Consider the following 53,488-nt stretch of genomic DNA (forward strand, 5'->3'; position numbering starts at 1 on the left):
GTGATATGTGTTACAAATAATAGAATCAGTAATTTATATTATTCCAGTAACTTTTCAAAAGGTCCCTCCTATACCTTCATTTTTGTAACAAAAGCAACGGGATATAGAAATATCCACTTATAGAAATAGGGATATTTCTCTATTGTGAAAGAGATTATAATAGTGATATGTGTTACAGACAATAGAATCAGTAATTTTTCAAAGGCTCCCCTTATACCATCATTTCTAATAATAAAAGTAGAGGAATAAAGAGATATCCAAATATAGAAATAGAGATATTTCTCTATTGTGAAAGAGATTATAATAGTGATATGTGTTACAGACAATAGAATCAGTAATTTTTCAAAGGCTCCTCTTATACCATCATTTCTAATAATAAAAGTAGAGAAATAGGGAAATATCCGATTATAGAAATAGGGATATTTCTATATTGCGAAGGAGATTATAGCCGTGATATCAGGACTACTTCATTTTGACACTCCCATCCCTAAAGGGGAAAGATGACTTATGTCAGTGGGATCCGTACTATCAAAACCAAGTCTATTTCTAGATGTCAAAAAACCAAAATAAGATTGTGATACCGTACGAATTTCGTATTAACCGTAGGAACTACGGGATTAGCCTACTAGGATAACCGAAGGATACTTTGGTGTTCGTAGGAATCCCCACTTCAAACAACCCATAAGGGTGTTAAGTGGCGGGTAGTTCAATTCAACAGACTTTAGGTCACATAAATATAAAAAGACCTTAGGATTATACCTAAAGGTCTTCTATACTAGTTAGAAATCAAGTTCTTCGTTATCTTCTTCAGAAATACCACCAAGTACTACCCTAGCGTCAATAATTTTACCTTCTTGCAATATGGGCTCCTCTGTTTTTAAATCTTCTTGTCTCTGTGCGGGAACAAATCCATTAGTTAGTAGAAGCTCCAATTTATTTTCAACTGTATCTAAAAGATTTAATCTCTGTTCCACATTATCTAATTTCTGCAGTAGTTGCGCATAACGTTTTTCATTTTGTACCAGTTCAACAACAAATGCTGTTAATTGTCTACTATTAGCTTTTTCATTAAGAATCCTATATACATCTTCAGGCATATTATCAGCATGTAATGCCATTTTTCTATTTTTAGCCATTATCAGCACGTCCTTTTATTTTACGCTAACTGACCCTTCATTTCATCAATTACTTTTAATTCTAATGCAGTTAGATTAATTGTACGTGAAGTTGGAGCAAATACTTCTTTGTCGCTATTTTGAATAATATCGTTCAAGAAGAAGTGATTGTTTTTAGCAGCCATTTCAGACATATGATTCAATAAAGCGAGACGGATGTATGGTTCTAAAACGGGTGCTTCGCCTCCGATATAAATGAATTTCAATACTGTATTCGTACTAGATGGGATGAATACATCAAGAATTTTAGCAACTAAAATTCTTGCATATTCTTTCAGTGCCTCTACAATTTCATTTGTAAAATCATATTCTTCACCAGTATTTTCATTCGATAGTACATACTTTTGTACTTTATATTTATTAACTATAAATTTCTCTAATGTTCTTAGATCCTTAAAGTATTGAATCAATTTTTCTTTTCTAAAGCGTTCTAGGTATCCCAAGAATGGCTCAATATCGATAACTTGGAAAGAATCTCTGTGCTTAGGTGTAGTAAGCCCTTTACCTAGTCGCACAGCATCTGTAGAACCGCCACCAATGTCAGTTAAAACTACTTCATAGTCATCGAATCTCTCAGATTCATAGCGCTTTTCAATACTAATTACATTTGTATTCTGATCTTTTGAAACCATTTTATATTTTAAAGAATGTCTGGCAACTTCTGATTCATTTCTACATTTTGCTGAATTGACTGTAATAGTTAGTTCTTTCTCCATCCCTGGTGTTAACACTTTAACTTTATGTTCACCTATAAATTTTTCTTCCATTTTTTTATGGGCAATGCTAAATTTCTCTTCGCGTTTTAAAAGCCAAATTGGAAGCATCATACTCATGTGTTCAATTTCAACTTCATTATCTTCTTGATCAGCGTTAAGGGCATGATAATATGCTATTGCTCCTAAAAAGCTTACGTATGGGATAGGACTATTAATTTTATCGTGCATCTTATTTACATGTGAGTTTGCCAACTGATTATCTTCAGCTAATTGCCCAACTAAATAGAAAGACTCTTCACCTTCGATTTCAGTGGAAATTAGTAATCTATCCAGTAAATCTTCTGGTCTAGAAATACGATCAACAAGTAAATCCTCAGCTTTTTTCTTTGAAATTTTAACTACATTCGTTGCAAGTTCAATATAATAACCATCAACCATGAAATTATTAAAACTATTTCCGAAATCCGCTACTTTTCTTCCAATTTTCATTTATAATGCCCCCTTTATACTTTAAGTACGACTTAAGTGCTACTTTTGATTATGCTTTAGCACATCTAATCAAAAATAAGAACACTTTAAATAATAAGTACGACTTGAATCACACTTATTATTTAATTAACCTATACACTTAAAAAATTCAAAATAAACAAGGAAATACCTTCTTTCAAACGAATTAAACACATAACAGTTAGACGGCGACATGTCGAACATAAATGATGATGAATAACAGTAAAACAACAACATGACCGACATGAATGATGGTCAACAACAATGTAATGACAACATGACCAACATGGATGATGGYCAACAACAATGTAATGACAACATGACCGACATGGATGATAGTCAATAACAATACAATGACAACATGACCGACATGAATGATGGTCAAYAACAATRYAATGACAACATGACCRACATGGATGATAATCAATAACAATGTAATGACAACATGTCGGACATCGATAACAACAAATGACGATGAGGGGAGGACGATGGAATGGATAGGGAAGAACCTTATAAGAAAACATATTCCCTTGCAGATATAGCAAGGATGCTTGGGAAGCCACGGACAACCCTTCAGGCCTGGCGGGATCAATTCAAACCATACTTACCAACCGTCGCTGGGACGAAGGGGCGAACGCTGAGATATGAACAGGAAGCATTAGAGCTTTTTAAATTAATTGCTAATATGAAAGATGCACAAGAGCCACCAGAAATAATAGAACAGATGTTAAAACAAAATGTAGATTATATTGTAGTAGAAGAGAGTGATGAAGACAACGAAATAACGAAACCAATTATTCAGACGATGTATGAGAGTATGAAAGAGGTTTCTATATATTTTCAAGAACAAAAAGCTATGAATATGGAACTTTTAAAACGCATAGACAATTTAGAACAAACTAATCAAACACTAACGAACAAGATTGATGAACAGCAAAAGACTATTGATAGAAAAATAAACAATAGAGATCAGCAGTTATTAGAAGTGGTTCGAGAAATACAAGAAACCAAGAAGTTAGTTGCGTCTTCTCAACAAGAAAAATCATGGTTCTCTAAATTATTTAAAAAATAACTTAAATAATACAAAAAAAGTAGGGAAGCTTGTAAAAACATACAAGCTTCCCTACTTTTTGTAAATTTGATATATTTCCTCAAATAATCACAAAAATTAAGAGGGAGTCTTCTGTCAGAAAACGATAAAGAACATACTTATACTGTTTCCCTTTTAGGATAGAGTACTGTATTTATTAAATCTTGTTTAAAAAATAAAATCATTATAAACATTAGAATCTATTTTAGAGGTGCTAGGCTAGATGTATCAAGGGATTCAAGATTTTATCTTAGTAAATTACAAGGTTAATTTGTGAGTAAATGATAGAAAATTCAGTTTCATATGAGTGGAAATTTCATAGCTGATTAGTTTAGAAAAAGAGAAATAATTATAAAATCTGAGAGGTGTTTTGAATTTCTTTTTGGGGAAAAATAGTACGTTGCTCGGGGATTATAAGAATACATGACAAATAGCCTTGCTAATTATATTATTTTTGAGCAAGGCTAAGTTTTAGATGTTTTTTTATTAGGGCCTTAGAACACCCATTTTTTGCAGAATGGAATCTATTTTCTTGTTATTAAGCCAGTCTATAATTGGAAGTATGCTTTCATATTTTTGTGCATGTTCCATATTAGTTAAGGCTTCTTTCGCTTCATAATCGTTACGCTCTTTTCTTTGTTTAGATTTTTCAGCGAACATTTTCATAAAATGAGCGGGATTACTTATTTCAGCTTGATTATATTCAAACCATTCAACGCATTTTTCAAAATCCCATCTTTGATAACGATCAATTTTTTTCGGCATTCTTAAGGCTATAGTATAAGCGTCCTGTTCTGTTAAATATGTTACTGGTTGACTTGTTATATATCGATATGCTTTTTTCTGATCTTCACTTAAATAATCATTTAAATCTTGTAATCTATCAATAGTGTTTTGTGAAATAGTATTTGATCTTTCTAGTTCTTCAAAATTTAAAATATCTATGCCATTAAATAAAGTATTCTTTTCCTCATGTTTGGATTCAACAACTTCTTTAAAGAGTTTTTTCTTTAAAAGTTTAGTAAAAGTAGAACAGACATCAATTGCTACAGCCCATTTCAGCTTGAAATATTCAATGATTTTTAAATAATTGTTATGTAAAGTTAAAATGTAAATTGAAGGGGCAATTTTACCATATCTTCGTACTTTGATTTGTTGGCACACTCCCAAGTCTTGTAACCAATTAAACACGTAGTTAATAATTGGTTTTGAAATCCCTGACTTTTTGCTGATATGATCTTGCTTTACTTGGGAATACCCTTCTTGTACTAAATATGATAAAACAGTTTCTAATGCTTCATATTTACGTTTTGTGAGGTAATTCTTCGTAGTAACACCCTCACATTCTAGGACTATATTATCAATGTAAGTAGTAACTTTCTTAATTGATTGATTAATAGCCCCGGTTTTCTTTGAAAGGTGATTGATGTGGGGACTTAATTCGGCTTTTGCTCGACTGAGCAAAAAGTTTTGCAATAGCATAAAAATCCTCCTATTTTTCCTATCACACAGTTGCAGAAAAATGCAGGGAAGTAGAGGATTTTCTTCACAAGTAATTCACTTTATGATAAAATGAGTACATAAAAGTAAATATATTTTAATGTGCTAAAAATCCTACTTTCTGGGAATTTTTAATTGGTGTCTAGTTTGCCGACCGGAACCAATTAAAAATTTGTGAGGTAGGTTTTTTTTTTGCTTTCAGCTATATTTGTCATTTTTATTTATGCTTTTTATTCTATCGTTCTTTTTTTATAATATCAATCCTTTGGAGAGTAAAAATTACACTAAAGTGTATTTTTGTAAGTGTTTTAAGGATAATTTGTAATTTTTAAGATCTTAATTGTTAAACAATTGTTGAGAAATATGCGTAATTGTTTAGGTTTTTGTAGTGATATACAATTTATTACCATTTGTTTGTTATAATCCACATATATGTATCTGAATTTTCTAACAAGATGTGTAAAGAGGTGTGGATATATGAGTAATTGGGTTGAAAAGATGCAGGATCAAATGAATAAGACAAATAGGTCATATGATAGTTTTGCAAGAGAACTTGACATACCTAAATCTACGTTAACAGATTTTTTTCGCTATCATAAAGAAATTTCAATGCTTAGTGTATATAAAATGGCTAATACGCTCTTTAATGAGGATAGAGTAATAAATGAGAAATGTTGTATAGAAGTTTTTTCGAAATATGAAAGAAATATAAAAATTAACATGAAGAGACTGTTTGTTTTATCGTATTTAAATGGATATAATTCAATTCTAGAATATTTAATCAACATGACGAGTAAGCATAAGGATAGTTATGTTAAAAAATATTCACCATTGATAAGTTTGTTTTATGAGAGATCAAAGGGAGGAAACCCTAAAAAACATATCCTAATGGTAGAAGAAATTCGGAAGAGCATTCCAGAAAAAGAAACTTTAGATATGGAGATTATTTCTGATATTCTCTATTTGTTGTCTGTTGGGGATATTGGAGACTTTGGAATGTTTGATACTTATAGAAACCGCATTTATCAGAACATTTCTGTACATAAAAACCAAGATTTAAAGTGGATATATAAATATTGGATAGATGACATATGGAGTTATTCCTTGTTAAGAAGGTTAAGAATTGATGAATTTAATAAGTATAATAGCCAGCTAAGGTCACATAGTTATTTGAAATATTTTCCTGTTATGGAGGCTACAATCGATTTACGTAAAGGAGAAAGTTTAATATTTACAGATTATAAACAATCATATAAACATTCTTTAAGAGCAATGAATATATTTAAGAACCAGAGTGTTATAAAATATAAAATAGCATTAAATAATATTAATTTTTTAAAACTTGTAAATAAAAAAGAAGTTGAAACCATTGACTTAGATACACTCCATCCAGCAGAGTTAGCACTATATTTTATAATAAATAACGAGAAAAAGAGAGCAATTGATATTTTGTTAGGAATTCTAGATAAAAATAAAAAACTTAGTCCTATTCAGTATTGTTACTTAGGGCAAGCAAAAATGGATTTACAATTAATTGCTGATTCCAAACAAATGTTTATTGAAAATGGTGATTACTTCTTTGCCCAATACGCTACGCGAGTATATTATGAATATAAAGAAGTGTTAGAATGTGGAGGCGTAAAATGAAAAAAATAGCCATATTATGTTTAACAACATTTATATTGTTTTCTGGAATCAGCTTATTAGACAATAAAGAGAAAGATATGTCACTGTCAAAGGAAACTCAATATCTCCGTTCTGATCCTGGTGGCATGGGCTAATTGTTAAAAATATAAAGTAACAAAAGACATCGTTAAACGATGTCTTTTGTTACTTTATAAAGAGTTTTTTAAATGGTTAAAATGGATTTTAACGAACAAAGAAAAATATAAAGGTGGTAATCTAATGGATAAATGGGAAAATTTAATTATAGAAATACTTTTAACTATAGATGGAGATTTAGATGCTTTTAGTAATTTGATTGATATATATGATGATGAAAAGTTTTAATATGTTTTAGCTATTTATTTTGGGATTCCATCTCAATTTCTATTTCTAAAAGGTGTGCAATTCTTAAAATTTCTTTTTCTATTCTTGGTTTATGTTCGTCTGGAATATTTCTATATTTATCAATTAATATTTGAGCCATACGCTCTATAGGATCAGTACCAAAATTACTTTTTTCAAAAACCTCAGTATCGCTCATTGGATGAAGCAATAGTTGTGACTCGCTTACATTGAAATATTTAGCGATTATTGGGATACGATCAATTTTAGGTGTTTTTTCTCCACTTTCCCAACTAGAGACTGTACTATATGGGGTGTTTATTGCATCAGCAAATTCTTTTCGACTGAGACCCTTTATTGCTCTTAATTTTTTTATGTTTTTTCCAAATATATTATTCTCCACTTGTATTAGCCTCCTTCATTTATCTGTATAATTTTTCCGATTTAATACCACATTTGTGTAATTTTTTATCACTTTAGTGTAAAAATTACTACTTTAGTGTTGACATTCTACTTTAAGGAGAATAGAATGTATGTAGGGGGGTGAGAAATTGTCTGTATTACGTAATGTTAGAGAAGCAAGAGGACTCACAATTCAAGAAGTTTCGCAGGCTTCTAACATTCCAGTTAAAACGCTATATAACATTGAAACCGGAAAGAAAGGAATAATTGAGAAACGAGCCAGGATTCTTGCTGATCTATTTAATGAACCAATAGAAAAAATCTTTTTAGCTACGTATTATCGAGCAAAATTAGAATGAAATTTTTTTGTAATACACAATTATACTCTTATATTGTAAATGAACAGTGAGGAAAAGCTACAATTTTATTGTTATTTTTTAAATTTTTAAATCAGAAAATTCTGATTTAAATAGTTCTTTGAAAACTGCATATCATTTGAGGGAGCTGTTAGTATGTTGAAACGATCGTATCAAACGTTACTCATTATCATGAGTATGCTTCTAATTGTCTTAAATTTTGTATTTCCACTTACGAAAGCGAGTGCTGAAGTTATTAATCGTGAGAAATACGAAATGAATTGGAGTTTTAGTCCCATGTACGGGAAAGACCTACGGACAGAATTATTGAAGAATGCGAATGAACAAATTGCGTATTGTTTAACTTATGGGAAATTAAGTCCAAACGGTAATGACCTTCCAGAGATGGGGCGCACAGACGATGTTGTGTACCGAGTTCTTCTAAATGGATATCCGCAAAAGAGTCCAGAAGAATTAGGAGTTTCTGACTGGAAAGAGGCGCATTACGCGACACAGCTTAGTGTTTGGGCAGCGCTAGGTCAAATTGACATTAACGAAGCTCAGCATCGCAACGGAAATGTTGCAAAAGCCGTAAAAACCATTATTAATGGTGCAAATGCAAGCCAGGAAACACAAAACGTGTACATGAATGTAACTCCAACAGACAATCAAGAAGCAAAGTTAAACGGTGAGTACTTTGAAACGACAGTGTATCAAATTGAAAGTAACGCTAAGAACGGTGTATTTACAGTTCAGCTAGCTAATGCACCGAATGGAACGAAAGTTGTTTCAACAAAAGGTGAAGCAAAACAACAATTCAATTTAGGAGAACAATTCCGTATTTTGATACCGAAATCCTCTCAAACAGGTAACTTTTCCTTAAAAGTAACATCTAATCTTTCTAATTTGCAGGCAGTAGCGTATCAAGGAACTGATAAAGTCCAAGATGCAACAGTCCTTTTAGAAAAAAATGTTGCAAAAGTTAGTGCCGATCTACAAGTAAACTGGAAATCACTTGGTGGATTGAAAGTTGTAAAAGTGGGAGAACAAAAAGAAATGCTACAAGGTGCAGTATTTGAAGTCATGAACGGTGTAAATGAAAAAGTAGGCACAATGACTACAAATGAGCAAGGTTCAGCAAGCCTTTCTGGTTTAGAAATCGGAACTTATACTCTTAAAGAGGTAAAATCACCTACTGGTTATGTATTGAATGGGCAGCCACAACAGATTGAAGTGAAAACAGGCGAGGTTGCTACGATTACAGTACAAAACGTGAAAGTAAAAGGAAACATTGAGATTAAGAAATTAAGTGATAGCGGAAAAAAACTTCCAAAAGTAGAGTTCACAGTGTATACAGCAGAGGGAAAAGAAATCACAAAAACAACTACAAACGAGCAAGGGATCGCACAAGTGAAGGATATTCCGTATGGAAAGTATTATTTTGTTGAGACAAAAGGGGTAGAAGGATACCTTCTTAATCAAACAAAATATCCATTTGAGATTAAAGAACAAGGAAAAACGCTTACATTCACAGTCGAAAATAAAGAAGTAAAAGGAAACGTGCAACTTCTAAAAGTAGATGGAGAGAATCCAGATAAAAAATTAGAAGGTGCGGTGTTCATTCTTCAAGATAGTAAAGGGAAGAAAATTAGTGAACACAAAAGTGATAAAAACGGTTTGATTGAAGTAAAAGACTTACCATTTGGAGCATACTCATTTATTGAGAAGCAAGCACCAACTGGTTATGTTTTAACGAAAGAATCTATTCCTTTTAGTATCTCGGAACAAGGAAAGACAATCATGCTAACAGCGAAAAATAAGCACATCACAGGAGAGTTGGAGATTAGCAAGGTAGATATTGCGGATGGCAACAATAAGCTTCCGAATGCTGAATTTACTATCTTTAACGAAAAAGGTGAAGAAGTTGTAAAAGGAAAAACGGATCAAAACGGCATTGCGAAATTTAAGCTTCCATATGGAAAGTACACATATAAAGAAACATTTGCACCAGAAGGATATTTACTAAATGAAGAAATATTCTCTTTTGAAATTAAAGAGGATGGTCAAATCATTAAGCACACGGTGAAGGATCAGAAGAAACCGACACCACCTACACCAGAGACACCACAACCAGAACAGCCACAAAAACCAGAAACACCACAACCACAGATACCGGAACAACCAAAAGTAACGGAAAAACCTGTCATACCACAATTAGAGAAACCACAACTAGAACAAACACCAAAGAAAATCGAAACTTATCTTCCGACAACAGGCGGTAAAGCCGAAAATCCATACATAAAATGGGTCGGTCTTGTATGTGTCGCACTTGGCTTAATTGGAGCCGCATTTGCAGTGAGAAACCGCAAGAAAGCTCACTAAAGAAAGGACTAAGAGTATATGACAAAATATCAAGCTCATTTTAGTAAAACAGATGAAAATCCGCTTGGTTTTGCTATTGGATTTCGTAATGCATGTATACTCGTAATTCCCATTTGGACAGTTGTTTTTTGGATAGGGAGCAAGATATAAGAAACCGAGAGGGAGATGAAATGAGATGTCAGAAATCTACGTCGGTAAAACGAAAAAATTAGGGAAACTTGGGGAAGACGCTATGCATCGCAAGAGTGCTTGGTTGCCTGAAGAATTGATGCAAGCAATTTCAATCGCTCAAACTGTAATGAAACCATTAAAGCAACATGATTATTGGATAGAATCCGCTACAAAATTATTGGCAGGAAGTATTTTGTATCTAGATCAACGACATAAAAACCTATATTACCTAGATGTGAAAAAAGTTATTGAGTTCACTGGAAAAATATATGAAAGTGAAGCTAACCTAGTAGAAGTAGTGGGTTCACTTGAAAATGAGCATCCAGCATATCATATATTTCAAGAGCTAGGTCTTTATTCAAAAGAAACAAGGGATGCGATAACTATCACATTGTTATACATTCTTGAAAAACATCAACGTGAAAAGCAAGGGGAACAAAAAGAGTATTTTTGGTTTCAGTAGTAGTCATAGGAGGAAAATGAAATAGGAAGGAGTGCAACACATGTTAGGCGTAGCAAAGAAGTACACAAAGGTGATTAGAGCGTTGAGAGAGATGAATGAAGGGGAAAAGGTTGCAGGTGTGATAAAAGCTCGTTTTGGGGCTTATAAATCAGTCGTAGAAGGTATGAAAGAAACAACCGATGATTATATTTTCATTTTTGATCCGAAAGGCATCTTTTATGAAGATACACATAATGAGAAACGAGAACAAGGGTATCGCATATTTAAACATGATTTATTAGCTGGTTATGAAACACTTCAAATGGATATAGGGCAAAAAGCAGTTGTGTATATCAGTGTAGAAACACAAACAAGTACGTATCAAGATAGAGGAGAAGCGTTATCGGATTTTCTTCAATATCTAACAGAATGCAAGAATATAAGACCGATTCACCTGGTATTTCATCAATATGATTTGTACCCGATCCCTCATATGGAGCAGTTTTTAAAAGAAAGCGCAACATACCATATTCATCATTCAATCGTAGTTGAATCTCAATCCGAATTACAGCACATATACGGAAAAGAGGCAGCGCAACGCATCATAACCTTGTATAACACAACAATCCTAGCATGATATCAAGCACTCGTTCACTATTTTATCCTATCTAGATGGCTAGAAAACTATACATGGGAGAAGCGTTTTTCTCCCTTCTTTATCAAAAATAGGAGGCGTTCATATGGGAAAAGAACAAAGACTCACATTTTATGATATTGCCGCATCACAAGCTCATAGTGTTAAAACTTTTGATGGAAAAACATACGAACTGAAAGGCACCATTGCCATTGAAAATAGCACAGGAAGCATTGAAAATGTAGCTCAAATTTATTATCAAGTTCGTTCGGTGAGGGATGAACATCAAAATTTAATTGCTAAACGGAAACATAAACAAGCGGAACTAGTAGCTGTAAAACAAAAGTGTAAATAAAAAAAGCGATTTTGAAGTGTGCTGAGAACATAGCACAAAGTAATTTGCTCTTTGACAATTTAGATATATATTGCGTATATCTTCCTTTCAGTAATGATGTAGAAGGATGATATACGGCTTTCAATATATATGCGTGCCTCCCTTGAAACGGTCACTAGAGGGGTTAGGTATACGATTATCGTTAGAAGAGTGCGTACGTAAAACTCATATCAGTGACCATTGGAAATGCATTGTATCAAAAATCTGTTTGCGCTAGTGATCGTGAGGAATATCCCATTTTGACATTCTAAAGAAGCGATAAACCATACAAACAGTAGATACATAAGGTTCTACGTTCATGCCAAAATACGTAGTGCGGTATTGGGCATATAGAAGCTAGGTCGGGGTTAGTTTCTATACGCATACCAATACAGGGTTCGTCATTCCAGCCATAAATGATATTTCCATTTTCTATCCCACTTTCCTTTAAATGTTATAAAATAAAGACAGATGTTGAAGTTTAAACGTGTCTCATCACACTTCAAAATCGCTTATAAAAATATGACATAGGGAGGAACATGTATGAGTCGTAAAGGATGGATCATTTCCGCTGTTGTTGGACTGTTAATTGCAATTGGTATTGGTTCAACATTTGTCTTTGGTTCGGGAAAAGGGGAAGTAATGGAACTTAGTCCGTTAGAAATGAAGAAGTTCATGAGTGAGGATGGCACAGGTTTTGTTATGCTAAATTCCACTAAGAAAAAGAGAGAGGATTGGCTTCATGCTGTAAAAAAAATAGCGCAGCAAGAAAAGGTTCAGATACAAGAATTAGATGAAAAGCGTGAAGATGTACCAGGTTCAAGCAACCCTTATGATTGGGGCTTATCGCAAAAAAGAGACTCACTTGCATATTATGAAAAAGGAAAACTAAAAAAAGATATTAAAATCCCACAAATTAAACCATCAGAACTTGAAAAAGAACTTAGTTTTTTTGTTAAAAATTGCAAAGAGCAATATCAGAAGTAATCACATAATCATTGAAAGGTGGTGATACAGTGGCGATTACACAAAAGGAATTAAAAAAGAAAAAGATATGGTAGCAAACCTATTAAAAGCCAATGGTCAGGATTATAACCATTGGCTTCATTTACTTCATCAGAAATGTATTGAAGAAAATCAGGATTTAGTAATGAAAGCTTTACAAGCTTATAAGGCAACACCAACCGAAGTAAAAGAAGACAGCAAGCCGAATGAGTCAAGTCAGCTTAGTAACGTGTAAGCATCTAAAAATGAAAAGGGAGTGAATGTTTATGTTGGAAACAATAGCTCAAATGTTAGTGTTAGGTGATGCGATGGATGGTCTAATTAATACAGGGAATTCATTTATTACTTGGATGCAAAGAGGGGCAATGGTGAGTACAGCTATTGTATTTTGCTGGGGTGCTTATCTATTAATTTGGGGTGGCGAGCGCGGAAGACATAAATGTATTTGGTGGTTTATTGGTGGGGCAGCCGGACTCGTTATCGTAATGGGATGCCAATACTTAGCAGAGAGCGTAAATAGTAATGTTAAATTTGGTCAAATCTTATTTCCATTTCTTTGGATGAAATAGTGAATAAATATGAATAGGGCAATGAGGGAGCTATGCAAAGGGTATGGCTTTTTTTGTTGCCTTTTTTCATGGGATTTAAAGTAAATGTGAGAAAGGAGAAGCCATGTTTGTCATTTTTAAAAGTAGTAATGGAACAGAAATTGAGTCTGGTAAGCAATATTCGTTTCGTGAAGCTTATACCTTAACCAAACGATTAGAACATGTTTATAGGGAAGAAGGGCGGCAAGAACATATTGATTTTGACTTGTTAGATGGTCATGCTAATGAAATTTATAACGGTACGTTATCGCTTGGTTCGAGATATGCAGATCACATTTTTGATCACATTTCTAAAAAAATGAATGTGATGCAATTAGATCCAGAACAAGAGGAACAAAAGAAGGAGCTGTTAGAAACGTTAGAAAGGGAAATCAATGATTCTCCTTTTCATGAAGAATATGAATATCAAGAAGAATTACCAGAAAGAAAGGAGGAATCCTCCTATAGTCCATCGGATGAAGTGAAAACACAAGTAAAGCCTGGAAAGGAAAATAGAAAAGGATTCAAGATCATTGCGAGTGTTATAGGAAGTGTGGTATTAATTGGAGCTGGTGCCATATTTGCCTTTAAATTATTCTCTTCCGAGCCAGTTTCAAGTGCAAATGCTGGCTCGGAACAATATGTAGTAAAAGGATTACAACAGGCAGCCATTCAACAGTATGGAGAAGCCGTTAAATACTTTGATAAGGTCAATTACACAGAATTAGATAAAGATAGTCAGAAAGCAGTTTTATTTACTTATTTATTAAATGGAAAGGCAAATAAGGCATTGCAGTATGAACCGAAATTTGCAGAAAGTGTGGTTGCTTATTTTATCGGGATAGACAACATGAATAAAATCAATGAAATTGATGTCAAAAATGATGTGATCGATTTTGAAAAGGCAGCGCTTAATAAAAAATATGAAGAGGTAATCAAGCTTAAAGGAAAAGTCAATATAGATGGTAGACGTGAAAAGCTCATTGTTGAAGCTTTTGTAAATCTAAAAAAATATGAAAATTGTTATTCTTTTGCCAAAACACAAGCAAATAAAAACTTGATGAAAGAGGTCAAAGAATTAGAAAAACGAGATGTTCAACAATCTACGATAAGTGAAGAGGAGAAGAAAGCTAAGATTGAAAAAATTGATAAAGATCTAAAGGACATCTAAGGGGGAAGAAATAACATGCCATTAAATTATGAGAATCTGTATAAAAAGATGGGAATTGTTTTTCTTGGTGGCTCATTGATATTGAGTACTACAGGATGCAGTTGGTTTGGAAGTAAAGAATCATTAAAAAGTAAATCAGCTATTACAAAAAAGGTAGATAAGAGTAAGCCAGAGGAAAAGAAAGAAAATCTGAACAAACAAGATTTTGAAGCAATTACAGAGAACGCAATTCAAAGTAAAGATAATGAAGTTGCTTATGTACTAGATGAGATTGATAAATCAAAAATTAATTTCAAAGAGAAATCCATTGTAGGTAATCTTCAAAATAGAGATGAAACCACTTCTCGTGTTCTTGCACTCTTTGATAAGGAAACAACAGATAAAACACTTCAAGATACGACAAAAGATAATGTGATTGCAGCTATTACAGATAATAAACCACAAGTAACCCTGAACGGAGATCATTTTGCTTTTGGCGATCAAAATATTGATTCTTCAGTAGCGAGTATAGGAGATATTCTTCCACCAGTTACACCGGAAAGTGAGAATGGTAATACGGAAAATACAGGGACAGAAAAACCAAAACCAACAGAACCAGAGGAACCAACAGATCTAGATAAACCAAAACCGCCAGTAGATCCACCAACGGATCCAGAAAAGCCGAAACCGCCGGTAGATCCGCCAGTAGATCCACCAACGGATCCAGAGAAACCGAAACCACCAGTAGATCCGCCAGTAGATCCACCAACGGATCCAGAAAAGCCGAAACCGCCAGTAGATCCGCCAGTAGATCCACCAACGGATCCAGAGAAACCGAAACCACCAGTAGATCCGCCAGTAGATCCACCAACGGATCCAGAAAAGCCGAAACCGCCGGTAGATCCGCCAGTAGATCCACCAACGGATCCAGAGAAACCGAAACCACCAGTAGATCCGCCAGTAGATCCACCAACGGATCCAGAAAAGCCGAAACCGCCGGTAGATCCGCCGGTAGATCCACCAACGGATCCAGAGAAACCGAAACCACCAGTAGATCCACCAACGGATCCAGAGAAACCGAAACCACCAGTAGATCCACCAACGGATCCAGAGAAACCGAAACCACCAGTAGATCCGCCAACGAATCCAGAGAAACAAACAGAGCCGAAGAAACCAACAAATCCAGAGAAGCCAACAGAATTAAATAAACAAGAGTCAAAATCAGATGTAACGGTTTAAAGGGGGATTCGCTTACCCATGTATAAGGATAAAATCTCAATTAAATATAAGTTAGCTGAAAAAAAAGTACTCATTCCATTGAGTACTTTTTTATTTGTTGGAATGTTTTTAATCGCTAATTTTTTACTCAGCTTATCTTTAGAGCTGATAGAAACAACATTTAGTGATTTATTACACCCAAAACCATTTCATATGGAGGTAGGATTTCTTTTTCGGATGCCAATTGCAGAACATCCGATTTACTACTTGTTTGTTTTCCTTGTAGTGATTGGAACTATAGTAAGAACAGTATACAAACTGAAATCTTCCTTTAAAAATTTAAATAATCATGAGAAAGGATCTAGTCGCTTTACAACAGTTGAAGAGTTGAAAAAGCAATATCGAGCCGTACCAGATCGAGAGAAATCATTTAAAGGTGGCGGTGGTGTTGTTATCTCTCGACTAGGTGACAAAGTATTCATTGATGATAGCCCTGTAAACAATTTAATCATTGGTACAACTCGCTCTGGTAAAGGGGAAACCTTTGTATTTCCTACAATTGATGTCTATTCTAGAGCGGAACATAAACCATCTTTAATTTTTAACGATCCTAAGGGTGAGTTATTCAGTGCATCGAAAGAAACGCTGGAAGAACGAGGGTATCACATTGAAGTTTTGAACTTGTTAAACCCACTTGATTCTATGAGTTATAACTTATTGCAACTGGTCAAAGATGCTTATAAAGATGGAGACTATTCAACAGCGCAATCATTATGTAAAACACTTTCTCACACCTTGTATTACAACCCAACGGTCAAAGATCCTTTTTGGCAACAGTGCGCTATGAGCTTATGTAATGCCATGATATTAGCAGTTACGGATAAATGTATTGCAGAAGGAACAGAAGAAAAAATCACAATGTATGCAGTAGCAAATATGTTATCAGAACTTGGATCAAAAGAGGTAATCGTAGATCCAAAAGCAGATCCACAAAATGCATTAGATTTATACTTTGAAGGGTTGCCAGCAGATAGTGTTGCGAAAATGCAATATGCAACCTCAAACTTCTCGAAAGGAACGACACGGGGCGGAATTTTCACCCAAACAATGAACGGACTCTCTATCTTTACGTTCGATGAAATTGCAAAAATGACTTCGAAAAACAGTGTGGATTTAAAATGTGTAGGGTTTGGAAAAACGATAAAAGGAAAAGTAACATCTAGAAAACGAGTAGAAATTGTCTTTCCGGATGGATCAATGGAGTCTATCAAAGCAGATATCACAGGACGTTTTGCATTGGATTATAAGCAAGTAGTAAAAGTCGGGGATACAATCCAATTGAATGAAAAGGGAAATGATAAAAAGAAAACATCTATCTCTATTACGAAAATAGATGAAAAGACGGGTCATACAGAGTTTAAAGTAGTAGAAGAAAATGAAGATATCCAGGTAACAACAATGGATTATTTCGATAAACCAGTTGCAATTTTTATGATTACACCTGACTATGATTCTTCAAATCATGTCATTGCTTCTATTTTCGTAAGACAGCTCTACTTCATATTAGCCAAGGGTGCATCCCTTGCTCGTGGTAATGGGTGTCATCGTGAAGTAGTATTTATTTTGGATGAGTTTGGCGTGCGCCCATACGGGCATGTAGAGAATCTCCTTAGACAAGAGATGGGAGTCTGTGCTTAACCCATTTACCACCTTGCTTACCTAGAAGGGGAAACCCGGAGGGGACCAGAGCATGCAAGGAAAGCCCTAAGTTACCCAAATGACCTAGGTACGACTGAGGGGTAAGGTAAAAATGTTATGAATAAGGATGAAGGCTAAACTGCTTGAACCATAGTCCAAAGTGGAGTATCGTCGCCCGAAGTGAAGGGTCATTGAAACGCTTCGCAGTCTAAGAATGGAAATATTGCCGAAGTTTCCATTGAACATACGTGTTACGTATGGCAGACCAAAGACTGACTAACTTGAATAACAAGTAACGGACGAAAGTGGCATCCGACATCATAATTAGTCTAGTCTCTATATGTACTAAATGGGGATTGCCTAACTTGGAGTGCCTCGTAAGGAGGCTATTGAGGATGATACCAAGTGTAAAAAGCAAGGTATGTGGCTCATGAAAATCCAATATGGCAACGGAGTTCTCGTAGTAGTCAGAGCGAGGGAAAGCCTCGTACAAGGCGAAGGAGAACAGTCTTTTCGACTAATATTAAATTGGGAAGGGGCGTGAGGCTCTTGCGAAGCCCAAAAATCGTATTAGAAAATCTAGCATCTCACAGTAAGAAAGCAGGGTACAAATACAAGAAATTATATCGAAATCTGTACAATCCATTATTTTTCCTTGAAGCTTATCAAAACATATACGCTAGCGAAGGAAATATGACTGCTGGAACAGATGGAAAGACCATTGACGGAATGTCTAAGAGAAGAATCTCAGGATTAATTGATAAATTGCGAGATTATTCTTATCAGCCAAAACCAGTAAGAAGAGTTTATATTCCAAAGAAAAATGGAAAAAAGCGTCCGTTAGGCATACCTTCCGTAGAAGATAAGTTAGTCCAAGAAGTCATAAAAACCCTACTAGAATCTATCTATGAACCAACTTTTAGTAAGTTTTCTCATGGGCTCCGCCCTGAAAAGAGCTGCCATACAGCTCTAATACAGGTTAAAGGCACGTTTACTGGGAGTAGATGGTTCATCGAAGGTGATATTGAAGGCTTTTTTGACAATATTAATCATCATATCCTTATCTATACTCTAAGGAAAAGGATAGATGATGAACAATTTATTGCGCTTATATGGAAGTTTCTTAGAGCCGGTTACTTAGAAGACTGGAAGTTCCATAAGACGTTTAGTGGTACACCACAAGGTGGTATCCTTAGCCCCTTATTAGCAAATATTTATTTAAATGAATTAGATAATTTTATGAATCGTTATAAGTCAACTTTTGATGTAGGGAAGACTAAAAGGACAAATCCAGTTTATTCTAAAATACAACATCAGATAAGTAGGGCTAAGAAAAAACTAAGGGAAGCTAAAGAAAAAGATGAAGTACGGGAAAAAGAGTTGACCAATAAGATACGTGAGTTATTAGCTAAAAGAGAACACACTCCTCAACGGTATCCAATGGATGAGAATTATAAACGAATTCAATATGTGAGATACGCCGATGACTTTCTAATTGGAGTTATTGGGAGTAAGGAAGATGCGAATAGAACAAAGAAAGACATCGCTAATTTCTTGAAATCTGAACTTAAGCTAACATTATCTGAGGAGAAAACACTTATAACAAACACAAGAAATAAGGCTCGATTTTTAGGTTACGACGTTAAAGTTGGACGAGATTTCCACTCCAAACGGCGAAGCGATGGAATAAAAACAAGAGCATTCTCGTTAAAGTGTGAACTATATATGCCTGCTGATCTTGTCTATAGTCGCCTATTTAAAAAAGGGGCAATAAAAGTCAACCAAAAGACAGGTCAATGGAAACCAATTCACCGTCCAGAGTTAATTAAATTAGTGCCTCTTGAGATTTTAAGGAACTATAACGCTCAAATACGTGGAACCTATCAATATTATCAACTGGCGGTGAATGTGTGCCATTTAAACAGTTATAAGTATCTCCTGGAATACTCTATGTATAAAACCTTAGCAAATAAGTACCGTACTACCTTAGGCAAAGCTAAACAAAAATTTATGGTGAATGGAATATTCCAAGTCAGTTATAAGACAAAGTCCGGCAAGAAAACGGAAGTGCTTTATGATAAGGGATTTCGTAGGAATAAAGCTCCTATAACTAAAAAGGATATAGAAAAACTTCCTTCGGAAGTATCCTACCAATCCCGAACATCGCTTATTCAAAGGTTGATGGCTAATCAATGTGAATGGTGTAAGGCTGAAGAAGGCTCAATGGAAGTTCATCATGTTCGAAAGTTAAAGAACCTTAAAGGGAAAAAGAAATGGGAAAGACAGATGATAGCAAGGAACCGTAAAACAATGATACTTTGTCGAAAGTGTCATCGTGACCTGCATAACGGGAAGCTAGACTGAAGAGACGGAGAGCCGTATACCTTGAGAGGGGTACGTACGGTTCGGGGGGGAGTTCTCGGAAACCTAAGACCGAGAGGTCTTAAGGCGCCGGGTTCTTACCCTACAACATGCCGAGTATAGAAGGAATGGCAACGTTAGCAACGGTTTGCTTGGGAAGAAATATCCGTTTTAATCTCATTATTCAAGCATATTCACAATTAAAAAACAAATATGGAGATGATGCAGATACCATTGATGGCAACTGTGGGAATACAATTTATATATTAACAAACGACCAACAGACAGCCGAAAGAGTATCGAAGAAGCTTGGGAACAAGACAATTAACACACTTTCCCGAAGTGGAAAAGGTCTCTCTACAGATAAAAACAAAACCGAAAGTCTAGATCAACGACCACTTTTAACACCAAATGAACTTATGAGTCTTAAAGAAGGAGAAACTACTGTTATTCGTGTAATAAAACGTCAAGATAATAATCGAACACGTATCAGACCACGGCCAATTTATAATACGGAAGAAACAGCCTTAAAATACAGATGGGAATACCTAGGGGGAGAGTTCGATACAGATAAATCTATTTTAGATATAGATATTGACTCCCTACATGATGATGTAGATCCTAAAAAACTCATTGTAGATTTCCTAGGAGAAAGAAAGGCGGAACAAACCAAGAAAGAACCACCTGAGCCAGAACAGGAAACCTCTTCACCAGTAGAGCCACAGAAGCCAACAGAAGAACCTAAAATGATGGGAATTGATGAAGACATTCCGGAAGAGTCATTCCAACAAGAAGACAGTCCATTTAATCCACTCTCCATTGAAAATTGGAAGACGAAAACGGTTATTGAGTTTTTTGAATCTGATTTAGCGGTTTTGAAACTAGTTGATAAGTTCTTTATAGCACAGTTAGGTAAGGGAATAGATGAGGTTGAAAATCAGGAAATGGGCGAGTTTTACAGTGAATTTCAAATGTTGGCTCACAATGACCATATCGACAAAGGTGTATATCAAGCAGTTGAAAATAAGATTAATCGAATTTTACGTGATTTAGAGGAAAAGGAACACGTAACGAGTTAGAAAGGCACTCAAATAATTGAGTGCCTTTTTGAATCCAGAAATAAAGGAGGAAGCGAGAATGGAGATGCCGACAATAACAGATAAAATGCAATTGATTTTAGATAGTTACTCGCCGTTTGTAACAGAAGAAAATGAGGTCATTCTTGGTCTAGAAGATGCGGTTCTTTTCCTTTCAGTAGATCGAGAACAAAAAGGTAAATTAATTATTCGAATCGACAGACTAAATGAAAGGGTGAATTGGACAGCAAAAGAAGTATTAGGGCAATAGCAAGCATGAGAGGAGGGTAAATCGTGAAAGATGAAGAGATTTTAAAGGTTTTAGAAACATTCTCGGATTATCTTCAAGTAGGAGACATCGTGAATTATGTATTGCGTTGGCTAGGATGGTTCCTAATTGTAGGCTTATCTTTAGTTGTAGATGCTTTAGAAGGTGTGACAGATGCCATATTGGGGATTAAAGGATTTTTTAATTCACCGGAAATACAAAATTTTGTTGATATGTTATATCCATTGTTTGTTGTTCTTTTAGCCATATCGTTTTTATATATTGGCTACATGTTCATTATGAACAAACAAATGAACCGTTCTCAAATTATCATCAATATTTTCGTAACACTGAGTGTACTTTGTTTATTAAGTACTGGTATGACAAAGGTTGATAAGTTCACCGATGATGCCATAGCAGTTGTAAAATCAGAACAAAAAGGCTCTTTGAGTGATGAAATTATTAAGAAGAATGTAACCGATATTGCAGTGATAGATCAAAATGGATGGAAAAAGAAAGAGGATATGAATCCCAAAAATCATATTCCAGAAAAAAACATTAGACAGATAGATATTACAGAAAAAATAGATTCGGATTTTGAGTTTGCTAAAGATAAAAAGTTATCAGATGATGGACAAAATTTATTGAAAAATAAAAGAGTGATGGATGGGATGGGAGTCGCATCTCTAGCAGAATTGAAAGATGGTTGGTTTGATTTCTTTCCCGAAAAGTATTATCGCTGGCATTGGAACTTTTGGAATATATTCTTTACTTTACTGATAACAGGTGCAACGTTGTTATTGGTGAGTATTAAATTAGCTAGATTATTTTATGAATTGGCATTTAACTACTTGTTAGCAAACATATTAGCACCAGCCGATGTTGCAAATGGTCAAAAATTAAAAGCGGTGTTATCGAATATCCTCAATATATTTATAGCAACGATTATGATATTCCTATCTTTGAAGCTATATATAATGGGAACGGCGTTTCTTCATGACAAATTAAATGGTGTACCGTACCTAATTGCATTAGCGGCATTTAGTATGGCAGTTTTAGATGGCCCGGCAGTCGTAGAAAGGCTATTTGGAATAGATATTGGATTAAAGAGCAGTTGGGGCATGTTAGCAGGTGGTTTCGCACTGGGTAAAGGAATTGGCGCTCTTGCAAATTCAAAACCAATGAAAGGTCTAGGAAATATGATTGGAATAGGAGCAAAAGGTGCAGCAAAAGGGGCTGGTGTTGCAGCAACAAAAACCGCAAATGCAGCTGGGGGTATGGCAGGTATCATAAGTGGCTTAAAAAAAGGGAATGAATCCGGAAATAAAGAGTCTTTGCAAGATCAAATGAAAAAAGCAGGTCAAAAAAAACCACAAGGCAATGATGTAGCAAATAAAGAAAAAGAAAAAGGTAACTTAAATAATCAAGAAGATAAAAAGAACGGTGGTACTCCATCTATTCAAGAAGATATGAAAAAAGAAGGGAATGAAAAACCAGAGGTAGCAAGTGGGCAAGAATCTGGAACAACAAGTCTTCAAGATGAAATGAAGGAAGCTGGAAAAGTAAGTGGAACAAGTGAAGGAAACCCAGCGGTAGGAGGAGTAAAGCAAGGAGCAAGTGAAGGAAGCCAAACGCCAGGAACAGTGAGACAAGGAGCGAGTGAAGGAAGCCAAACACCGGGAACAGTAAGACAAGGAACAAGTGAAGGAAATCCAACAGCCGGAGCGGTAAGGCAAGGAGCAAGTGAAGGAAATCCAACAGCCGGAGCGGTAAGGCAAGGAGCAAGTGAAGGAAGTCAAACACCAGGAACAGTAAGACAAGGAGCAAGTGAAGGAAGTCAAACACCAGGAACAGTAAGACAAGGAACAAGTGAAGGAAGTCAAACACCAGGAACAGTAAGACAAGGAGCAAGTGAAGGAAGTCAAACACCGGGAACAGTAAGACAAGGAACAAGTGAAGGAAGTCCAACATCAGGAACAGTAAGACAAGGAGTAAGTGAAGGAAATCAAACATCAAGACCAGTATCAAGTGGAGGAAGCCCGGCACCAATGGAAACATCAAGACCAGYACCARGTGGAAGTAGCCCGGCACCAATGGAAACATCAAGACCAGTACCAAGTGGAAGTAGCCCGGCACCAGTGGAAACATCAAGGCCAGTATCAAGTGGAAGTAGCCCGGCACCAATGGAAACATCAAGACCAGTACCAAGYGGAAGTAGCCCGGCACCAGTRGAAACATCAAGACCAGTACCAAGCGGAAGTAGCCCGGCACCAATGGAAACATCAAGACCAGTATCAAGTGGAAGTAGTCCGGCACCAGTGGAAACATCAAGATCAGTGCCAAGTGGAAGTAGCCCGGCACCAATGGAAACGTCAAGATCAGTGCCAAGCGGAAGTAGCCCGATTATTCCTTATGAAAGTGATAAAGAAGTGGCAGCAAGTAGAAGTCAGGAAACACGGACATTAGGACAATATACAACTGATAAAGTTAAAAATACAACAACATCCGTGAAACAAAAGGTAAGAGGAGTACAAGAGCGCATTCATAATTCTGAAACGGTACAGAATACAAAGCGTTTTTATCAGATGGGGCAAAACACGGGTAAAAGTTGGAGAGATATTGTAAACAAAAATAAAAATAATACAGATAAAAAATAAGCGTAATCGTACGCTTATTTTTTATTGTCGAAAAGGAGGGAATCCCGATGAGAAGCTATCGGATTCCGAAGGAAATCAGTACAGAATTACGGATTAATAAAGTGCTTTATTTAATAGATTTCTTTTTATTAATTGGCTTATTAGTTGTAACGATGATTCTTAGGAACTTCGTACATGATTCCTTTCAATTACCATTTGTTATTTTCATGGCAGCTATTGCAATTATCATGATTTGGCGACCAAGTACGAATCCTCAAAAACGAATGTATGAAGTGTTGATTATTACATTGCTAAGAAGAAAAGGCGCATATTGTGCCATTGATAACGATCAATAAGGGAGGGATCACATATGGCGTTATTCAGCGAAAAAGATGTAGAGAAACAAGAGCCAAAACAACTAGAAAGACCGAAGAAAAAAGCATTTCGATTTAACGAAAAAAATGTAAAAGAATCACTTTCTGAACCAAAAGAAATTGTTAAGGTGGTACCCAACAAAAAGAAAGAAGAAGAAAAAACAAAGGTAGAAAGAAACGTAAAAAAACAGAAGAAAGAAAAGCCAAAGAAAGATGTTTCGAAAAAGAAAAATCCAAAACTTTTAGGTTTTTTATCTAGAAAAAAGAAAGAAGCACCACCAAAGGTAAAGAAAAGTATTGCGGAAATTATGCAAATCGTAGATATGACGGAGGATGGCATATTTGAGCTGAAAAATGAGGAGTTTTTAGAAATTCTTCAAGTTGAAGGTGACGATATGTTCTCTAAGAATAGCGATGAACAAGCATTTGTTATTTTCTCACATGCGTATTTTTATCAAGCCTACAAACAGTCCATTAAACTCGTTTTTTTAAACTTCCCATGTCAAACTACTGAACAGCAACGATATATAGAGAAGAAAATTAAAGAGTGTACCAGTCCTTTGTATGAACGAATTTTAAATCAGAAGTTAAAAGAACTTCAGTTTTTAGAATGGGGAAGAACAAATCGGGAAGCCTTCTTATTTATTTATGGAGAAACGGAATTAATCGTAAAAGAACGTGTGGATGCAGCAAAGCGATATATCAAACGCTCTACCGAACTATTAGAGGTGGATGAAGAGAAAAAGCTAGAGCTTATGTTTAAATTGTTTAATCAAAATGCAAAATTGGGAACGAAAAATATATGGTAGTAAGGAGGAAACAATATGTTTGCTTTCAAAAGTAAAAAATCAAAAAAGGAAAAACAAGAAGAACTAAAAAAGAAGAAAGGTTACAACCCTTATTTAGTGGCTAGAGTTCAGCCACAAGGAGGCGTAAGTTTTAAAGAAAGTTATGTTCAAACAGGTGATGGATTTTCTACTTGTATCCATGTTTTTGATTATCCAACAGAAGTAAATGATTTTTGGTTAGAGCAAATTATGAATATGCCGAATGTGATTACGACATTAGATGTAATGAGTGATGATCGAAAAGAAGTCGTTGAATCTATTAATAAATCCATGAGTGAACAAAGTGTTCGGCATGATACAGCAAAGGATAATATAGATCGGATTGATGCAAAAAATGAATTTTTAGAGCTGGAAGCTCTTTATACGGATTTGAAACAAGGTGAGGTCATGAAACGTATTCATTTGCGTATCTATGTTTCCGCTAGAACTTTAGATGAGCTAGAAAAACAAGTAAAAGAAATCATGGAAACATTAGAGTCTTATAACTGTGTGACACGTTCCTAACTGAAAAGGTTAGGCGCTGATTCAATAATCAGCAGAACTATTATTTCGAGAAGTCAAATGATAGGGTAACGCCTTGAAGGGCTTCCTCTGATACTCCGACATGCAGCATACAGAAGATAAGCCTTCTGACGAATCTCCGAATGTACGGGTCTAGAACGATAACACATAGAAATGTGTGTGCCACGAGCGTGGTGCTGATGTGGATGAGTAAAAATAGTTGTTATGAAAGTCCATATGTCGTTATAGGCGACATCAAGTCAGCGGGCCTAAAGGAGAACCCTAAAAGTGTTATGTACAGATAGAAATAATGGAACGTGGAAAGCCACCAACATGGAGAACTTATCTTCGAGGAAGTGTTTGAAGGGAAGGCGTTGGTGAGATTAGCAAACGTATAACCTTCATTTATGGTGGTGAGAGTAATGGCATAGTACCAGTGAAGCAATGGAAACATTGCAGAGGGATAGCCATTAGTCTGATGAAAGATTGACCAACCGTTTCAAAAAGCTACGCAGTCGAATTATAAGGTTCTTGTGAGACTAAAAAAGGTAAACTCTGAAAGGAGAGCCGACTTATAAAGAAAACTGAAAAGCTTAGACACGCTGAATATTATGATATGCAGTCTACACTTGATGACTTGTATCAGCAAAGTCAAAACGGTAACAACTTTTATAAATTAATAGAGCTTATGAAGATGGATGAAAACATACGTTTAGCATATCGAAATATAAAAAGAAATATGGGAAGTCTGACAGCTGGAACAGATGGAATGACAATTAACGATATTAAAATGCTTTCAACGGATGAAGTGATAGAAAAAGTAAAAATGATGTTCGGTTGGTATGAACCACAATCTGTAAGACGCGTATTTATACCAAAACCAAATGGAAATCGTAGACCATTAGGGATACCAACTATATGGGACAGATTATTTCAGCAATGTGTATTGCAAATATTGGAACCAATATGTGAAGCGAAATTTCATAACCATAGTTACGGTTTTCGCCCTAACCGAAGTACACATCATGCACTAGCGAGAATGAAATCTTTAGTGAATAGAAAAGGAAACGGGTTTCACTATTGTGTCGACATAGACATTAAAGGTTTCTTCGATAATGTACATCATGGAAAACTTCTAAAGCAATTGTGGACGATAGGTATACGAGATAAGAAATTACTTTCTATCATTTCAAGACTGCTGAAAGCAGAAATTGTAAATGAGGGGGTTCCTCAAAAAGGTACTCCGCAAGGAGGCATACTAAGTCCGCTTCTATCTAATATCGTACTCAACGAATTAGATTGGTGGGTAAGTAACCAATGGGAAACGATAAAAACCTCACATCCATATAAAGGAAATAGTGACAAGTATCGAGCGCTAAAGAAAAGCAAATTAAAGGAATGTTTCTTAATTCGATATGCAGACGATGCAAAAATATTATGTCGTGATTATGTAACGGCTTTAAAAATGTTTGAAGCAACAAAAGACTTTCTGAGAACACGCCTACATCTGGATATTAGCCTTGAAAAATCAAAGATTATAAATTTGAGGAAAAAAGCGAGTCACTTTTTAGGCTTTACAGTTAAGGCAAATAAGAAAGGAAACAAACATGTGGCTCATAGCAGAATGTGTGTGAAATCCAGAAAACATGCGTATAGCAAGCTGAAAAAGGCTGTTAAAGATATAAGCAGAGTACAGACACCAGAATCAGTATGGCGATTTAACACGACTGTAATGGGGATACAAAATTATTATTCGGCCGCCACACATATTAATCACGACTTAGATCACATGAGTTGCCATCTCATAAGAACACTCTATAATCGACTGAGGCGAGATTGGAAAAAAGCCACTAAGAGCGACATGTCGACTGTCTTAAGGAAAAGATATAAAAGATACAATCCTAAATTGTACAAAATCAAAGACATCGTATTACTACCTATCCATGCGCAGAAGCACAAACCGGCTAAAAATTTTACTCAGTCTATCTCAAATTATACAAAAGAAGGTAGAGAGAAAATACATGATACTTTAAAAGCCGTAGATAGGGAGATACTCCGACATGTACAACGCTTTTATATGAAGCATCGAACGGTAGAATACAACGATAACAGAATTGCAAAGTTTATTGCACAGTATGGAAAATGTGCCATTACGAAACAAGAAGTTGGATTAGTAGGTTGGCACTGTCACCATAAAATTCCGTTGGAATTTGGGGGACAGGACAATTATGAGAATTTAGTAATTGTACTTGAAGACATACACTTAGCAATTCATAGCGATGATTCAGATAAGGCGAAATCAATCTTAAATAAGTACGACATTATTGAAGAGAAGAAAGTGATGTTTGACAAGCTAAGAATATCAGCGCGTCGAAATCCTATCTTTTCTTCAATACAAAAGTTGGTCAATTGAATTAGATGGAACGCCGTATGAGGTGAAAGTCTCACGTACGGTGTGAAGTGGGGGAAAAGGTGGAGATAACGTCAAAACCTTACCTATCACTATAAGCCTGGTGCTGGAAAATCAACATTACTAAAAAAGAAATCAGTAGACTATGCAAGTAAAGGTCATTTTATTCGTATTTTTGACATTGTAGGTGAATTCGAGGAAACAGTACGTGATCTGAACGGGAAAACAATTGCATTAGATGGTTCGCAAGGTCAAATTAACCCACTTCAAGTATATAAGACAGCAGAACTTGAAGAAGTTAGTTTCACTCAACATCTATCTAAACTGACAATTTTTTATCGATTCATTGCGCCAGAAGCAAAAGATGATGAAATTAAAGAATATGAAAATTTGCTTCGTAAATTATATATTCGAATGGGATTATGGAATGATGAAAAAGGAGCGAAAAATGAAATTACAACAAGAAAACCAAATGAGTATCCCATTTTCTCAAACTTTTTATCTTTTGTTCGTGATGAATTATATGAGAATGTAGAAAATAGAAAACACCATGAGAATTTAGGAGAAAGCAGAAAACATCGTCTAGAGTTGATTGAATTAAATCTTGTAAATTTAGTAGAAGCATATGCACAATTATTTGATGGTCATTCCACTATTGAAAACTTTAAAAAAGAACAAGTTGTATCGTTTTCCTTACGAAACATTTCAAATTTTAAACCGGAAGTATTCCAAGCGCAAATTTTTAATGTTTTTAATTTAATATGGGATGAAATGATATCCAATGGTGCGCCACAATTAGAGGCATATACTAAACAACAACTTGCTTTTGAAGATGTAATTCGTTATTTCATTATTATTGACGAGGCGCATCATATAATAAACACGAAAAAAGAAAGCGCTCATGCTTTACAATTTTTAACTAAATTTAGCCGAGAAGATCGAAAATATTTTGCAGGGCTTTTATATGCAAGTCACACGATTCGAGATTTTGTACCGGAAGGATCTTCACAAGAAATGATTGATGAAATTAAAAAGCTATTTGAACTTACACAGTACAAATTTATCATGCAGCAAGATAATAACAGTTTAGATATGTTACGAAAAGTATTTGCAGGACAGTTAAGTGAAAGTGAAATTGCAGCGATTCCGCATTTGCCAACAGGGGATGTCATCTTAAGTATTGGGGCTGTAAAAAACATTCACTTCCATGTAGAGGTAACGGACGAAGAATTGATGTTATTCGGAGGAGGTGCTTAATACCATGCATCTAGTTTTAAAGATTATACCAAAGAAATGGCTCATCACTTTAGCACTAATTGTGATGGGTCTTTTTTCTTTTCTCTTACTTGGAGTTATGAGTATTTTTATTGCGGCAATGGGCGGAGAGAGTGGAACAGACACTGGTGATATTACGTATACAGGTGAAGGGCAAGTCATGAACGTTTCGCCCGAAGTTTTGAAATGGGAACCTACGATTCGGAAGCATGCGAAAGCCTTTGGCGTGGAACCGTTTGTCGCTTTAATGCTTGCACAAATGATGCAGGAAAGCGGAGGCCGAGGTAGTGATCCGATGCAATCATCAGAGGGTGCATTTAATACGAAATATTGTAAATCACCAAACTGTATTACTGATCCCGATTACAGCATATGGGCTGGTGTACAGGAGTTTAAACATGCGATAGAAAGAGCTGGTGTAACGAGTCCTGGTGACATGGATCATATCAAAACAGCCCTCCAAGCGTACAACTTCGGAACAGGATTTTTTGATTTTGTTAACTCAAATGGTGGTAAATATACAAAGGAATTAGCGATAAAATTCTCACAGGAGCAATACAAAAAGGTAGCCCACACGGGTATGTATCATTGTCTTAGACCAGAAGCCGTACCGTATCAAGCGTGTTATGGCGATATCGTGCGCCCGTAGAGGGAGCAAGAGAACATGGTGATTGCAAACCATTAGGTCTTCCCTAAACGACCTGGCATCACTTGACTAACCTTGAAAGGAAACTGAAAAGGGACAATAGCATGTCAAGAAAGCCGTAAGTTGATTAATCATCGAATCACGACTGAACGGCAAGATGTGAAGTATGGATAAGGATGAAAGCTAAACTGCTTGAACGATAGCACAAGGAAGGCTACCGTAACTCATTTCGGAAGATGGTTATATACGGAATGTGGTAGATGACATAGCGATAATTGTGTCGTCGCTATGCATAGGGACATTTACCATCCTCCACTATACGTGGAAACGTGTGAAAGTCGCATCCGAAACCATATGTGCAAGTCTCTTGTCTTCTAAACGGGGATTACCTAAGTTGGAAAGCCGGAAGGCTATTGGGGATGACTTCAAGGCTCTGCCAAGAAGTGTGGCTCATGAATATCTAATAAGGTAACGGAGCCTTCATAGTAGTCCGAGCTGGGGAAAGCCTAGCACATGGCGAAGGAAGGCAGTCTGTCCGCTTAAAAATGAAATTGGGGAGGTGCGAAAGGCATCATGCAAAGTCCAAAAGTAGTGTTAAGCAACCTGCAAAGACAGGGTCAGAAGGAAGAGCATAAATTCCGAAGACTCTATCGAAATTTGTACAATCCAGAGTTTTATTTCACTGCATATGACAATCTGAGTAAAAATGATGGAGCACTCACGATGGGTGTAGATAAACGTTCTATTGATGGATTTTCAATAGAAGTTATTGAAGAGCTGATAGAAGCCCTTAAGCAACGGACATATCAACCGTTCCCATCAAAAAGAGTATATATCCCAAAGAAAAACGGAAAGAAAAGACCATTGGGTATACCTAGTTTTGCGGATAAATTGGTGCAAGAAGTTGTGAGAATGATATTGGAAGCAATATATGAACCAACGTTCGCCATATCATCACATGCTTATCGAAAAGGAAGAAGCTGTCACACAGCACTTCAAGAAATCCAAAGAACGTTTACTGGTAGCAATTGGTTTATTGAAGGGGATATTAAAGGTTTTTTTGATAACATCAATCATCATACTTTGATTGGCATTTTAAGAAAACGTATTGAAGATGAGGCATTTATTGAACTGATATGGAAATTTCTGCGTGCTGGATACTTGGAAGAATGGAAATTTCATAATACCTTTAGCGGTGCTCCGCAAGGTGGTATTATCAGTCCACTTCTTTCTAATATCTACTTGAATGAGTTAGACCAATACATGATGAACTATATACAACAATTCAATCAAGGTAAAAAACGAAAGAACAATCCTGAATATCAACGGAAATATACTCAAATGAGAAGCATGATTCGGAAGTATAAAAATGCACTAGAAAAAGAACAAAAGGAAGAAGCACAACAACATTTAGAACAAGCTAAAGCGTTAAAGAAAGAATTACAGACAATTCCATATAGTAATCCAATGGATTCAACTTATAAGCGTCTTACTTATGTTAGATACGCTGATGACTTTCTAATTGGTGTAATTGGTTCAAAGGACGATGCAAGATATATTAAGGAAACATTGACTGAGTATCTAATGAAGACACTTCAATTGGAATTGTCGCCAGAGAAAACACTTATTACCCATGCTTCTGAAAAATATGCAGGATTTCTCGGTTACAACATTCGTATTTTTAGAGGAAGTGCACCTCGAAAAGATGCGATTGGGAGAGTATGTAGATACCTTAATGGAAAAGTTCAATTAAAAATGCCTCATGAGGCTTGGGTCAACAAATTGAAGAAATACCAAGCTATCAAAATGAGTGCCGATGGCACTTGGATGCCCAAAGAAAGAGGATACTTCATTCATAATGAAGATTTAGAGATTGTCACTCAATATAACAGTGAAATAAGAGGATTGTATAACTATTATCGGCTAGCAGAAAACGTGAGCAATCATATGCATCGTTTTGCCTACTTCATGTACTACTCTATGCTAAAAACATTTGCATCTAAGTATAGAGTTAAAACAAAAGAGATTCGAAAACGTTATGAGAAAAATAGACGATTTACTGTCACATATAAAACATCTCGAGGAGAAAAGCAAACCCATTTTATGGAACGTAGTTTTCCACGAGAGAAACAGTCAAAAGAAGCGAACTTAGATTTAATTCCAGATACAAAATATGTGTTAAGTGAAACGAAACTCTCTGATCGAATCAAAGCAGAACAATGTGAATTGTGTGGGAAAACGAATACAACAATTCATATGCATCACGTAAAAAGATTAAAAGACATTAAAAATAAGCCGAACAAGTCCTATCTAGAGAAACGTATGGTTTCAAGGAATCGTAAAACCATAGCGTTATGTAAAGAGTGCCACGTTAAAAGGCACAAAGGAGAAGTCTAGCAGGAGACAGATGGAGAGCCGGATACATTGAGAGATGTAAGTCCGGTTCGGGGAGGAGCACTTGAAAACCTACTACAGTAATGTAGCAAGGCGTTGGGTGCTTACTCTACCTGTACGTCGATGCGGTTTTGAAATATTATCAACCGGGTTCTGTCGTTTCTGGTGGTGGAGGAAATCCAGGAAGTGGAGGAAGTAGCGGTTCAAAAGTTGCCGATGTAGGTCGTCAATGGATAGGGCGTTCTACATATGTATTTGGTGGAGGACGTAACACAAATGACATTGCAAGAGGGATTTTTGATTGTAGTAGTTTTGTACGCTGGGCATTCGAACAAGTAGGGATGTATACCAGTCCGATAGGAGCTGTAAGTACGGAGACATTAAATAAAATCGGTACAAAAGTATCAGCAAATGATATGAAACCGGGTGATGTTATTTTCTTTGATACCTACAAGCATGACGGACACGTTGGAATTGTGATTGATAAAAACACATTCATTGGATGCCAAACAAATAAAGGTGTTTCCATTGAAGATTTAAATAATCCGTATTGGCAAAAAGTCTTTTCTGGTCATGTAAGAAGGTTCTAAAAATATGAAAAAGTAAAGGGGAAATTACAATGGAATTAATAGAAGCGCCAGTTAAGGGATTTGAAAATGCAGTTATAAAACCATCAAATTATTTGATTGAAAAAGATGGTGATAATTTTCTATTACATCGGGAATTGAAAGCAAACGAGATAGCACACTTTATAGAGCACAATATATTTGACTATGAAGGGAAAATATATTTATGGGTGGTAGCAAATTTCCCTTCAGAAGAAGCGGCTAAAACAGGAATACAATCCTACTGGAATGCTACTAAACAACTAAACGATATTACGAAGTAAAGGAGGAATGGATATGAAAGATAAACGAAAATATTTGTTTATTGTGTTTGTCATTTTAGTTGTAGGTGTGACAGCTTTTAATATCTACTTGAGCAAAAAATCAATGAGTGATGGAAAGGAAAAACAGTTAAAACTTTCAAATGAATTACTAACAAAACAAAATGAAGACTTAAAAAAACGACTTGATAAGGTGCTTCCATCAGCACAAGAACAACAGAGAAGAGCGTACTTATCGACAGCCGAAACGTTTATTCAATTATCCTTTCATCGAGAAAAAGAAGGCTACAATGAGCGAAAAGAAAAAGCAAAATCCATTATGAGTGAAGAACTATTACAACAATTTTATCCAACTGATAAATACGAATTAGGAGATACGTATAAAACGAAACCAATAGAAATGAAGTTTTATTTACAAGAAAATGAACCCGATAAAGAGGAGATAAATGTGTTAGCTGAATTTATAAATGTCACGACAGATTCAACGCAAAACCGAGAAGAAAAAGTAAACAATGTGTTGCGAATCATCATAAAAAAAGAAAAGGAAACCTGGCGAGTTACAAGTGTGGAAGAGTTAAATATGAAAGTATTATAACAAAAAAAGTGGGGTGAGAGTGTGATAGGTGCAATCAGTAAGAAGAGTGAAAGAATCAATTTGAGAAGAAATAAGTCGTGGATCTACCTAGCAATTATCAGCTTTCTATTTTTAGGTTTTTTTGCTTTCTTGACATCTAAAATCTACATGCCGAACGATGAAAAACTATTCCATACGGAAACGAATAAAGTAATCAAGTTGTCAGGGATGGGGAAATTGATTGTAGAGCAAAGGGAATACAATCCACACAAAAACTTTATACAAATTCGCTTTCGAATAGAAGGGTATGAGGAAACAGGATTTACGTTTAAAGCACAAGAAAAAGCAAAGTCTGGTGTTCAATTACCTGTCAAAGTGTTGTATGAAGAGAACGGAAATTATGTGGTGGAAGTAACAGAGTTATCTCCGAATTGGGGAGCGTTAGCTTTTGATATTTACAATAAAAACGGTGAAAAAGAACAAATGGATATTCGTAAATTCACGCAAGATGTTAACGAATATGAAGAAGAGAATGCAGTAAAAAAGAGTCCGAATAAACTTGTTCAGTCAATTTTTACCGATCAAAGAAAAACAAAAGCAAATGATGAATTGTTAGCTGAAGACAAAAAAACATATGAGTTAGATTTTATAGAAAGAGACAAAAAAGATATTGAAACAAAGATCAAAAATTATGGGAAAGCAATCAAACTGGAAGAAGAAAATGCGAAGACAGTTTATGAAAAAGTAAAAGAACAAAAAGATGAAATGAAGTATCAAACCGATGGGGAAAAAACGGAAACGCAATCGAAAATAGCATCCTTAGAATCAAAAGTAAAATCATCAGATAAGAACGTGGAATTGTTTAAAGAAGAACAAAAAATTGCACGAGATAAGATCAAAAAATTAGAGCAAAAGGCACAAGAAATTAATAAAAACTGAAAAAAGACATAGGGACATGATGGAGACATTGAGGGAAAGCAAGGGGACACGGACGGGACATTTAGAAAAAATAACGGGACGTGATGGAGACATTAACAAAAAATATGGGGACGTAACGGGGACATTCAACCTCTTTCCTTGCCCCCATCGTTTTGCTAGGCTCCGCCTAGCCCCACACCCTCGGTGGGGGCAAAAACCCCTTATGCTCTTCTCGCTATTTTTTGATCTCTACCCAGAATTGTAGAAAGGAGCGGAAATTGTGAATCTAAAAATAAGAGATATAGATCCAGTTGCCTTAAAGAAAATAGATGAAATTGCAAAAAGGAAAGGAGTATCCAGGCAAAAATTTTTGAAAGCTCAAATTGAAATGATAGCATTTTTTCAGCAACAAAATAAAAGGGAAATGGAATTAGAAAATCTTATTGAAAAGAACCTCCATATGATGAGTGATTGTTATAGCGCAATGGAAAAAATGAATGAGTTTATTCAAATGATGATGCAGGATGTTGAAAATGAATAATGCTGTTCCTGTTCAGTCTTTCGTCACACCAGGTGTTGTATTAAAAACGAAATTTGTGTTGCCAAGTTCGGATGCTTTTCAGAACTATATTGATTATGTAGATCGGGAGGAAGCGAAAAGTGAAGTGAAGCTGAATCCGAAAATGTTCGAAACGTATCAAGACTATATGGGGAATTCAGAAAAGACATCGGCACTATTTACGGAACATGCAAATCGTTTAACAGAAAGTGAAAAAAAGTCCTTAAAGGAAATGTTTAAAACCGCTCATGAGAATGGAAGTATCATGTGGCAGGATGTCATTTCTTTTCATAATCCCTGGTTAGAGAAACAAGGAATTTATGATGAGAAAACAAAAACATTGGATGAAAAAAAGTTAATGGATGTAACACGGCTTGCGATGAAGGAAATGCAAAAAAGAGAGGGGTTGGAAAAAAGCTCTATCTGGTCGGCAGCCATTCACTTTAATACGGATAATATTCATATTCATGTCGCAACTGTTGAACCATTTCCAACGAGAGAACGTGGTAAAAGAAAACCAAAAACATTAGATGCGATGAAGGGGAAAGTCGTAAATAATCTGTTAGATCGTAAGCAGGAACAAAAACAAATTAATGATTTGATTCGAAATAATATGGTGGGAAGTAAAAAAGAGGACTCCGTTTTTGATTGGCGCAATCAACATTTGAAACCGTTGTTTTTACGAATTTATAAACAGTTACCAAGTGATAAAAGACAGTGGCAATATAGCTACAATACAATTCAACCATTGAAGCCGGAAATTGATGAATTAAGCAGTCGATATATTCAACACCATCATAAAAAAGATTACGATCAGTTTCTCCAAAAATTAGATAAAGAAGTGAAAGTTTTTAAAGAAGCATATGGGGAAGGAAAGTATGATAAGAAGCAATATGAAAATTATAAAATGAATAAAATCAATGACCTATATAAAAGAATGGGGAACGCCTTTTTACAAGAAATGAAGGCATATGATAAAGAACAAAAGAGAATCCATCACACGAAAAAATCAAAGCCGTTTCAAAAATTTCAACAGAATGTATCTATTCAGTATTCTATGAGAAAAGTGGAACGTGCTTTTAAAAGTGAATATGAAAGCTGGAAGAACCAAAAGTATTATGAGCGTATGCAAAGGGAAAATGCATATGAAAATGAAAGGGGTTAGATCATGGAGAATAAAAAAATACGAATGAAGTTATCGTTAAATGAAAATGTCCATCAATACATTCAAGACTATATGGATGAAAATAATATTACACATCCAGGGGATGCTATATCGAAAATTTGTATGGAGCATCAAGCATCAAAAAGTTCAGAATGGTCATTAAATTATATTTCCGAAATTGTATCAAAGAATCTACACGATGTATTGAAAAGTGAACTAACAAAAATTCGTCTTGGTGCAAATAGTGCGGATAGAAATACGCAAATTTTAATTGAGTTATTAAATGGTTATTTCTTTTTAGAGGGCGTAGATAGTCTTATTACGACTGATAAACAAGAGATGGGAAGTGTGAAGATAGCAAAAGAAGTTGTAGCGGAACGAATTAGTCATGCAAGACAAAAACGTATAGATCATGAGGCATCAAAGAACAATGTAACGTAAGCTACATTGTTTCTTTTTATAAAAAAACAGGAGGTTATAAGGATGTTATTATTTCATGAAGATATCGCATTAGGGGTCATTAAAGAGGTTAGAGAAGGTGAACTTGTTTTACTTGTAAAAGATGAGGAATTAACAATTAAAATTACACGAGAACAAGAGGAAGAACTTGCAATCCATGTCATGAATCAAGAGAATATGTTAGTTCCGGTTAACGTAAAAACTCATGCGCTTTTCTTTGATACAACGGAAAGATGGAATGAAGAGGAAATGGAGGAATTGCAAAAAGCGAGTGAAAGAGTAGGAGAAGATCATGAGTAAAAATTATAAGAAAAAGTATCAAACGAAATCACCAGAAGAAAAGAAAGAAGCGGTGCAAGCTTTAACAAAAAAGATGGAAAAAAGCGTAGAAGGTTATTTCCGTACACCAGGAGATTTAAAAGAGTATCTAACGTTTATGGCAAAGTTTTATCACTATTCACCATCTAATATTTCATTAATACAGAGTCAATTCGAGGGAGCCAGTGCAGTTGGTTCCTTTTCTTTTTGGAAAGAAAAAGGGTTTGCGGTTAAGAAGGGTGAGAAAGGAATCCAGATCCTTGTTCCAAACAGAACTATAGCAAAATTTAAAGACAAAGAAGGCACTTGGAAAACAGTAACTAAAGCAAGTGAGGAAGAGAAAAAACAAATTGAGTCTAAAAGCGTAGAAGTGAAACCAGGTCGCTTATATTTTGCTGTCGGTCATGTGTTTGATTTGTCGCAAACGAACGCAAAAGCGGAAGATCTCCCTCGTATTTTTCCGAATCGTTGGCTAGAAGGGAGCGTAACAGATTATAAGAGTTTGTACAAAGGAATGGAAGCCATTGCGGATAAAAACGGTGTGAAAATTATTGAACCAAAATCAGAACTGGTTGTCGCAAAGGGTGTTAGCTATACCTTAACAAAAGAAGTCGCCTTGAATCCACGAAACAGTGAATTACAAAATGTAAAAACACTTCTACATGAATTGGCGCATGCCAAACTCCATACAGCAGAGACACATTTGAACTACACAGCACCAGAAAAAGAGTTTCAAGCAGAGATGACCGCTTATGCCGTTTCTTCTTATTTTGGAATTGATACAAGCGAATATTCGTTAGGATATTTAGCGAACTGGACACAAGGAAAAGAAATGAAGGATAAAACGAAATTATTAAAAGAAGTACATGAAACTTCGATTGAATTTATTGAGACAATTGAAAACACATTAGAAAAGGAAAAAGAACAAATAAATGAAAAAGAGGTGGAAAGTATGGCAAATAAATATGAAAAACAGGACGAAAAAAATATTTTATTGGTCGAATTTATGAGTTTAAGTAACACGACACAAGAGCTTGTTTCCGTTACAGAGTTAAGGGAACAAGTGGATAGAAACCGATCGTTTGAGCCCGTAGAAGGCGCAGAAAAGTTGAGTGATAAAGAATTTATTGATGCATTTAACGAAGCGAATCAAGAAAAGTATGCAGCACTAAATCAAGATGAAATTACTCGTCCAACTATGTTAGTTCAGTGGAGCGAAAACGAAAATTTTAAGGGTAGTCAGTTGATTCCATTTGGAGAGGCCAATGAAAAAATGGCTGAAGTCATTACAAATATTGAAAAAGCAAAAGAGGAAGCAAGAGAAAGAGATGAGTACGTACCATATGATAAAACTCGTTATCATATTGCCATTCCAAAAGAAGTAGATAGAGATTTTGGGAGAATGGAGCTTGTGAGTATGGATCGTTTGGATATGGGGGATGGGGACTACAAGACACCGTATGAACAAGTATTAAACGAGAAAAGGTATTTATCGGATGAAGTAAAACAAGCGTTACGAGATGAGGTAGTGAATCATAGAAATAACAAAGAAATACCGATGGAAAAAGCACAACAAAATACAGTAGAAAAATCGAAAGAGACACCAAACCACTTAGTTACAATTGAAATATTAGCAAATGGTATGCAAGATGAAGAACTGGCAAGAATCCACATGATGGATGCTGTTACGAAAGATATAAATTATTTGTCTGTATGGAATCAAGATAAAACAGATCGGGACGATTTATATGTTTCCCTCATGGAAAAGAACGGGAAACGAGAAAATGTCTATCTAGATAACATTTTGAAACCAGATTTATATGAAAAGGTTCAAAGTTCTATCTTTGATGGAAGAGGAAATTTGTCATTTGTTGTTTATGAAAAAGATGCAAATATGAGTCTAGATGAAATCGTAAAAGGTGAACGATATGGACTCTTAGTTGATAAAGCGGAGGCGCAAAAAGATTACTCATTTAATGAAAAAGAAGTGGAATTATATAAAGAAATGAAGACGGAGGGATATGCACCTATTGCTTCTCTAGATCAACAAATTCAGCCTTTAAAAGAAAAGGAGCCAACTACGTTAGATAAGGATTTAAGCCGAAAATTCGAGGCATACAGACGTTCACAATATGAAGAAAAACCAGATGATATTGATAGTATTGTCACTCGTGTAAAAGCTGAAGAACGGTATTATACAACAAAGTATGTTTCGATTGATAATGAGCTGGTAAGCCAGGAACATGTTGTGAAATTAGAAAGCCAGGTGGATGAGAAGCTTGGGAAAGAAGGAATAACGGTGAATCAGTCTACAACTTCAAAGGAAATGGATGTAGATAAAAAATTTCAGCCATTAAGTGGAAAACAAACGAATAATAAAGAAAAAGACAAGGAGCCAGAGCCGGGTAATGTAGAGCAGTCGAAGGCTACAAAGAAATCAAGTAGAAAAAGAGAAACAATGGAAATGGAACGATGAAAAATTTTATAACCGGAAAACCAGATTAAATCATTTTTTGTTACTCAATTGAGATAACGGAGAGTGATTTTTTTATATCTAAAAATGAAAGAGGGTAAAAGTAAAAGTAAAAGTAAAAGTAAAAGTAAAAGTAAAAGTAAAAGCCCTCTTTCTTATTTATAGAACGAAAGGAGTGAATGTCATGAATGTATGGCTGTTTGCAGGCTGTATGTTCCTTTTAGCTGTCTTTTTGAACACATTGTTATTATTTGGTCACAGAATGATGAAAAAGCGCAGGGATAAGAAATGGAAGCGTAAAACTAAAATTGCAGAATAATAGGAGGTACTACGTATGGGAAAAACATTGTTTATTGCAGAGAAGCCGAAGGTAGCCGTTGAATTATTGAAATCACCTAGATTTAGAAACTCGCAAAAATATCCAGGAAGTAAGCCATATTATGGCTACTATGAAAATGAAAATTACATTATTAGTTGGTGCCGGGGGCATTTATTAGAACTAAAACATCCAGAGGAGATGGACGAGAGATACAAAGAATTTAAATTTGAACATTTACCAATTATTTTGGAGCCGGAATATAAAGTGAAATCGGATAGTCTCGAACAAGTTCAAATATTGGTTAAATTGTTAAATCGTCCCGATGTAGATCATGTGGTCAATTCATGTGATGCAGACAAAGAGGGTGAGCTTATCTATCGAGAAATATATGAACATGCAGGTGTGAACAAGCGAGAATCCCGTCTTTTTATCTCTTCTTATGAGGCCGCAGAATTAGAGGGGGCTTTGAACCGATTAGAACCAGGAGCAGATTATGACGGGCTTGCTCAATCCGCTAAAGCAAGGCAATACCTGGACTATATTCTAGGCATTAATGTTACGAGAGGCTGTACATCAAAACTAGCAAAAAACCAATTCTTATTGGCTTCTGGTCGTGTTCAAATGTGTATCTTGAATGAAATCCGTCAAAGGGAAATTGCAATTCAAAACTATAAAGAACAAACCTACTACAATTTGAAGCTACTAACCGAAAATGGTTTATCACCGGTGATGAAAACAGAAGATCAACTGATAGATCCATCCCCACTACAAAAACTTGGAGATAGCTTGAAGGGAACAGATGTAATTGTAACGGAATTTAAAGAAAGTACGAGAAAAAAGAAACCAAAATTATTGTATAACTTAACGGATATCTACAAAGATGCTCACGCCAAGCTGAAGATAAATGCGGAGACAGCAAAAAAATATATTCAGAGTTTGTATGAAGAAGGCTTTATTACTTATCCTCGCTCTTCATCCAGGCATTTACCTACAGAGCAAGTGGAACGAGTGAAGGAAGTAATGGCAGCATTAGAAAAGAGCTCCTATACAAATTTAGTACAACAAGTAATCCCATCTTCTATTACAAAAAAACACACTACATTTAATGATGAATTAGTCAGTAGTCACTTTGCCATCATCCCAACAACAAAATTATATGTCGGGACCAATCGAAATCCATTAGAAAAACAGTTATATGACTTAATTGTAAAACGATTTATCGGGAATTTTATGAAACCAGCAATCTACCTGGTAAGGGAAGTACATTTTATAGATCAAGAGGGCAACGCATACAGTACAAAAGAAAAGATCCTACAAGAGAAAGGGTTTCTAAGTGTGTTTCAAGAGGATATAGAAGAGGGATCAGTTGAAGCATTTCAGATACCTATTTTACGAGAAGGAGATTCTTTCAGAATCGTTCAGTATGACTTGATTGAATCTCGAACAAAGAAACCAGCCTTTCATACGGAAAGTTCCATTTTAACCTTTATGGAGACGGCAGGGCGTAAATTGGATGATGAACATTTGAAAGAACTTATGAAAGGAAAACGGATTGGGACAGTCGCAACGGAAGAAACGTTTATTCCGAAACTGTTAGAGCGAAGCTATATTGATGTTACCAACAGTCAGATTCGAACCACTCATATTGGTCGTGCGTTTATAGATGCTTTTCCGGTAGATGAAATCAAAAATCCAGCTTATACGGCTGAAATGGAAGGGATGATCTACATGATCGAAAAGAATGAAATGAAATATGAGGAGTTTGTAGAGAAAACAAATACGTTTGTAAAAGGCACGGTGGAACAATTAGGCGCAATGGATGATAAGGTGTCGGATAGTATTATTAATACCTGGAATCAGCAGATTGAGGTGTGCAAATGCCCTTGTAGAAAAGGAAAAATCCTTCATAAAGGTAATTTCTATGGTTGCAGTAATTATCCGGGATGTGAAATCTCCTTACCGAAAAAGATTAAAGAAAAAGCAATTCCGGAAGCGCAAGCGAAAAAGCTGTTTGAGGATAAGAAAACAGATCTTTTAAAAGGATTTAAGTCCAATGAGAAGGAGTTTTCCGCTTATCTTGTGTTACATGAAGGAAATATCAAATTTCAGTTCCCAACACAAGAGGAGCTATCATTTGGTAAATGCCCAAAATGTAAAAAAGGTGAGATCCTTCATCGTAAAACATTTTATGGATGCACGGAGCATAAAAACGGATGTGATTTTATGTTACCAGCCAAGATGAAAGGGAAAGCAATCCCTGGTAATCAAATGAAAAAGCTGATTCAGTATAAAACAACAGATTTTATAAATGGCTTCGAAGGGGAAAAGGGAGAATTTACGGCAGCTATCTATATGGAAGCGGACGGAAGTTTGAAATTCCGTTTTCCAACGACTGAAGATCGTACAATTGGCAAATGTCCATTATGTAAGAGTAGAGTTCTTGTAGGGAAAAGTAACTACTTATGTGAGAAATACAAAAAAGGCTGTGACTTCATTATTTTTGGTACATTCTCTGGAAAAAATCTAAGTAGTAATCATGTGAAGAAGTTATTAGAAAAGAATGTGACGGATCAAATCAAAGGGTTTATCTCAAACAAAAACGGGAAGAAATTTGACGCTCGTTTATCATACAGCGTACAGGAGAAGCGATTAAAATTCTTATTCGGCAAATAAAAATTAAATGCATGTAAAAGAGGACTAGGAAACGGAATAGTCCTCTTTTTTATTTCATTTTATAGAGTAAAGGGGGGATTCCGTAATGGCACATGTCAGTACGGAGGATGCGATGAAAGCAAGAAATATTGACTTGATTTCATATCTGGAAGCAAAGGGAGAAACGTTTAAGAAAGAAGGAAACTATTATCGTCATACGGAACATGACAGTCTTCTTATTAAAGGAAATCAATACGCCTGGAATAGTCGTGGCGAAAAGGTCTATGGAGCGATTAGCTTTGCGATGATGTACTATGAAATGACATTTCCGCAAGCTGTATTAGACATCAATAAAGGGGATTACAAAGAGTTTGATCGTTCAAAAGCTGAAGAAGAACGCAAAAAAGAGCAGCAGCCATTTATCTATCCAAAACACTTAGAGGTGCCGAAACAAACAGAGATCAAGCGATACTTAATTGATGAACGGAAAATAGATCCTCGCCTGGTGAACTGGTTGATTAAAAAGGATCTCATCGCCCAGGATAAGAAAAATAATGTGGTGTTCAAATGGAGGGAAGAAGGAGGCAAAGGGCAAGTAATTGGAATGAACCGTCAAGGTACGGTCAAAATGGAGAATAAAAGAGGAAGCTTTAAGCAAATTGTCCCGAATTATGAAAAAATCAATGCCGGTTTTACAGTTGATGTGGGTAAGCCGGATAAAATCTATTTTTATGAAGATCCGATTGATATGTTATCTCATTGGAGCATCAAGCAAAATAATATCCAAAACGCTCGCCTGGTTTCTATGCATGGATTGAAGTCAAAAACAGTGATTCAATCTTTAATTGATGCGAAAAAAGAAGGGCACGATATTAAAGAGGTCATTATGGCAGTTGATAACGATAAGGCTGGGAAAGACTTCATTCAGACGATGAAATGCTTTGTAGATCTTAAAGAGGATATTCCAACGAATGAAAAAGATTGGAACGATGTCTGGAAGAAACAAGTGAGTGAACAACAGGCAAAAGAAACAGCTCAACCAAAGAAAATGAAACCAATTAAAGAGGTGGAGAGAAGTGTCTAATCTACCAGCCATGCCAAACATATTACAAATTTTGATTTATGGTTTTATCCTTTATGTTCTTTTTCGTATTTGTAAATTTATGTACCGGAAGATCCAGGAGCGAAGAATATTAAAGCGAATGGCTAAGTCCGGTATTCGCTATATAGACAAAATGGACGGACATCAATTCGAAATATACCTAAAAGCTCTCTTTCGAGAGCTTGGTTACTCCCCGATGGTTACGAGACAGTCTCATGATTTTGGAGCCGATCTTGTATTAAAAGGTAAGAAGCGTATTGTGATCCAGGCAAAACGCTACGGGATGAAAAATAGAGTCGGCATCAGTGCAGTACAGGAGATATATGCAGCACAAGCCTATTACAAGGCACATGAGGGCTGGGTTGTAACAAACAGTGTGTATACAAGACAAGCAAAAGAATTAGCGGAGGCTTGCAATGTAAAACTCATAGATCGTGTAGAACTTCAAAAATTAATAAATAAAATCAACCCGGAGCATTCGGCTGAAGATGTGTATCAAGGGGTAACACCTGCAGAACGGAAATGTCCAACATGTAAAAGTCATTTAGTCGTTAGAAATTCGAATACAACAGGAAATAAGTTTTTCGGCTGTTCTCAATATCCTACCTGTACACATACAGAACCAGTAAATAAATGAGCTGTGATGAAAATCCGGCTCTTTTTTCATTTATTTAAAGAATACGTGAAAAAAATCAGTTTAAATAAAAAATGACTCTTCAGATTTGATTGTATGGGATTTTGATGTAATCGTTAATACAATAAGTCGTATTTTCATAAAAATTCATGTAAAGGGGAAAACGGACTTTACATGCGCTTTAATTATCAATTTAAAACAAAGTTGTACTGTTTATAAAAAAGTCATACCATTTTGAGGAGAGTTTAACCGTTTATAAAAAAGATGAACTGAAATAATCTAATCATAACCTGGAAAATTATACCCAAAACTAGGAATTAACAATTAAAATTATGATAGAATCTATATATATGGGAAAGGTGGGAGATTATGAGAAAACGTTCATTGTTAGGAAAAATATTACTTTTTTTTCGGGCCGATTTTATTTGTTTTGGGACTAATTATGCTAAATGTGATTACAGATATTATACAGTTTGAAAATACAAATAAAGTATTATCATTTAGTGTTCTTATTGCTGGAATAGCTTGTTTCATTGCGTCTAACTTTTTTAAAGAGCGTAAAGTATAAAAAGGGTTCATTAATGAAAAATGAGGCAACGTCCATAGTTAGAATTTCAAACGGAAAAATGTAGGAGAGTAGAATAATGAAAAAAATTGTTAAAGTAATTGGATTTTTTCTTTTTGGTCTACTATTAATGGTAGGCTGTACAAAAGGAAATAAAGTTTCTAGCGCAGATCTTTCTGATGATATTAATAAATTTGTACGTAGTAATGGTTTTATAAACTATAATGCTGTAGTTTCTAAGTTTAGTGAGAATGATGTTGGTCATATCTTTCCTTATTCCTCTATATCTACAAAGAAATTGCAGGAAAATAGATATGAGACCGTAATAGAAGGAATTATTGATGATAAAAAAGAAGAACCGTATGGAAAATATTTAACACTTACTATAAGTGCTAAGCCAGATGAAAAAGGACATTTAAATTTAGATGAATTCACAACTAAAGATGAATTTAATGATTGGTTTAAGATTCTAAAGGTAGAAAAAAATAAAAAGAATTATGATATATTGACGAATAAGTATAAAGATAAAGTTGACATAGGGTCTATATTACCAGAAGACATATCAGCAGAGAATCCAATCCATAAGAATACTATGTATAAAAATATCGAAAAGTATTATGAAATTCCTAATCAGACGGAAGAACTTTCAGAAAGTTATGCAGAGTCATCAGGCATAACGGAACAACTCCGCAACGGTTTTCAAGAACTTGGTACTATGAATCAACAAGTTAAAGAGGGCTTATCTTCAAAAATTAATGAAAATTTTTCAAAAGAAGAATTAGGAAAATTAAAATACACACAAACAGCGCGTATATCTAAAAATTATTATATTGTATTACTTTCAGAAAATGCTGTTGATAATATAGAAGATGTAAAAGCAATTATAATTTTTAAAGATACCGATCCCAAAGATACAACATTATTGTCTTTAGAGTTTATTGATTTGAAGAAAAAATAATAGCTTTATAGCACTATTTAAAGAAGAGGGAAGGAATTATTTTTATGTTATTTATTTGGAAAAGAAAAGGTCTTTTAGTTCCATTAGCCTTGTTTTTGGGGTATATACCTGTTATAGCTCTAGCGGGTATGAGTATGGATATGAATATTGAACAAGGAAGTTTGTTGAATAAATTAATTGGATTTGTAATGTTATTATTGATGTTTTTACCTGCTTTAATTAACTATCTTTTTACTAAATATTTTGTAAAAGATGAAGGTATTAAGATTGTGACTGATGAAGAAGGAAAACAATATAAAATTGACACTTATAGTAAATTTTTCTTTATAAGAAATTTTACTTGGACATTTATATTTTTAATATTTGAAATCATCATACTGATAAGATCCATTGTTAGTTCATACACCAATTAATCGTTATATAAGTTTTAAAACCTAGATTATGTAGAAAAAGAAGTTAGACAATAATTATAGAGTATTGTGGAGTAACTCAGGTAGAAAATGATTAAGCTTTTTTATAAAAACCAACTTAAATTTGCTAAAAAAGAATCCATTTTGATCAATCTTTTTTCAAGGTGGGTTCTTTTTATTTATTGAAAAATACCGGTTTGAGAGGGTGATTCTAATCAAACTTTATTTCAAAGCAACAACATGTACACATACAGAACCAATTAATACATGAGCTGTGTGTTACTCATAAAGGAACTTGAGTAGAGATAAATACTGGGTTTTCCCACTATTTTGGGGCAGTGATACCCCATCTCAAAGTTCAAGTGAACAACGAAGTTAGGTGGACGAGATGGGAAAAACTCTTACCAATTAACATTTCTCTTTATGAACAATCTTTTCAATAATAAGAAAATGAAAGGGAGAGAAACATTATGTCAAAGCTATTACGTGAATTATCTAAACTAGATAGTGAGGTTCTACGTTCTGAAGCATTGGACCAGTTGAAAGTTACATCAGGTAAAATTATTGCTTGTGATCCCCTCATTTTTAATAAAAATCCTTTCCAACAAACAATTCAGCCAGGTACATATCCAATCGTTACTTGGTGGCATAAGAAAGATGGAATAATTGCTGGTGCTGAATTAAAATTATCGGAATCAAAAGTAATAGAATGGAAGATGGCAACAAAACCAGGACAAAATGTTAGTGAACTGGAAGAAGGATATATTTTTGGTTACCCAGTCGATACAGGATTAGGGTGCTTTGCGGATGTTGAAGCAATTAATAAGCTCGAGGAAATAGAAGGCAGGCTACAACGAGAGCTAGGGGAAGAATTTATTAGTTTGTATGATGATCTTATAGATGACGTACTAACAGAACATGATGATGATTGGGGAAATTGTGTGGTGTGTGAGGAGACAGGAAGTAATATCATTATGTTCCGTTCAGGTTATGGGGATGGATTTTATCCTTCCTATTGGGGAATCGATGAAGAAGGAAAACTTGTTTCACTTGTTACTGATTTCCAAGTATTACATGAGGAAGATTGAGGACAAAGTTAATAATGATATAGAAAGAGTTACTACTTTTTTCTTTTACATGGTGTGAAATAAAGATAACCTCCATTTAGTCTAATACTTTATTTTAATAAAAATTTTCTTCATGAAATGAAACTTAGTCATCAGTCTAAATCTTTATTTTATTAAATTAGAAAAATAAGAATAGGGAAATCTAATTAAGCCAACGATGCTCAGTCTAAAACATTTTTTAAAATGAACACTGTGATGAAAATCCGGCTCTTTTTTCATTTGTTTAAAGAATACATGAAAAAAATCAGTTTATCTAAAAAACGACTCTTCAGATTTGGTTGTATGGAATTTTGATGTACTTATCAATATAACAGTCGTATTTGTTATAAAAACGCATGTAAAGGGAGAAACGGACTTTATATGCGTTTTTAAGTTTTTTAGCGAAAATAAAAAGGGTAGCCATTATTTACGACTTAACCCTTTGTCTACGATCTGACGAATTGCTTCGTTTCGATTCTTCAGCTTATTTTCATGCCAATAATTTTCTATTTGTTCTACTTGTTCTTTTGTAAAAGTAACTAAAATTTGAGTGTACTTGTCTTTATTAACAGCCATATTACAACCTCCTCTATAAAAAGAATTATAAGTTATATAACTTATATTGACAACTGGAAAAATGAGTAATAGAATAGTTATATAAGTTATATAACTTTATTGAGGAGGTTATTATATGGAACGGAAAGTTAAAAAGATGATGGCTGATCTTCAATTTATTATGAATCATGGTCAAATCAGTGTAGATTTTATGGATTTAGGATATAAAAGAATGCTTTTTAGTGCATTAGAAGCTACCGGAAAAAGGTTTAATGTGCATACCAATGAACATAATGAAACAACCTTGTTCTTAGAGTTAGTTTAGTAAATTTACGCAATGAGGAGCTGTTAATGATGGAGCAGTTAACTATTTTTGACGTAATGGATGAAACTAAAAATAAGCTTTATGAGGTATTAGAGGAAAATGGATTAAATTATAAAATTCATAAATACTATTTATATTCGAATTATGAGGGAGCTGTTCAATATTATTATATAAGAACAACTGATAATACAATTATTGATTTGTGTATCTCTGATTTTCCAGAAATCTTCGCTGTCCATGAAGGATTTAGCGATAAACAAATTAGAAAGATTTACAACTGGAACTTATAAGCTATATAAATAACAAATTTAATTATTGGAGGAATGAAAAATGAAAATTGGTGTATCTGAGTGGAAAGCGTTGAAAAAAGAGACAAAGTTAAAGCTATTGCGCTATGCGATGTTAGAAAGCAAATATAAATATGCAAAATAAAAGCTCTTCATTTGCAAAAGCAAACAAAGAGCAAAGTCATGAGTGACCGTCGAGAAAAGAAATTGGCAGGTTTCTTTCCTCTATATTTTAACATATAAAAAGATATCAAGAAAAGGGGCATGTAGAATGGAAGAAGGTCGTATTTCCTTTCAGCAAGGGTTTAAAGAATTTCTTATTATGATGGTCTGTTTTTGGCTCATTATGTTTCTCATGTATGGTGAAAGCCTGTTACAATAGTCAAGAATAGCTTGGGTACAAATTGATAATGAAATGGGGAAAGATGCTGGATGAAAGCCACCGGAGTGACTAGAAAAGTAGATGGATTAGGGCGTGTAGTAATTCCAATGGAACTTAGAAATACGCTTGGTATTAAAGAAAAAACACCATTAGAGATTTTTGTAGAAGGTGAAGACATTGTTTTACAGAAGTATCAGCCTGGTGCTGTTTGTGCATTAACAGGAGAAATTTCAAATCGTAACATAGAATTAGCAAATGGTAAGATAACATTAAGTCCAGAAGGTGCAGAACTATTACTAAAAGAAGTAGAAAATTATCTTGTAAAATAAGTGCTCCTTTTAAGGGGCTTTTTTAATTAGGGAAACATAAAATTTCACGTACCGTATTGTTTAATAAAAACCAAAAACATAATCAATAGTCTACATTTAATTATCCTTCCAATAAATCCGCTTAATGGATTCGATATTGTCTGTCTTGGATATTATTTTATGTGAAATGGATATTATATTTTTATTTTGGATAAATTTCTTGCGAAATATGTACCTAGAGCCGTATTTAAATTTAAATGTGATACGATAATTGTATATATGCATTTAAATGGTAAAAGGGGATGAGTGTTGATGAAAAACCATATAAAAGTAAATGGAAAACTCCTTCAGACAAATAAAAAGTGGTCACATCTCCGGCAAAAGCAAAAAGATCATATTTCTAATTGGTTACGTAGGGAATACATACAGTTTGTAAGAACTCATCATCGAAGACCTAAAAAATACGAACATGATGAGATTCTTCATGAAGTGATGAATCAAATACAGGAACGTGAAATTTGGATTCCATATAGTGAAGTGAAAAAATACTATGTAAGCAAAATAGGAAAATGGTTTAGAAAAATAGAAGGTGAATGGGAAATACAAATAGACAACAATTAGATGCAGCAAGCATTAAAAGAAAAGTAGATACAAATAGGGGGCGTATTTCATGTATAAATTACAAGAAGATATGTATGAACAATTGAAAGAAAGAAAAGGGGAAGTTACTGTATTTTTAATGAATGGCGTTCCAATACGTGGGCAAATCCTTGCAATGGATAAATTTACGGTTCTTATGATGGTTCATGGAAAGCAACAACTAGTCTACAAGCAAGCAATCTCCACAATTCTTACGTAATTCTTTTTCCTTTTTCGAGTGAAGAAAATTCTTGAAGTATAAAAGGTGGAAGAGAAATTATGCTAAGGGATAAAATCAAAAATGATATATATTTTAACAAATTTATCAATTATGAGGAAAAGCGAATAGAAAAGTTTTTATTGTTGGTTGAAAAGGTTATTGAGGAAAGAGGCAAAGATGATAAAGGTGTAAAGAATGGATATATAGCGTTGCAAGGTTATCATTTCAATAAATTAAGGGCAATGTACTCTGCGGGCTGCTCTATTCAAACTATTCGTGATTTTTTACCTGAAGTAATAGATATAATGGAAAAAGTATGGAATAAAGATAGTGGATATATACGTATGTTATGGGTGACATCTATAGCAGTAATGCTAAATATTGAAGATAAAGAATTTAATAGACTAATAGCAATGGTAAGGAAAGAAGGGTTAAATGATTACTTGATTAATTATTTTATTGCTTTTAGAAATGGTGAGCCATCAGATTTTTATGAGCAGAGTGAGTTTTATGTAAAAGACCCATATTTAAAATTAAAAGAAGTAATTGAGAGTAATAAAATTTCACAAGAGAATTCTATAAGAAATTTAGAGGAATATATAAAAGAGTATTGGTATGAGGGACATTCAGAGGAAGCATGGTATAATGCACATGAAAATAAACATGACATTTATAGTGGTTACTGGAGTTTTGAAAGTGGAGCAATCGCAAAAATTTTAAAATTAGATGACTCAACCTTGAAAGATACTTCGTACTACCCTTATGATATGGTGCATTACCAAGAAAAATAAATGTAAGAATCCACAGTGATAAACTTTTACACTGTGGATTTTTTTTGTCCATTTAATCGTTTTATTAAGGGGTGAAAAAAGTTCATTTTGTTAATCCAATAGGTAAACATGGTGATATAGGTTCTACTACAGCACATAATGGGGTTCAGCCGAGATACGTGTAAAACTAGGTCATAGTAATACATTTTTTACCAAACGTTGTTTATCGGTGATATTTGTAACATAAACGTTCGTTTTTGTTACGTTTTGTATTTGGAAATAAGAAATATCCTAACCGTTGAACTAGCTGTAACAAAATACTGTATCAATAATAATCCGTAAACATTATTATTAAAATACCTTTTTGTTACACGATAATCAGATAATGGAAATAAAATACAGCCTATGACCCAAAATTACATGTATCTCGGCTGAACCCCTAAATAAAAACAAGTAAGAAAGTGGAGTGCAATTTATCTAAGAATATAGAATTTCTAACAAAAATTCTATATTATGTTATATAATGATGTTAACAAACCATATTTTAGGAATTACCCCGATTGTGTAGAATGTATATTTTGTTTTGATGAGCTAAAATATTTAGCTAAAAGAACTTGTAGCGGGGCCTGTTACAAGTTCTTTTATTTTATTTGGAGAATTACTTTTCATTAAATGAAAATACGAAAAAAAAAGAGGGATTTCCTTTAAGGACAAAAAATGAGCTTATATTTGTTTATTTATTTTATGTTACAGTTCCATATGTTAGTCAATTACAATACTGTTAAGAAGGAGTATACATAATGAAAGCAAAGAAACTTATAACGTTAGCACTTCCAATTATGTTGATGGGAGGTTGTGCTACAGATAAAACAGAGACGAAAGCAAAAGATAAAGTAGAAGCTAAGTCAGAGACGAAGGAAAAGGTAGTAAAGGAAAAGATGTCGAAAGAAGACTACCCTGACCACATGTATAAGTTAAAAAGTGATTTAGAGTACGAACTGAATAACTTTATGCAATTAGCGGCTCAAACGAAAGATAAGAGCAATGACATTCATAAATTAAACAAAGAACTGTATGAAAAAGAAACTGAAATACAAGGTATCATATCTAAATTCCATAAGATTGAACCACCAAAAGAGTTTGAGAAAGAACATGAGACAATCTTAAAAGGAGTAGACTGTTATAGTGAATCCTTTACACTCATAGTTAAGTCAGCAAAAAGTAATTCTATAACGAAAGAAAAGACACAGAAGTCAAAAGACTTAGTACTAAAAGGTAATGATTATATAAATGAGGGGTATGGCGACACACTATCTGATGCATTAACAAAAGCATCAGCGAAGAAATTAGAGGAACAGCAAAAGAATGAGAAACCTTCAGAGTTCCCGAAAGACAGTAAAGAGTTTGTAGGTGAATGGGGTCACATCGAAGGTTCTGAATTTGTTAAGGCATTAGACTTTAAAGAAGATGGTACATATACGATTTTCGATGATAAAGGTAAAACATCATTCGAAGACAATCATATGACAGGTAGATGGTCTTACAAACCAGACTCGAAACAATTCACAATGACTATTGGTGAGTATGTAAAAGACGGTCAAAAGATGGATACAAGTCAATTAAACGGGTCAGTAGACTATACGCTAGAAATCTTCTTTGAGGGTTACTTAAACATGGTAGACGGAAAAGGTAACAGAATAGATGTACAAAAACGTAAATAATATAGTATAAGCCATTATAAAGGTACTTGGAACAGAACGAAGTAATGTAAACAATAGGTTGTAACAGGTTACTGGTCAAAAGGTAGCCTGTTTACATACAAGAAACAATATATTAAAGGGTATTCAAAATGAAAGCAAAGAAACAAGGATCACAAACAAAGGGGTATATAACAATGAAACGGAAACTATTAGCAGTAGCGTTACCAATTATGTTAGTAGCAGGGGTAGGATGTTCAAATAAAGACGTTGCAGAAGATAAGAAGACTGATAGTCTGCAAGTAGCGGAAGCGGATAGTCAAGAAGTATCAAAAGGAAAAGAAAAATCAGACAATCAAAAAGTGTCAGAAACTAAAGCAGAGAAAGAGTACAAGGGTAAATTAAACGCTTTACTAGAAGACCTAACGAAACAAGCATTAGAATTAAGTGATGTCTTAAATAACGACAAGACAGTACATGATAAAGCACCTGAATACATAGAGAAGTCTGAACATCTGAAAAAGACAGCAGATAAGTTAATCGAATTAGACCCTGGCGAGAAGTATGCAGACGTACAAAACACTGTAAAAGACGCTATGTATGAAGCAAAGGCTGGTACGCTTTTAATAGCGCAAGGATTAAACTTGAAAGCCGAGGATTTAGTTCAGAAAGGTTCAGAAAAAATGGAGAAAGTTTCTAAATTACTACTTGAAGTAGATAAAAAGTTGAAAGCGCTAAAATAAAAGAGGGGGTATAACACATACCCATCAAGCTAAGATTTTAAAGTACCCCCTAAATGGAAATTTTGTGTTTTTATAGCATCGAGGTTTATTTTTCTCTTTTTGGGGTCCCTCCACATGCCCATCAACTTAAAAATATTAATTACCTCCAAGTGTAAAAAAACAATATTTTTATCTGTTAGTTTGATGGACATGTGACTGAACCCCTAATACTTTACTTTAATAATGACTCTTTTCATGAAATAAAACTCAGTTATCAGTCTAA

At 34.7% G+C, this 53,488-nt stretch carries 49 protein-coding genes and 7 pseudogenes; 51 read left to right on the top strand and 5 right to left on the bottom strand.

Translation table 11 applies throughout. The annotated features are described in order from the left end of the window. Positions 1–779: 779 nt before the first annotated feature. Both AC1DKZ_RS30610 and AC1DKZ_RS30615 read right to left on the bottom strand, forming a co-directional pair. On the bottom strand, positions 780–1,136 hold the full coding sequence (locus AC1DKZ_RS30610) for a hypothetical protein (protein ID WP_016128136.1): 357 nt from the start codon (positions 1,134–1,136) through the stop codon (positions 780–782). 20 nt (positions 1,137–1,156) lie between these two features. Then, positions 1,157–2,380 carry a ParM/StbA family protein gene (locus AC1DKZ_RS30615; protein ID WP_016128135.1) on the bottom strand — a complete coding sequence of 408 codons (1,224 nt, stop codon included), beginning with the start codon at positions 2,378–2,380 and terminating at the stop codon, positions 1,157–1,159. A 511-nt stretch (positions 2,381–2,891) separates the two neighbouring features. Here AC1DKZ_RS30615 and AC1DKZ_RS30620 point away from each other — a divergent pair. Beyond that, positions 2,892–3,470: a DUF3967 domain-containing protein gene (locus AC1DKZ_RS30620; protein ID WP_016128134.1), complete on the top strand. Its 579-nt coding sequence runs from the start codon at positions 2,892–2,894 to the stop codon at positions 3,468–3,470. Between the two features lie 504 nt (positions 3,471–3,974). Here the strand turns inward: AC1DKZ_RS30620 and AC1DKZ_RS30625 are convergent. Then, the gene (locus AC1DKZ_RS30625) at positions 3,975–4,970 is read right to left on the bottom strand and encodes a Replicase RepFR55 (RefSeq protein ID WP_476997780.1); all 996 of its coding nucleotides are present in this window, start codon (positions 4,968–4,970) and stop codon (positions 3,975–3,977) included. 495 nt (positions 4,971–5,465) lie between these two features. On the opposite strand from AC1DKZ_RS30625, the gene AC1DKZ_RS30630 reads away from it, so the two are divergent. Both AC1DKZ_RS30630 and AC1DKZ_RS30635 read left to right on the top strand, forming a co-directional pair. Beyond that, positions 5,466–6,635 (top strand): AimR family lysis-lysogeny pheromone receptor, encoded by a 1,170-nt coding sequence (locus tag AC1DKZ_RS30630; protein WP_016128132.1) that lies wholly within the window; start codon positions 5,466–5,468, stop codon positions 6,633–6,635. Beyond that, complete coding sequence (locus AC1DKZ_RS30635; protein WP_476997781.1) at positions 6,632–6,769, top strand: hypothetical protein; 138 nt, start codon at positions 6,632–6,634, stop codon at positions 6,767–6,769. The genes AC1DKZ_RS30630 and AC1DKZ_RS30635 overlap by 4 nt, the downstream gene beginning before the upstream one ends. A gap of 239 nt (positions 6,770–7,008) precedes the next feature. Here the strand turns inward: AC1DKZ_RS30635 and AC1DKZ_RS30640 are convergent, their stop codons facing one another. Next, positions 7,009–7,398 carry a helix-turn-helix domain-containing protein gene (locus AC1DKZ_RS30640; protein WP_002191988.1) on the bottom strand — a complete coding sequence of 130 codons (390 nt, stop codon included), beginning with the start codon at positions 7,396–7,398 and terminating at the stop codon, positions 7,009–7,011. Between the two features lie 148 nt (positions 7,399–7,546). On the opposite strand from AC1DKZ_RS30640, the gene AC1DKZ_RS30645 reads away from it, so the two are divergent. The 40 genes and pseudogenes from AC1DKZ_RS30645 (at position 7,547) to AC1DKZ_RS30840 (ending at position 47,282) form a co-directional block, all read left to right on the top strand. Next, positions 7,547–7,756, top strand: coding sequence for a helix-turn-helix transcriptional regulator (locus AC1DKZ_RS30645; protein WP_002191987.1), 210 nt, complete (start codon positions 7,547–7,549; stop codon positions 7,754–7,756). A gap of 153 nt (positions 7,757–7,909) precedes the next feature. Next, on the top strand, positions 7,910–10,135 hold the full coding sequence (locus tag AC1DKZ_RS30650; RefSeq protein ID WP_476997782.1) for a SpaA isopeptide-forming pilin-related protein: 2,226 nt from the start codon (positions 7,910–7,912) through the stop codon (positions 10,133–10,135). Positions 10,136–10,153: 18 nt separating this feature from the next. After that, on the top strand, positions 10,154–10,285 hold the full coding sequence (locus AC1DKZ_RS30655; RefSeq protein ID WP_255449837.1) for a hypothetical protein: 132 nt from the start codon (positions 10,154–10,156) through the stop codon (positions 10,283–10,285). 25 nt (positions 10,286–10,310) lie between these two features. Further along, positions 10,311–10,769: a type IV secretory system conjugative DNA transfer family protein gene (locus AC1DKZ_RS30660; protein ID WP_441297151.1), complete on the top strand. Its 459-nt coding sequence runs from the start codon at positions 10,311–10,313 to the stop codon at positions 10,767–10,769. Between the two features lie 40 nt (positions 10,770–10,809). Continuing rightward, entirely contained in the window at positions 10,810–11,385 is a 576-nt protein-coding gene (locus AC1DKZ_RS30665; RefSeq protein WP_476997783.1) for a TraM recognition domain-containing protein, read from the top strand. A gap of 103 nt (positions 11,386–11,488) precedes the next feature. After that, positions 11,489–11,737, top strand: a complete 249-nt coding sequence (locus AC1DKZ_RS30670) for a hypothetical protein (protein ID WP_033728777.1) — start codon at positions 11,489–11,491, stop codon at positions 11,735–11,737. A gap of 561 nt (positions 11,738–12,298) precedes the next feature. Next, positions 12,299–12,742 (top strand): hypothetical protein, encoded by a 444-nt coding sequence (locus tag AC1DKZ_RS30675; protein WP_476997784.1) that lies wholly within the window; start codon positions 12,299–12,301, stop codon positions 12,740–12,742. A gap of 29 nt (positions 12,743–12,771) precedes the next feature. Beyond that, positions 12,772–12,995, top strand: a pseudogene (locus tag AC1DKZ_RS30680) (hypothetical protein). Between the two features lie 25 nt (positions 12,996–13,020). Beyond that, a complete protein-coding gene (locus tag AC1DKZ_RS30685; protein ID WP_078214250.1) occupies positions 13,021–13,329 on the top strand; it encodes a hypothetical protein in 309 nt (102 codons plus the stop codon). Positions 13,330–13,432: 103 nt separating this feature from the next. Further along, a complete protein-coding gene (locus tag AC1DKZ_RS30690) occupies positions 13,433–14,518 on the top strand; it encodes a hypothetical protein (RefSeq protein WP_476997785.1) in 1,086 nt (361 codons plus the stop codon). A 15-nt stretch (positions 14,519–14,533) separates the two neighbouring features. Next, a complete protein-coding gene (locus AC1DKZ_RS30695; RefSeq protein WP_476997786.1) occupies positions 14,534–15,736 on the top strand; it encodes a hypothetical protein in 1,203 nt (400 codons plus the stop codon). Positions 15,737–15,754: 18 nt separating this feature from the next. Then, positions 15,755–17,362: pseudogene (locus tag AC1DKZ_RS30700) on the top strand (VirD4-like conjugal transfer protein, CD1115 family); the annotation flags it as partial. Positions 17,363–17,962: 600 nt separating this feature from the next. Then, entirely contained in the window at positions 17,963–19,777 is a 1,815-nt protein-coding gene (locus AC1DKZ_RS30705) for a reverse transcriptase/maturase family protein (RefSeq protein WP_476997787.1), read from the top strand. Positions 19,778–19,881: 104 nt separating this feature from the next. After that, positions 19,882–20,853: pseudogene (locus AC1DKZ_RS30710) on the top strand (TraG/TraD/VirD4 family protein); the annotation flags it as partial. Between the two features lie 58 nt (positions 20,854–20,911). Next, entirely contained in the window at positions 20,912–21,121 is a 210-nt protein-coding gene (locus AC1DKZ_RS30715; protein WP_002187856.1) for a hypothetical protein, read from the top strand. 23 nt (positions 21,122–21,144) lie between these two features. Then, positions 21,145–23,775, top strand: coding sequence for a pLS20_p028 family conjugation system transmembrane protein (locus tag AC1DKZ_RS30720; RefSeq protein ID WP_476997788.1), 2,631 nt, complete (start codon positions 21,145–21,147; stop codon positions 23,773–23,775). Positions 23,776–23,822: 47 nt separating this feature from the next. After that, positions 23,823–24,110: a DUF5592 family protein gene (locus AC1DKZ_RS30725; protein ID WP_002130425.1), complete on the top strand. Its 288-nt coding sequence runs from the start codon at positions 23,823–23,825 to the stop codon at positions 24,108–24,110. Positions 24,111–24,124: 14 nt separating this feature from the next. Continuing rightward, positions 24,125–24,937 carry a hypothetical protein gene (locus AC1DKZ_RS30730; RefSeq protein WP_476997790.1) on the top strand — a complete coding sequence of 271 codons (813 nt, stop codon included), beginning with the start codon at positions 24,125–24,127 and terminating at the stop codon, positions 24,935–24,937. 15 nt (positions 24,938–24,952) lie between these two features. Then, positions 24,953–25,462 (top strand): annotated as a pseudogene (locus AC1DKZ_RS30735) (VirB4 family type IV secretion system protein); the annotation flags it as partial. 631 nt (positions 25,463–26,093) lie between these two features. Beyond that, positions 26,094–27,890 carry a group II intron reverse transcriptase/maturase gene (gene ltrA / locus AC1DKZ_RS30740; RefSeq protein ID WP_476997791.1) on the top strand — a complete coding sequence of 599 codons (1,797 nt, stop codon included), beginning with the start codon at positions 26,094–26,096 and terminating at the stop codon, positions 27,888–27,890. Positions 27,891–27,983: 93 nt separating this feature from the next. Next, positions 27,984–29,144: pseudogene (locus AC1DKZ_RS30745) on the top strand (VirB4 family type IV secretion system protein); the annotation flags it as partial. A 4-nt stretch (positions 29,145–29,148) separates the two neighbouring features. After that, positions 29,149–29,802 (top strand): annotated as a pseudogene (locus AC1DKZ_RS30750) (lysozyme family protein); the annotation flags it as partial. 579 nt (positions 29,803–30,381) lie between these two features. After that, positions 30,382–32,205: a reverse transcriptase/maturase family protein gene (locus AC1DKZ_RS30755; protein ID WP_159146896.1), complete on the top strand. Its 1,824-nt coding sequence runs from the start codon at positions 30,382–30,384 to the stop codon at positions 32,203–32,205. A gap of 110 nt (positions 32,206–32,315) precedes the next feature. Then, positions 32,316–32,792 (top strand): annotated as a pseudogene (locus tag AC1DKZ_RS30760) (C40 family peptidase); the annotation flags it as partial. Positions 32,793–32,821: 29 nt separating this feature from the next. Beyond that, the gene (locus tag AC1DKZ_RS30765) at positions 32,822–33,091 is read left to right on the top strand and encodes a hypothetical protein (RefSeq protein WP_476997792.1); all 270 of its coding nucleotides are present in this window, start codon (positions 32,822–32,824) and stop codon (positions 33,089–33,091) included. 13 nt (positions 33,092–33,104) lie between these two features. Further along, entirely contained in the window at positions 33,105–33,683 is a 579-nt protein-coding gene (locus AC1DKZ_RS30770) for a MerR family transcriptional regulator (RefSeq protein WP_476997793.1), read from the top strand. A gap of 21 nt (positions 33,684–33,704) precedes the next feature. Further along, positions 33,705–34,601, top strand: a complete 897-nt coding sequence (locus AC1DKZ_RS30775; protein ID WP_476997794.1) for a hypothetical protein — start codon at positions 33,705–33,707, stop codon at positions 34,599–34,601. A 259-nt stretch (positions 34,602–34,860) separates the two neighbouring features. Beyond that, on the top strand, positions 34,861–35,121 hold the full coding sequence (locus tag AC1DKZ_RS30780) for a hypothetical protein (protein WP_476997795.1): 261 nt from the start codon (positions 34,861–34,863) through the stop codon (positions 35,119–35,121). Continuing rightward, positions 35,114–36,304: a MobP2 family relaxase gene (mobP2, locus tag AC1DKZ_RS30785; RefSeq protein WP_476997796.1), complete on the top strand. Its 1,191-nt coding sequence runs from the start codon at positions 35,114–35,116 to the stop codon at positions 36,302–36,304. Before AC1DKZ_RS30780 ends, mobP2 begins: the two co-directional genes overlap by 8 nt. Before the next feature lie 3 nt (positions 36,305–36,307). Next, positions 36,308–36,745, top strand: coding sequence for a hypothetical protein (locus AC1DKZ_RS30790; protein WP_000428253.1), 438 nt, complete (start codon positions 36,308–36,310; stop codon positions 36,743–36,745). A 42-nt stretch (positions 36,746–36,787) separates the two neighbouring features. Further along, positions 36,788–37,063 (top strand): hypothetical protein, encoded by a 276-nt coding sequence (locus tag AC1DKZ_RS30795; protein ID WP_476997797.1) that lies wholly within the window; start codon positions 36,788–36,790, stop codon positions 37,061–37,063. Further along, a complete protein-coding gene (locus AC1DKZ_RS30800; protein ID WP_476997798.1) occupies positions 37,056–39,557 on the top strand; it encodes an LPD25 domain-containing protein in 2,502 nt (833 codons plus the stop codon). Before AC1DKZ_RS30795 ends, AC1DKZ_RS30800 begins: the two co-directional genes overlap by 8 nt. A 181-nt stretch (positions 39,558–39,738) precedes the next feature. Further along, positions 39,739–39,873: a hypothetical protein gene (locus AC1DKZ_RS30805; protein WP_277931135.1), complete on the top strand. Its 135-nt coding sequence runs from the start codon at positions 39,739–39,741 to the stop codon at positions 39,871–39,873. A gap of 15 nt (positions 39,874–39,888) precedes the next feature. After that, a complete protein-coding gene (locus AC1DKZ_RS30810) occupies positions 39,889–42,546 on the top strand; it encodes a type IA DNA topoisomerase (RefSeq protein WP_476997799.1) in 2,658 nt (885 codons plus the stop codon). 85 nt (positions 42,547–42,631) lie between these two features. Continuing rightward, entirely contained in the window at positions 42,632–43,609 is a 978-nt protein-coding gene (locus AC1DKZ_RS30815) for a DUF3991 domain-containing protein (RefSeq protein WP_476997800.1), read from the top strand. Beyond that, positions 43,602–44,264: a restriction endonuclease gene (locus AC1DKZ_RS30820; RefSeq protein WP_476997801.1), complete on the top strand. Its 663-nt coding sequence runs from the start codon at positions 43,602–43,604 to the stop codon at positions 44,262–44,264. The genes AC1DKZ_RS30815 and AC1DKZ_RS30820 overlap by 8 nt, the downstream gene beginning before the upstream one ends. Before the next feature lie 439 nt (positions 44,265–44,703). Then, positions 44,704–44,829, top strand: coding sequence for a hypothetical protein (locus AC1DKZ_RS30825; RefSeq protein ID WP_427296267.1), 126 nt, complete (start codon positions 44,704–44,706; stop codon positions 44,827–44,829). Between the two features lie 76 nt (positions 44,830–44,905). Further along, positions 44,906–45,784: a hypothetical protein gene (locus AC1DKZ_RS30830; RefSeq protein ID WP_476997802.1), complete on the top strand. Its 879-nt coding sequence runs from the start codon at positions 44,906–44,908 to the stop codon at positions 45,782–45,784. A gap of 44 nt (positions 45,785–45,828) precedes the next feature. Next, a complete protein-coding gene (locus AC1DKZ_RS30835; RefSeq protein WP_000897594.1) occupies positions 45,829–46,197 on the top strand; it encodes a hypothetical protein in 369 nt (122 codons plus the stop codon). A 467-nt stretch (positions 46,198–46,664) separates the two neighbouring features. Continuing rightward, positions 46,665–47,282, top strand: a complete 618-nt coding sequence (locus tag AC1DKZ_RS30840) for a DUF4241 domain-containing protein (RefSeq protein ID WP_059038287.1) — start codon at positions 46,665–46,667, stop codon at positions 47,280–47,282. Positions 47,283–47,723: 441 nt separating this feature from the next. Here AC1DKZ_RS30840 and AC1DKZ_RS30845 read toward each other — a convergent pair whose 3' ends face one another. Further along, positions 47,724–47,876 carry a ribbon-helix-helix domain-containing protein gene (locus tag AC1DKZ_RS30845; RefSeq protein ID WP_000290205.1) on the bottom strand — a complete coding sequence of 51 codons (153 nt, stop codon included), beginning with the start codon at positions 47,874–47,876 and terminating at the stop codon, positions 47,724–47,726. A 115-nt stretch (positions 47,877–47,991) separates the two neighbouring features. On the opposite strand from AC1DKZ_RS30845, the gene AC1DKZ_RS30850 reads away from it, so the two are divergent. From AC1DKZ_RS30850 to AC1DKZ_RS30885, 8 genes are all read left to right on the top strand, one after another. Next, a complete protein-coding gene (locus AC1DKZ_RS30850; RefSeq protein WP_000440213.1) occupies positions 47,992–48,180 on the top strand; it encodes a hypothetical protein in 189 nt (62 codons plus the stop codon). Positions 48,181–48,206: 26 nt separating this feature from the next. After that, on the top strand, positions 48,207–48,470 hold the full coding sequence (locus AC1DKZ_RS30855) for a hypothetical protein (RefSeq protein WP_048517089.1): 264 nt from the start codon (positions 48,207–48,209) through the stop codon (positions 48,468–48,470). A gap of 429 nt (positions 48,471–48,899) precedes the next feature. Continuing rightward, positions 48,900–49,178 carry an AbrB/MazE/SpoVT family DNA-binding domain-containing protein gene (locus AC1DKZ_RS30860; RefSeq protein ID WP_098636667.1) on the top strand — a complete coding sequence of 93 codons (279 nt, stop codon included), beginning with the start codon at positions 48,900–48,902 and terminating at the stop codon, positions 49,176–49,178. 291 nt (positions 49,179–49,469) lie between these two features. Beyond that, positions 49,470–49,778 (top strand): transposase, encoded by a 309-nt coding sequence (locus AC1DKZ_RS30865; protein WP_476997803.1) that lies wholly within the window; start codon positions 49,470–49,472, stop codon positions 49,776–49,778. A 49-nt stretch (positions 49,779–49,827) separates the two neighbouring features. Further along, the gene (hfq, locus tag AC1DKZ_RS30870; RefSeq protein WP_476997804.1) at positions 49,828–50,016 is read left to right on the top strand and encodes an RNA chaperone Hfq; all 189 of its coding nucleotides are present in this window, start codon (positions 49,828–49,830) and stop codon (positions 50,014–50,016) included. A gap of 59 nt (positions 50,017–50,075) precedes the next feature. After that, entirely contained in the window at positions 50,076–50,807 is a 732-nt protein-coding gene (locus tag AC1DKZ_RS30875; RefSeq protein ID WP_476997805.1) for a PoNe immunity protein domain-containing protein, read from the top strand. Between the two features lie 779 nt (positions 50,808–51,586). Further along, positions 51,587–52,507 (top strand): DUF7018 domain-containing (lipo)protein, encoded by a 921-nt coding sequence (locus AC1DKZ_RS30880; RefSeq protein WP_002205046.1) that lies wholly within the window; start codon positions 51,587–51,589, stop codon positions 52,505–52,507. 173 nt (positions 52,508–52,680) lie between these two features. Continuing rightward, positions 52,681–53,226, top strand: coding sequence for a DUF7018 domain-containing (lipo)protein (locus tag AC1DKZ_RS30885; protein ID WP_033732631.1), 546 nt, complete (start codon positions 52,681–52,683; stop codon positions 53,224–53,226). Positions 53,227–53,488: the final 262 nt, after the last annotated feature.

Source organism: Bacillus sp. 05T21 (assembly GCF_056396785.1).

Coding starts and splice junctions, on each gene's coding strand:
- AC1DKZ_RS30610 (WP_016128136.1), bottom strand. CDS start 1,136: ATGGCTAAAAATAGAAAAATGGCATTACATGCTGATAATATGCCTGAA.
- AC1DKZ_RS30615 (WP_016128135.1), bottom strand. CDS start 2,380: ATGAAAATTGGAAGAAAAGTAGCGGATTTCGGAAATAGTTTTAATAAT.
- AC1DKZ_RS30620 (WP_016128134.1), top strand. CDS start 2,892: ATGGATAGGGAAGAACCTTATAAGAAAACATATTCCCTTGCAGATATA.
- AC1DKZ_RS30625 (WP_476997780.1), bottom strand. CDS start 4,970: ATGCTATTGCAAAACTTTTTGCTCAGTCGAGCAAAAGCCGAATTAAGT.
- AC1DKZ_RS30630 (WP_016128132.1), top strand. CDS start 5,466: ATGAGTAATTGGGTTGAAAAGATGCAGGATCAAATGAATAAGACAAAT.
- AC1DKZ_RS30635 (WP_476997781.1), top strand. CDS start 6,632: ATGAAAAAAATAGCCATATTATGTTTAACAACATTTATATTGTTTTCT.
- AC1DKZ_RS30650 (WP_476997782.1), top strand. CDS start 7,910: ATGTTGAAACGATCGTATCAAACGTTACTCATTATCATGAGTATGCTT.
- AC1DKZ_RS30655 (WP_255449837.1), top strand. CDS start 10,154: ATGACAAAATATCAAGCTCATTTTAGTAAAACAGATGAAAATCCGCTT.
- AC1DKZ_RS30660 (WP_441297151.1), top strand. CDS start 10,311: ATGTCAGAAATCTACGTCGGTAAAACGAAAAAATTAGGGAAACTTGGG.
- AC1DKZ_RS30665 (WP_476997783.1), top strand. CDS start 10,810: ATGTTAGGCGTAGCAAAGAAGTACACAAAGGTGATTAGAGCGTTGAGA.
- AC1DKZ_RS30670 (WP_033728777.1), top strand. CDS start 11,489: ATGGGAAAAGAACAAAGACTCACATTTTATGATATTGCCGCATCACAA.
- AC1DKZ_RS30675 (WP_476997784.1), top strand. CDS start 12,299: ATGAGTCGTAAAGGATGGATCATTTCCGCTGTTGTTGGACTGTTAATT.
- AC1DKZ_RS30685 (WP_078214250.1), top strand. CDS start 13,021: ATGTTTATGTTGGAAACAATAGCTCAAATGTTAGTGTTAGGTGATGCG.
- AC1DKZ_RS30690 (WP_476997785.1), top strand. CDS start 13,433: ATGTTTGTCATTTTTAAAAGTAGTAATGGAACAGAAATTGAGTCTGGT.
- AC1DKZ_RS30695 (WP_476997786.1), top strand. CDS start 14,534: ATGCCATTAAATTATGAGAATCTGTATAAAAAGATGGGAATTGTTTTT.
- AC1DKZ_RS30715 (WP_002187856.1), top strand. CDS start 20,912: ATGGAGATGCCGACAATAACAGATAAAATGCAATTGATTTTAGATAGT.
- AC1DKZ_RS30725 (WP_002130425.1), top strand. CDS start 23,823: ATGAGAAGCTATCGGATTCCGAAGGAAATCAGTACAGAATTACGGATT.
- AC1DKZ_RS30730 (WP_476997790.1), top strand. CDS start 24,125: ATGGCGTTATTCAGCGAAAAAGATGTAGAGAAACAAGAGCCAAAACAA.
- ltrA (WP_476997791.1), top strand. CDS start 26,094: ATGCAGTCTACACTTGATGACTTGTATCAGCAAAGTCAAAACGGTAAC.
- AC1DKZ_RS30755 (WP_159146896.1), top strand. CDS start 30,382: ATGCAAAGTCCAAAAGTAGTGTTAAGCAACCTGCAAAGACAGGGTCAG.
- AC1DKZ_RS30765 (WP_476997792.1), top strand. CDS start 32,822: ATGGAATTAATAGAAGCGCCAGTTAAGGGATTTGAAAATGCAGTTATA.
- AC1DKZ_RS30770 (WP_476997793.1), top strand. CDS start 33,105: ATGAAAGATAAACGAAAATATTTGTTTATTGTGTTTGTCATTTTAGTT.
- mobP2 (WP_476997796.1), top strand. CDS start 35,114: ATGAATAATGCTGTTCCTGTTCAGTCTTTCGTCACACCAGGTGTTGTA.
- AC1DKZ_RS30790 (WP_000428253.1), top strand. CDS start 36,308: ATGGAGAATAAAAAAATACGAATGAAGTTATCGTTAAATGAAAATGTC.
- AC1DKZ_RS30795 (WP_476997797.1), top strand. CDS start 36,788: ATGTTATTATTTCATGAAGATATCGCATTAGGGGTCATTAAAGAGGTT.
- AC1DKZ_RS30800 (WP_476997798.1), top strand. CDS start 37,056: ATGAGTAAAAATTATAAGAAAAAGTATCAAACGAAATCACCAGAAGAA.
- AC1DKZ_RS30805 (WP_277931135.1), top strand. CDS start 39,739: ATGAATGTATGGCTGTTTGCAGGCTGTATGTTCCTTTTAGCTGTCTTT.
- AC1DKZ_RS30810 (WP_476997799.1), top strand. CDS start 39,889: ATGGGAAAAACATTGTTTATTGCAGAGAAGCCGAAGGTAGCCGTTGAA.
- AC1DKZ_RS30815 (WP_476997800.1), top strand. CDS start 42,632: ATGGCACATGTCAGTACGGAGGATGCGATGAAAGCAAGAAATATTGAC.
- AC1DKZ_RS30825 (WP_427296267.1), top strand. CDS start 44,704: ATGCTAAATGTGATTACAGATATTATACAGTTTGAAAATACAAATAAA.
- AC1DKZ_RS30830 (WP_476997802.1), top strand. CDS start 44,906: ATGAAAAAAATTGTTAAAGTAATTGGATTTTTTCTTTTTGGTCTACTA.
- AC1DKZ_RS30835 (WP_000897594.1), top strand. CDS start 45,829: ATGTTATTTATTTGGAAAAGAAAAGGTCTTTTAGTTCCATTAGCCTTG.
- AC1DKZ_RS30840 (WP_059038287.1), top strand. CDS start 46,665: ATGTCAAAGCTATTACGTGAATTATCTAAACTAGATAGTGAGGTTCTA.
- AC1DKZ_RS30845 (WP_000290205.1), bottom strand. CDS start 47,876: ATGGCTGTTAATAAAGACAAGTACACTCAAATTTTAGTTACTTTTACA.
- AC1DKZ_RS30850 (WP_000440213.1), top strand. CDS start 47,992: ATGGAACGGAAAGTTAAAAAGATGATGGCTGATCTTCAATTTATTATG.
- AC1DKZ_RS30855 (WP_048517089.1), top strand. CDS start 48,207: ATGATGGAGCAGTTAACTATTTTTGACGTAATGGATGAAACTAAAAAT.
- AC1DKZ_RS30860 (WP_098636667.1), top strand. CDS start 48,900: ATGAAAGCCACCGGAGTGACTAGAAAAGTAGATGGATTAGGGCGTGTA.
- AC1DKZ_RS30865 (WP_476997803.1), top strand. CDS start 49,470: ATGAAAAACCATATAAAAGTAAATGGAAAACTCCTTCAGACAAATAAA.
- hfq (WP_476997804.1), top strand. CDS start 49,828: ATGTATAAATTACAAGAAGATATGTATGAACAATTGAAAGAAAGAAAA.
- AC1DKZ_RS30875 (WP_476997805.1), top strand. CDS start 50,076: ATGCTAAGGGATAAAATCAAAAATGATATATATTTTAACAAATTTATC.
- AC1DKZ_RS30880 (WP_002205046.1), top strand. CDS start 51,587: ATGAAAGCAAAGAAACTTATAACGTTAGCACTTCCAATTATGTTGATG.
- AC1DKZ_RS30885 (WP_033732631.1), top strand. CDS start 52,681: ATGAAACGGAAACTATTAGCAGTAGCGTTACCAATTATGTTAGTAGCA.